Consider the following 54,944-nt stretch of genomic DNA (forward strand, 5'->3'; position numbering starts at 1 on the left):
CGCCTGCTTCCTGGCGATCCTGTCATGCTGCTGTCGGGCGAACGCGTCATGTCGCCGGAACGCCATGCGCAGATCTCGCACGATCTCGGCTACGACCAGCCGATGGTCGTGCAGTATGGCCGATATATCTGGAACGCCCTGCACGGCGACCTCGGCACCTCGATCACCACCAAGCGTGACGTGCTGACCGACTTCCTGACCTTCTTCCCGGCAACGCTAGAACTGTCGATCTGCGCCATGATCCTCGCGATCTGTCTTGGCATCCCGGCCGGGGTTTTCGCCGCCGTCAAGCGCGGCACATGGTTCGATCAGAGCGTCATGGGCGTGGCCCTCATCGGCTATTCCATGCCGATCTTCTGGTGGGGCTTGCTGCTCATCATCGTCTTCAACGGCTATCTGCATTGGACGCCGGTCTCGGGCCGCATCGGCCTCATCTATTTCTTCAAGCCGATCACCGGCTTCATGCTGATCGACAGCCTTCTGTCCGGCCAGAAGGGCGCCTTCTGGTCCGCTTTGAATTCGCTGATCCTGCCGACCATCGTGCTCGGCACCATCCCGCTTGCCGTCATCGCGCGTCAGACGCGCTCCGCCATGCTGGAAGTGCTCGGCGAGGATTACGTGCGCACGGCCCGCTCCAAGGGCCTGTCGCCGCTTCGTGTCGTTTCCGTGCATGCGCTGCGCAATGCGATGATCCCCGTCGTCACCACGATCGGCCTGCAGGTCGGCGTGCTGCTCGGCGGCGCCATCCTGACGGAAAGCATCTTTTCCTGGCCGGGCATCGGCAAGTGGATGATCGACGCCGTCTTCAAGCGTGATTATCCCGTGGTGCAGGGCGGTCTGTTGCTGATCGCCGGCATCGTCATGCTCGTCAATCTTGCTGTCGACCTGCTCTACGGCTTCGTCAATCCACGCATTCGTCACTAGGAACGGCCCATGAGCACGGTTAGCGTCAAAACGGTTAGCGTCAAATCCGACCGCCCCTCCGCTCTTGCGGAGTTCTGGTACTATTTCTCTCGCAACAAGGGCGCCGTCATCGGCCTTGCGATCTTCCTCTTCGTTCTGTTTCTGGCGATCTTTGCCGGCGTCGTGGCGCCTCACAATCCCGATGCCGCTTACGGCAGCGACATGCAGCGCCTGCCGCCAGCCTGGGCGGAGGGCAGCAACAGCAGCTTCCTGCTCGGCACCGATGCCAATGGTCGCGATCTCCTGTCGCGCCTCATCTACGGCACGCGGTTCTCGCTGTTCATCGGCTTGGTGGTTGCCTCGCTTTCGGCGGCCGCCGGCATCCTGATCGGCCTCGTTGCCGGCTATGTTCGCGGCCGCACCGATACGATCATCATGCGCGTCATGGACATCATCCTTGCCATCCCGTCATTGCTACTTGCCCTGGTGCTGGTGGCAATCCTCGGGCCTGGCCTGACCAATGCGATGATCGCGATCTCCATCGTCAACCAGCCGCATTTCGTTCGTCTCACGCGTGCATCCGTCATGACCGAGCGCGACAAGGAATATGTCATCGCCTCGCGCGTTGCCGGCGCCGGCGCGCTGCGGCTGATGTTCAAGACGATCCTGCCGAATTGTCTCGGTCCGCTGATCGTCCAGGGCACGCTTGCCTTCTCGGCCGCCATTCTCGATGCCGCCGCCCTCGGCTTCCTCGGCCAGGGCGCCCAGCCGCCGACGCCGGAATGGGGCACGATGCTCGCGGATTCGCGTGAATTCTTCCAGAGCAACCCTTGGCTCGTCACGTTCCCCGGTCTCTGCATCCTGATCACGGTGCTCGCCATCAATCTGATGGGCGACGGCCTGCGCGATGCCTTCGACCCGAAGCTGAAGAGGTCGTAATGGCACTCCTCGATATCTCTAATCTCACCGTTGAATTCCAGACCTCGTCCGGCCTGTTCCGGGCGGTCGACGGCGTCTCGCTCACCTGCGACAAGGGTGAAATCCTGTCGATCGTCGGTGAATCCGGATCCGGCAAGTCGGTCTCCATGCTCGCCATGATGGGGCTTCTGCCCTGGACGGCAAAGATATCAGCCGACCGCATGATGTTCGACGGCAAGGACCTGCGCAACATCTCCTCGCGACAGCGCCGCAAGATCATCGGCAAGGACATGGCGATGATCTTCCAGGAGCCGATGTCGAGCCTCAATCCGTGCTTCACGGTCGGCTTCCAGCTTGGCGAGACCCTGCGCATCCATATGGGCCTCGACCGCAAGGCGCGTCGCGAGCGCTCGATCGAGCTTTTGAATCTGGTCGGTATTCCCGCACCTGAGGATCGTCTGTCGAACTTCCCGCATCAGATGTCTGGCGGCATGAGCCAGCGCGTCATGATCGCCATGGCGCTCGCCTGCAATCCGAAGCTCCTGATCGCCGACGAGCCGACCACCGCGCTCGACGTGACGATCCAGGCGCAGATCCTCGATCTGCTCGTGCGCCTGCAGCGGGAGCAGGGCATGGCGCTCGTGCTCATCACCCACGACATGGGCGTCGTTGCCGAAACCGCCGAGCGCGTGCAGGTGCAATATGCCGGCCAGAAGGTCGAGGAACAGCCGGTCAGGGAGCTGTTCCGCGATCCGCATCACCCCTATACGGCAGCGCTTCTATCGGCTCTGCCGGAGCGTGCCGAAGTCGGCGAGCGCCTGCCGTCGATTGCCGGCGTCGTTCCCGGTCAGCACGATCGGCCAACGGGCTGTCTCTTTGCGCCCCGTTGTTCCTTCGCCACGCCGGAATGCGACAAGGGCGTCAAGCGCCAGGGCGCCGCACTCGGTCTGACCCTTTGCAACTATCCGCTGGAACATGGCAAGCCGCTCGGCCACCCCGGTATTGCCGCCACGCAAAAAGCAGGAGGTGCCGCATGACCGGCGCTGTTCTCGAAGGGCGCGATCTTGCCCGCTTCTACACTATCAAGCGCGGCAGCTTCAAACCGGAAGCGACCGTCAAGGCATTGAACGGCGTCAGCTTCAGCCTGCAGTCGGGCCGCACGCTTGCAGTCGTCGGCGAATCCGGCTGCGGCAAGTCGACGCTCGCCCGCCTGGTGACGATGATCGAAAACCCGACGGCTGGCGAACTGCTGATCGACGGCAAGCCCGCCAAGCTCGGCGACCGCAGCCTGCGCAGCGCCGTGCAGATCGTGTTCCAGAACCCCTACGGCTCGCTCAACCCGCGCCAGAAGGTCGGCTCCATCCTGGAAGAGCCGCTGAAGATCAATACCGATGACGATGCCGCCACCCGCCGCCGCAAGGCTGAGGAGATGATGGCGCGTGTCGGCCTGCGCCCCGAGCATTACGATCGCTACCCGCACATGTTCTCCGGCGGCCAGCGCCAGCGTATCGCCATTGCGCGTGCCCTGATGCTGCGGCCGAAGGTGCTGGTGCTCGACGAGCCCGTCTCCGCGCTCGACCTGTCGATCCAGGCACAGGTGCTGAACCTGCTTATGGACCTGCAGAAAGAGATGGGCCTTGCCTATCTCTTCATCTCGCACGGCCTTTCCGTCGTCCGCCATATCGCCGATGATGTGATGGTGATGTATCTCGGACGCCCGGTCGAAACCGGTACCGCGGAAGAGGTCTTCACGCGTCCGCGCCATCCCTATACGGCGGCCCTTCTGTCGGCGACGCCGATCGCCGATCCCGAGCGCGAGAAGAACCGCATCCGCCTGCAGGGCGAGCTGCCGTCGCCGCTCAATCCGCCGAAGGGATGCCACTTCAATCCGCGCTGCTGGCGCGCCCAGGACAAGTGCAGGCAGGTCGAACCGGAACTGGCGGGCGAGGGAACGCATAAATTTTCCTGTTTCTTTCCGCTGGATTGATCCAAGTTGCGAATCGGGTGTGGCTGGCAAGAGCGGCCATGCTCGGTTCAATTCAATTATTCCGGACGGACCCGATGCGCGATAATCAAGACATTCCCCTTGCCATCATCGTCATGGGTGTGAGCGGCAGCGGCAAATCCTCGATCGGCGAGGGGGTCGCGGCCAAGCTCGGCATCCATTTCATCGAAGGCGATGCGCTGCATCCCGCCGCCAATGTCGAGAAGATGAGCAAGGGCATTCCGCTGACGGACGAGGATCGTTGGCCGTGGCTCGAAAAGATCGGCCAGGAAATCACGGCAAGCCTTGCCAAGGGCGAAGGGGTCGCCGTTACCTGCTCGGCGCTGAAGCGCGTCTATCGCGAGCGTCTGCGGGCCGCTGCCGGCGGCCATCTCTATTTTATCTATCTCGACGGCTCGAAAGAACTGCTGACGAAGCGCATGGGTGAACGCAAGGGGCACTTCATGCCGGCCTCATTGCTCGAAAGCCAGTTGCAGACGCTGGAAATGCCAACCGGCGAGCCCGGCGTCGTGACCGTCGATATCGACGATACGATCGACGCGATCGTCGATGCTTCCGTCAAGAGCCTCAAAGCAATCCTCTAAAACAATAGCTCAGGGCGCAAATCGGTCCGGTGCATAGGCTGAGATATCGATGAAGGGCTTCTCGCCGGTGATAAGCTCGGCAAGCACGCGCCCCGTCACCGGCCCGAGCGTCAGGCCATGATGGGCATGCCCGAAGGCGAACCATAGACCCTTATGGCGCGGGGCCTTGCCGATGATCGGCATCATGTCGGGCGTGCAGGGGCGCGCGCCCATCCAGGGCTCCGGGTCGAGCCGTTCACCAAGTGGGAAGGTGGCGCGGGCGACGGCCTCGGCACGATCCAGCTGCACCGGCGTCTTCGGCGCGTCGCGCAGGGCGAATTCGGCGCCGGTCGTGAGCCGGATGCCGCGGCTCATCGGTGCCAGCAGGTAGCCGCGCTCGGCATCCAGCGTCCAGTTGTTGAGGATAGCGTTGCCTTCCGCCGCATAATGCATGTGATAGCCGCGCTTGACGCCGAGGGGAAAGGCATAGCCGAAGCGCTTCGTCACGATGTCGGCCCATGGGCCGAGCGCGACGACGACATCCTCCGCCTCGATCGACCCTTCCGCCGTCACCATTCTCCAGGCCGAGCCGGCCATGCCGAGCGAGGCGGCATCTCCCGTCGTCACGCGGCCGCCGATGCTCTCGAAGTAGCGGCGATAGGCAGATGTCAATCCGTGCGGGTCCAGCACCGACCAGGGATCGCGCCAGCGCAGGGCACCGGAAAAATTGCCCGTGAGATGCGGCTCCGCGGCTGCGATCTCCGCACTGCTCAAGGCGTCAGAACCGATCCCGAATTCGCGGTTGAGGCGCTCAGCCTCGGCAAATTCCGCATCGCGCTTCTCGTCCGAACGGAACAGCTCCATCCAGCCATTCTTGCGAATGAGTTCCTCGGCATGCGCGGCTTCGATGAGGTCGTTATGTTCGCTGACGGAATGCTCGATCAGCGGCGCGTAGGCGCGTGAAATCATCTCGTGGCGCTTCGTATTGGAGTTCCACCAATAGCGGGCGAGGAAAGCGATCTGCGCGGGAAGGGCGCGCAGATGATAATGCGCGTCGATGCGATTGTTGAAGGCATAGCGCAGCAGCAGGCCGAATTGTTGCGGAAAGCCGTAGGGCACGACTCCCTCGCGCTGGATGAGGCCGGCATTGCCGAAGGACGTTTCCCGGCCGGGTTCCTTCCTGTCGACGAGGACGACCTGTCGCCCCCGCCGCTGCAGATGGATTGCCGTCGAAACACCGACGATGCCCGCGCCGAGAACGATTGCGTCCTTTGTCATCTTATCCTGCTATCCGCATGCTCATTGCATTGTCGCGCGGCCCTTCTTCATTGCCTGGGCAACGCTGTAAGCATCGAAAATGCCTGCCAAATTTCAGCGGCGCAATTGAAAAATGCGGTTAGGCCGCACTCTGTTTCAGGCAGGCGTTTTCGGCACGGATGCGGATTGTAAGAATGATGCCGTTCAGTAGGGAAAAGATCGCGGCATAGAGCGGTAAGCCGAAGGCGAGCGGCAATACGGCGATCTCGCCGATAACGATCGCATAGTTCGGATGGCTGAGGAAGCGATAGGGTCCCCTGGTCACGAGAGCCGCATCCGGCAATATGATGATGCGTGTCGTCCATCGTTCCCTCAGCGTCGCCAGCACCCAGAGGCGCAATGCCTGCAACAGCATGAAGAGCAGGAACCAGCCGGGATCGACCGGCCGGCCGATGGCGAGCAGCCATAGTCCGATCAGCCAGGCCGCATGCAGCGCCACCATGAAGGGATAGTGCTCCGAGGCATATTCCCGGGCGCCGCGGGCAAGCAGGGCGGCGGTGTTGTGCCTGGAATAGATGAGCTCCGCCAGCCGCTGCAGCGTCACGAAGGCTAGAAGCGCGATCGATGGCCACGGCATCACGCGACCCTCCTCAAAGTGATGCAGCTTGCCGAGAAGCCCGGACCCATGGCGAGCAATGCCGAGCGAGAGGGAAGTCCGGCCGCAATTGCGCGCTCCAGCACGAAGAGCACGGTGGGAGAGGACATATTGCCGTAGTCGCCGATCACCTCGCGCTCGATATCGAGCGATCCCTCTTGCAGACCAAGCGCCGTTTCAAGTGCTGTCAGCACCTTGGCTCCGCCGGGGTGGCAGATGAAGCGGTCGACATCCGAGATCAAAAGCCTGGATCGCTCCAGAATGCCGGCAACCGCGCTCCTCAGATGGGTCTCGGCAAAGTCCGGCAGCGATTGCTGCAGCACGATGCCGAAGCCCGTATCGTCGATCCTCCAGCCCATGATGCCAAGGCTGTCGGGAAAGAGATGTTCGCCTGTTGATTCGATCTCCGCGATGCCGCTCTCGCCTGCCCGCAGCACGCAGGCAGCCGCGCCATCGCCGAACAGCGCCGTGGCAATGATGTTGGGTCGTGTCAGTTCGTCCAGACGGAAGGCGAGGGAGCAGAGTTCGATCGCAACGAAGAGCACTACGGCGCCCGGCCGGCTTCTGGCCATCTTGGTCGCAATGGCGAGACCGGATACGCCGGCCGCGCAGCCGAGCCCGAAGATCGGCACGCGTTCGATATCGCCGCGGAAGCCCATCTCGCCGGCGAGCCGCGCCTCGAGGCTCGGCGTCGCGAGCCCGGTGGATGATGCCGTGACGATGCAGTCCACCTGGCCGGCCTCAAGGCCGGCGCGTTGCAGCGCTGCGGTCGCTGTCCGGCCGAAAAGCTCGGACGCCACCTCCGCATAGGCGGCCATGCGGTCCTGCCAGCCATGCGGCTCTTCGAACCAGGTAAGCGGCCGCGCCAAGTGGCGTTTGCGAATGCCGGTGCTCTCAAACACGCGGGCGAGATATTTGAAGTCCTGAAAGCGATCCGAGAACAGGCGGCTCGCCGTCTCGGCGGCGTCCGTCTGGAGGATGATGTTGTCGGGTGTTGCAACGGCGAGGCTTAGAAGTTTGATGCTGTCGGTCACGGGTTCCTCCTGCGCCCTTGAGGGGCATGTGGTGGAAACACGCAATGACGGTGGTCTATTCGATGCCGGAACGGTCACGAAAGAGTGACGGGGTCCGGGCTAGGGATGTTCAGAAAAAAATTCTCAGGCCCTCCGAATAAAACGCCCGGACGGTGTGTTCTCTCCTCGCAACGTTCATTTTGCCAAGGAGACAATCCATGACGACCAAAGCATTTCGCCTGGCTTCCATCGCCCTCGGTGCAGGCCTGACCCTCGGCGCTTTCGCCGTTCCCGTCTTTGCAGCCGGCAACGATTCGAGCACGACGCCGACCTGCAAGAAGGGTGAGATCTACGATCAGAAGGCGAAGAAATGCGTCAAGCAGCAAAGCGCCAACGTCACCGATGAAAATCGCGCCGACTACGCCTATTCGCTGGCCAAGAAGGATCATCGCTACCAGGAAGCTCTGGCGGTTCTCGACACGATGAAGAACCCGAATACGGCCGAGGCGCTGAACTACCGCGGCTATGCCACCCGCAAGCTCGGCCGCACGGACGAAGGCATTTCCTACTACCAGAAGTCCGTCGCCATGGACCCCAAATATACACTGGTCCGTGAATATCTCGGTGAAGCCTACGTCATCAAGGGCCAGGTGGATCTCGCCAAGGACCAGCTGAGCACGATCAAGACGCTTTGCGGCAATACGAGCTGCGAGGAATATCGCGATCTTCACGCCGCGATCCTGAATCCATCCAGCCTGTAACGGCGGGTCCAGGTCAACGATGAGGGCTGCAAGCAGGGAGCTTTGCGAGGGATATGGGAGTGATGCCGGTCGCTCAAGGCGCAATTTCCGCTTATAGTCTGACAGCAACGAAGCCGCCGAAACGGTCGGCGGCTTCCCGACATGCGAATGCGGCGGAGGATGTCATAGCGAGCGAAGAGGATATCAGGGCGGGCCTGTCCCAACATCTGACGCGGCTGTGGCGCTATGGCGTGGTGCTGTCGCGCCAGCGGGACGTGGCAGACGATCTCGTGCAGGCGACCTGCGTCAGGGCTCTGGAGCGGGCGGCCCAGTTTACATCGGGCACAAGGCTGGATCGTTGGCTGTTTGCCATCCTCCATTCGATATGGCTGAACGAAGTCCGTTCGCGCCGGGTTCGCATGGGGCAGGGCTTCGTCGATGCCGACGAGACGCTGGTTTTCGACGGCGCGCGCGAAACCGAAACGCATATTTTGGCCGGGCAGGTATTGCAGCGCGTGCAGGCATTGCCGGAGGCACAGCGCACCGCGGTATTTCTTGCCTATGTCGAAGGGCTTTCCTATCGCGAAGTGGCGGAGATCCTGGAGGTGCCGATCGGAACGGTCATGAGCCGGCTGGCGGCGGCGCGGGCAAAACTTGCGGATGGCATGGGAATGGTGGCCGACGGAAAATCTTCCGGAGGCGGGTGACTGGGGAATGGAAATGAGTGAATTGGACAAAGGACAGATACCCTCGGACGAGCAACTCACCGCCTTCATCGATGGCGAGCTGAACGCCGCCGACCGCGAAAGGATCGAACGACTGATCGCCGACGACATGCGCGTGGCGGAGCGGTTCGATTTCCTGTCCCGTAGCACGCTGCCCTTCAAGGCGGCATTCGAGCCGATGCTTGCCGAGGCGCCGGCTGCGAAGCTGGAGGCCATGCTTGCCGCCATTCCCGTAACTGAAAAGCCCGGGGCTCGCGCTACCGGCATAGGTCGTCGCGGCTTCCTTGCGGCGGTTGCCGCGAGCTTCGTGGCCGCCATTGCCATCGACCGCGCCATGATCGGCATCGGCCATCGGCTTTCGAAGCCGGATGAGGATGCCGAATGGCGTGCCGTGGTAGCGGAATATCTTTCGCTCTATACTGCGGATACGCTGAGCGCCCCGGCTGGCGACGATACGCAACAGGTCGCGCAATTGAATGAGGTCGGCGCCAAACTGGACCTGTCTTTGGCGCCGGAAGCGGTGGCCATGCCCGGCATCGAATTCAAGCGTGCACAGATCCTGAGTTATGATAGCAAGCCGCTGGCTCAGATCGCCTATCTCGATCCGGAAAGCGGCCCCATGGCACTTTGCATTGTCCAATCCGCCAAGGGCGCGGCTGCGCCCGATATGGAAAATCGCCGGGGCATGAATGTCGTCTATTGGTCGAGCTCCACGCATGCCTTCATGCTGATCGGCCATGCGCCGATCGATCGCATGCAGCAACTTGCGGCTGATGTCCGGACGCATCTGATCGCCTGACGGCTGTTCCCGACGCCTCCAAACTGGCGTTTTTCAAAAAGAATTTGGCGAAAACCCATCCTGCTGGTATTCTTTGCCCAACGAAAATCGAACGAGCGCCAGCTGCATGCCCCAGGGCCTTGCGCGGTGCGGTGGAAAAGATACGTGAGTGACCCCGACAGCGGCCTAGCGCCGCAGGCAGACGGGGCGTCGACAGCAGAGCGCGGGAAGGGTAAATCCTCCCGGCGCGCGAAGCGTAAGCGCAGCCATGGCCGCCCGAACGCTCATTCTGCGGAGGCCAGCCAGGCAGGCAAGTCCAGCCAGGCGGCGCAACGCCCAGCAGAGGATGAGGCCGGTTCGCCGGCCAGAAAGCGCAAACGTCGGCGCCGTGCGCGTGGCGTGGCCCACGGTGGCGCGCAATCCGCTTCCCAAACACAGCAGCAGCTTTCATCCGCGCCGGAACACCGTGCGGCAGCGGATGCCGGCCATCCATCATCGCACAAGAGCAGCAAGAATCGGCGCAAGCATCGCAGCAAGCGCGGCCTGCAGGGCCGGCCATTGGCGCATGAGAAGACGGCACAGATCGTCGCTCCCGCGAACATGCCGGCAAACGCCCATGCCCCGGCCCATGACGATCATCGCCAGAACCGGCAATCGCAGCCTCGGCGCGAAGGGCAGGGGCAGCATCATTATGCCGACGCTGATTCCCGCCCGCTCGACCTCTATGCCGCCCTCGATCTCGGCACCAACAATTGCCGCCTGCTGATCGCTCAACCGACCCGTCCCGGGCAGTTCCGTGTTGTCGATGCGTTTTCCCGCATCGTGCGCCTCGGTGAAGGGCTCGGCGCCAGCGGTCGCCTTTCGAGCGATGCCATGGATCGTGCCGTGGAGGCGCTGCGCGTCTGCGCGGCCAAGCTGAAGACGCGCGAAATCCGCCGCATGCGGCTGATCGCGACCGAGGCCTGCCGCGCGGCTGACAATGGCGAACTATTCCTTTCTCGGGTCACCGAAGAGACGGGATTGCAGCTGGAGATCATCGATCGCGAAACCGAGGCGCGGCTTGCCGTTTCCGGTTGCTCGTCGCTCGTCGGCCCGGAGGCGCGCTCGGTCGTGCTGTTCGATATCGGCGGCGGCTCTTCCGAGATTGCCGTCATCCGCATCGGCGAGAATCGCTCCAGCCGGCTCGCCAATCACATCACCCATTGGACCTCGCTGCCCGTCGGCGTCGTGACGCTCTCCGAGCGGCATGGCGGACGCGACGTGACGCCGGAGCTGTTCGAGACGATGGTGTGCGAAGTCGAGGGCATGCTCGAGCGTTTCGATTGCCCGCCGGTGCATGGCGCCGCGCGAGACAGCGGCGATTTTCATCTGATCGGGACTTCGGGCACGGTGACGACACTTGCCGGCGTCCATCTCGATCTGCCGCGTTACGACCGGCGCCGGGTCGACGGCGTCTGGCTGTCGGACGACGAGGTGAGCGCGATGCAGGCGAAGCTCTTGTCCTGGGATTTTGCCGGCCGCGCCGCCAATCCCTGCATCGGACCGGATCGCGCCGATCTGGTGCTGGCGGGATGCGCCATTCTGGAGGCGATCCGCCGCCGGTGGCCGAGCCCGCGCATGCGCGTTGCCGACCGCGGCTTGCGTGAAGGATTGCTGACCGACATGATGGCAGATGATGGCGTGTGGCGGCGGGGGCGTTCGCGCCGCGGCCATCGACCGAGGGATATGAAGGGGCCGCAGGCATGACCAAGCCGACTATCGCCGGCAACCGCACGGGCCGCAAGCTCGGCCAGCGCGTCAAGAAGAAGAAGCTGAAGGCCTCCTCGCGGCAATGGCTGCATCGGCACATCAACGATCCCTACGTGCAGCGCGCCCAGCTCGAAGGTTATCGCGCCCGCGCCGCGTTCAAGTTGCTGGAGATCGACGAGAAGCATGAGATCCTGAAGGGTGCGCGCCGCATCATCGATCTGGGGGCCGCACCGGGCAGCTGGTCGCAGATTGCAGCGAAGGTGACTGGATCGACCGAAGAGGATATTCGCGTCGCGGCCATCGACTTTCTGGAAATGGCGCATCTGCCTGGCGTTGCCATCCTGCAGCTCGATTTCCTGGAGCCGGATGCGCCGCAGCGGCTGGTCGATGCGGTTGGCGGTGCGCCGAATCTCGTGCTTTCGGATATGGCCGCGCCGACGACGGGCCATCACCGCACGGACCACCTGCGGACGATGCATCTCTGCGAAGTCGCCGCGCATTTCGCCGTCGAAGTGCTGGCTGAGGGCGGGCATTTCCTTGCCAAGACCTTCCAGGGTGGCACGGAGCGCGAGTTGCTGGCCTTCCTGAAGCAGAATTTCCGTCAGGTCATCCATGTGAAGCCCGGCGCATCCAGGGCCGAGTCGGTGGAAATGTTCCTGCTGGCAAAGGGCTTCAAGGGCCGGAAGCCGAACGGCGAGACGGAAGAAGAGCAATCCGTCACCGGTCGCTAAATCCCACTATCCTCAATCGATAAATCGACGAAACCCTCGTTATGCCGCGGCTTTGCCGAAGCGTGGCGAGGGTTGGATCATTACTTCGCGGCCGGCTGCTGCACCTGCGGCTGCAGGGTGTCGACGCGCTTGAGGCCGGCCTTGTGGCCGGAAACCATGGCGCCGGCACTGCGATCCATCCGGATGAAGGGGATGGTGGCGAGCACGGTCAGGACCGAGATGCAGAAGAAGGCGATGTGGAAATCGCGAACCTGCAGCTCCGTACCGCTGAAGAAGGTCGAGGTTTCCAGGATCATGGCGGCGACGGCGACACCGAGCGCGAGGCTGATCTGCTGCATCACGGAACTCATCGACGTCGCCTGGCTCGCCTGCTTGTCGCTGATATCGGCGAAGGCGAGCGCATTGATGCCGGTGAAGAAGAACGAACGCGAGAAACCACCGACCAGCAATATGCCGACGATGATGAGATGCGACGTCCAGGGCTGGAAGAAGCCGGTGCAGATCGTGGTGATGGTCGTGATGGCCGCGGCCGAAAGCAGGGCGGTCTTGAAGCCGACGGCGGTAAAGACCCGGCGGGCGATGAACTTCGTCGAAATCGCGCCGATCGCGCCGGCAAAGGTGATGAGGCCGGACTGGAACGGATTGAGGCCGAAGCCGAGCTGTAGCATCAACGGCGTCAGGAAGGGCATGGCGCCGATGCAGATGCGAAACAGCGTGCCGCCGGTCACCGAGGCGCGGAAGGTGGCGTTCTTCAGCAGCGACAGGTCGAGGATCGGCGCCGGGTGGCGGCGCGCATGGCCGACATAGAGGATGCCGCAGACGAAGCCGATGATAACAGCGGAGATGCCGACATAGGGCGGCAATGCCGGCAGGCTGATGACGGACATGCCGAAGACCACGCCGGATGCGGCGAAGGACGTCAACAGGAAGCCGATGAAATCGAGCTTCGGCGGCATCGTCGCTTCCACATCAGGCAGGAAGATCGACGACAGGATGACGCCGAGGATGCCGACGGGCACGTTGATCAGGAAGATCCAGTGCCAGGAGGCATAGGTGGTGATGAAGCCGCCGAGCGGCGGGCCGGCGAGCGGGCCGACGAGCGCGGGGATAGAGAGCAGCGCCATGGCGGAGACCAGGTCGCTTTTCTGGGTGGTGCGCACCAGCACGAGACGGCCGACCGGCGTCATCATCGAGCCGCCGACGCCTTGCAGGAAACGGGCGAAGACGAATTCCAGCAGGCCGCCCGAGAAGGCGCACATGATGGAGCCGATGACGAAGACGCAGATGGCGATGCGGAAGATGTTCTTCGCGCCGAAGCGATCCGCCATCCAGCCGCTGATCGGAATGAAAACGGCCAGCGACACCATGTAGGAGGTCAGCGCCAGCTTGAGCGTGATCGGGCCGACATGGAGATCGTTGGCGATGGCCGGCAGCGCTGTCGCGATGACGGTGGAATCCATCTGTTCCATGAAGAGAGCGACGGCGAGGATCAATGGAACGATGCGATTCATAGGCATCTGCCTTGATGGGTCTGTCTTCGGGAAGGCTGTCGCCCACTGCATAATTCCTTAAATCGGAATCGATTTAAGGAATTATGCAGCAGACTGAAAGTGCTACAGCGACCTTTGCGCGTCACATGTGACGCGCGGCGCTGTAGGGCGATCAGCCGCTCTGTAGTCCTATGCGAAGCTGCTGCCAATCCCGGATTTTTCTCCATGAATGCTTGTGGATCACGTCTTGGTGATATCCACCGCCGCATGGCGTCGAACACAGGATTTGACATATGCTAAGAGCATGTAAATGCTAAACGCATAAAACGTCGTCCGGTGTATTAGCGGATTTGGATTGGGTTGTCATGACCAATTTTTCGATCAAGCGGCATGTCTTCCCGGGCCGTTGCCGCCGGCGGCGTCGATAGGTGCAACTTACGTCGCGCATCAGCACAAGGAGCAGGATCATGACTGCTCTCCAGCCCCGGAGGCAAATTGAGGATTGCCTTCAGAGCCTGATCACAAGGCGGAGCCCTCGACCAAAATGCGAATGGTTTCTGTCGTAAAAGCCGTGACGCAAGCCGGGCTTTCCGCTCGCGAGTTTTGCGACAGAAATGTCCGTGGCGCCAACCATCGGTGGCAGTCGGCAAATATGTGGTTCAGCTCTCAGTTCTGAACCGCCTTGCCCAGCTGTGGCTCTGTTCCCGCCAGCAGTCGCCGAATGTTCGTACGATGGCGTATGATCACGTAAAGGCCGCCCGCGATCACCAGCAGCCGATAGGGTAACGGTTGCTCCAAGCTGCAGATGAGGGCAATCGCGGTCAGAGCCGCCAGGATCGAGCCAAGGGAAACAATCCGAAAAATAGCCAACGCAACGCCAAAAACCGTCACGGCACCTAGCCCCACAGGCCAGGATATCGCCAGCAACAGGCCAAGTCCGGTCGCGACGGACTTGCCGCCCTTGAAATTTAGCCAAATCGGACGGCTATGCCCCAGCAGGACGGCGAGCCCCGCCAGGCAGATAGCCCAGGGCGCCCAGCTTTGCTGAGTTGGCAGATCAAGCGCAGTCGGTGGCAAGATAGACGGCAATGTTTCGAGCCAAGGATAGAACCAACCTGCAAAGACGATTGCCGCGGCACCTTTCAGCACGTCTACCAGGAGCACCATCGAGGCTGGCCATTTCCCAAGGGTCCGCAATACGTTCGTCGCGCCGGTGGATTTGGAGCCATGCTCTCTTATATCGATGTCCTGGAGGAGTTTCCCCGCCAGATAGCCCGTGGGCATGGAGCCGAAGAGATAGGCGATCACCAATCCAATTATGCCCGCTATCCAGAAAGTCATAAATGCCACCTCGTTTATTCTTGGCCGTCATGGATCGAGGGCTGCCTATGAAAATCTCTCAGCGCCGCAGTCGAATCCCACGTTGAAGCCAGGGATCGGCATATCTGCCCCGCGCTTTTTGCTATTCCCTTCCTGTCATAGACGTGTTACCAGCCCTCGCCAACTTCCAAGCAACACTTGCAAGATCGCCCGGTAGACGATTCGTTCCGGGCTTTCCTGTTTTTCACAGACGAAGGAATTGGCCATGGCACGCATTATTGAAACGTCAACCGGGTTGGATGCGTTGACATTCGACGACGTGCTCCTGCAGCCGGGACACTCCGAGGTCATGCCCGGCCAGACGAATATCGCCACCCGCATCGCCCAGGACATCGAGCTCAACCTGCCGATCCTCTCCGCCGCAATGGACACGGTGACGGAAAGCCGCCTTGCGATCGCCATGGCGCAGGCGGGCGGCATGGGCGTTATCCACCGCAATCTGACACCGGTGCAGCAGGCCGAAGAGGTCCGCCAGGTCAAGAAGTTCGAAAGCGGCATGGTCGTCAATCCGGTTACGATCGGCCCGGAGGCGACGCTTGCCGAAGCGCTCGGCCTGATGAAAGCGCACGGCATTTCCGGCATCCCGGTCGTCGAAAAGTCGCATCGCCTCGTCGGCATCCTCACCAACCGCGACGTCCGCTTCGCCTCCGATCCCGAGCAGAAGATCTACGAGCTGATGACCCGCGAAAATCTCGTCACGGTCAAGGACGGCGTGCAGCAGCAGGAGGCCAAGCGCCTGCTGCACCAGCATCGCATCGAGAAGCTGCTCGTTGTCGATGGCGATAGCCGTCTGGTCGGTCTGATCACGGTCAAGGACATCGAGAAGTCCCAGCTCAACCCGAATGCTTCGAAGGATGCTCAGGGCCGCCTGCGCGCCGCCGCCGCCATCAGCGTCGGCGATGATGGCTACGAGCGTGCCGAGCGCCTGATCGACGCCGGCGTCGACCTCCTGGTCGTCGATACCGCCCACGGTCACTCGCAGCGCGTTCTGGATGCCGTTGCCCGCGTCAAGAAGCTTTCCAATTCGGTCCGCATCATGGCCGGCAACGTCGCCACCTATGACGGCACGCGGGCGCTGATCGATGCGGGCGCCGACGCCGTCAAGGTCGGTATCGGCCCCGGCTCTATCTGCACGACCCGTATCGTCGCCGGCGTCGGCGTGCCGCAGCTGGCCGCGATCATGTCGGCGGTGCAGGCGGCGCAGGATCAGAATATCCCAATCATCGCCGATGGCGGCATCAAGTTCTCGGGCGATCTCGCCAAGGCGATCGCCGCCGGCGCATCCGCCGCCATGATCGGCTCGCTGCTCGCCGGCACGGATGAAAGCCCGGGCGAGGTCTATCTCTACCAGGGCCGCTCCTTCAAGGCCTATCGCGGCATGGGTTCCGTCGGCGCCATGGCGCGCGGCTCGGCCGACCGCTACTTCCAGGCTGAGGTCCGCGACACGCTGAAGCTCGTTCCGGAAGGCATCGAAGGCCAGGTTCCCTATAAGGGGCCCGTCGCGGGCGTGCTGCATCAGCTCGCGGGCGGCCTCAAGGCCGCCATGGGCTATGTCGGTGGCGGCGATCTCAAGGACTTCCAGGAGCGCGCGACCTTCGTGCGCATCTCCGGCGCGGGCCTGCGCGAAAGCCATGCCCACGATGTGACGATCACCCGCGAAAGCCCGAACTATCCGGGCGCGGGCGGCTGATCGATGGCGGATCGCGCTTCGGGCAACGCCAGATCCTTGCAGGGTCTGGCGGCGATCCTCGCGGCTCTTTCGCTGGCGCTCTTTGCCTGGATCTATGCCGGCTTCGTCAGGGCGTTCAGCGCTGCCGCAGCCGGCCAGCAGATGCTCGATGCGCGTATCGGCGGCTATGAGCGCGACGACGTCATCGCCATGCTGCGCTACCTCAAGGATCATCCCGATCCGGCGATCATCCTGCATTCCATGTATCTCGGGCCGGAGCTCATCTTTCCGCTGGTGCTGGGCGGCCTCATGTTCTGCCTGTTGCGGCTCATCGGCCCCAGCGGCTTCTTCTTCGGCCGCCCGATCCCGCCGGGCGCGAAATCAGTCATTTTCTGCCTGCCGATCTTTTATGCGGTCGTCGACTATGCCGAGAATATCGCCGGCCTCCTGCTTTACCCGCCGGCGATGCCATCGGATTCGACCGTGACGCTGCTTTCAAGCGTGCTGCCTGTTATCGTCAGGCTGAAATTCCTGACGCTGGTGGTGACGGTTATTCTACTGGCCCGTTTCGCGATTTTTCGCTACCTGTCGCGCGACGGCGCGCGGCCGTCCTGATTGATCCTATCGGCTTTCTGAAATTCCAAAGGAGTTGGCGGCGTGACCGGCTATGAAATGTTTTGGCCCATGGTGGCGCATGCGGTGCTTGTCTTCGTTCTCTATGCGCTCCTGGGATGGCGCCGCCGCGTATTGGTGAAGGCCGGCCGCATCCAGCCCTCGCAATTTCGCGAGAACCATGCCGCCAACGAGCCGGCGGAAAGCCTGGTAGTGCGAAACAGCCTCGCCAATCAGTTCGAGCTTCCCTTGCTCTTCCACGCCTGCTGTATCATCCTCTACACCACGCAGGCGGATAATCTGCCGGCCGTGATCCTCGCCTGGATCTTCGTCGCCACGCGCTATGCTCATGCTTTCGTGCAGGTGACCAGCAACGACCTGCGCTATCGCAGCCCGCTCTTTACTCTCGGCTTTGTGGCGCTTGTCGGCATGTGGGTCTGGCTCAGCATCTGGCTTGCCTTCTCCTGATGCCGCGTATGTTATCGCGATAACAACCTGCGGTAACGCATTTGTGTTTTCCCTTTTCCCTTACGCCACCGCCCGCTGACCTATCTTGTCAAAGGGTGGCTGGCCACCTTGTGTCGGCTGCCGGGGAAAAATGGGAGACCAGGACCATGAGCACGGAAAAGCCCGTCGTGACGCAGGCGATGATCGACGCCTATGACGAATATACGCATCTGACGCTCGATCGTCGGGGTTTCATGGAAAAGCTGACCAGGCTTGCAGGCTCGGCCGGGGCCGCCGCCGCTATCGCGCCGCTGCTCGCCGCCAACAAGGCGAGCGCCGAGATCGTTTCCGCCGATGACAGCAGGCTGGAAGCCATGGATGTGACCTATCCCGGCAGCAAGGGCGAAATGAAGGGCTATCTCGCTCGTCCGAAAGGCGCGGCTGGCAAGCTCGGCGGCGTCATCGTCATCCACGAGAACCGCGGTCTCAATCCGCATATCCGCGATGTGGCTCGCCGCATGGCGCTGGAAGGTTTCGTGGCGCTGGCGCCGGATTTCCTCTCTCCGCTCGGCGGCACGCCTGACGATGAAGACAAAGCGCGCGACATGTTCACCAATCTCGACCCGACGCTGACCGCCGCTAATGCCGAAGCGAGCCTGACCTACCTTGCCAAGGCCGATGGCGCCAACGGCAAGGTCGGCGCGGTCGGCTTCTGCTGGGGCGGCGGTCTCGTCAACCGTTTCGCGACGATCTCGCCGGAGCTGAAGGCAGGCGTCGCCTATTATGGCGCACAGCCGCAGGCGAGCGATGTGTCCAATATCAAGGCGGCTCTGCTCTTGCATTATGCCGGCCTCGACGATCGCATCAACGCCGGTATCGATGCCTATAGCAAGGAGCTGCAGGCGGGCGGCAAGACGTTCGAGATCTTCGTTTACGACGGCGTCAATCACGCTTTCAACAATGACACTTCGGCTGCCCGCTACGACAAGAAGGCGGCCGATCTCGCCTGGGGCAGGACGGTCGGGTTTCTGAAGAAATATGTATCGTAACGACGCAAGCCGTTGATAGGGGCTTGCCAGCCATCCGCTGATTATCGAGGTCGAAACCATGTTTCGACCTCGATTTTCATAACGGCAATGGCGCCTAAGTAATGATTAAAATTGAACTTTTCCCGTTTACGCGCATTGAACGCGTCTGGTGTCATAGCGTCTGCCGTGTCCAGCGTCGTTCAGTATGAAAATGAAACGGGAAAAGAATGAAACCGGATAGGCCTGACCGCGTCACGTTCCGCAAAAGGCCGCAGCAGGAGCGAAGTATTCAACGCGTCGACGCCATCCTGTCGGCCGCAGCCAGGCTGATCGCCGAAAATGGCGTCAGCGCGATGAAGATGACGGAACTCGCCGCCGTCGCGGGGATTCCGATCGGTTCCGTCTATCAATATTTTCCGGACAAGGCCGCAATTGTCAGAGCCCTGCTTGACCGGCACTCCAGCCGCATCCAGCAGAAGGTCGGGGAAGCCTTTGCGACCGTAACATCGCTGGATCATGCTATCGACTTGGTCTGCGGCATGATCGATTGGTATTACCACGAGTTTCGCAGCGATCCCGCCTATCTCGGCGTCTGGCTCGGCACGGATATCGACAGGGATATCCTGCAGCTCAACATACAGCACAGCAATCGCGTCGCCGAGATATTCCTGACGAGCATTCGGCCATTCCTGCCGGCCGAAAGCCGCATCGACCTGACGGCGCGCACCCCGCTTTTCAGCCATCTGATCGGCGCATCGGTCCGCTTTGCCATCATGAGCGACGACGGAATGGCCGTGCGCATGCTCCATGAATGGAAACAGGTGATCCGCGCAACCCTGCTGGCGGAGCCGGCACAATAGTCGCGATCGAAGATGTTTGGTTGGTGAGCCCCGAGGTCACCAGCCCGGCAGAATGTGCCCGGCGCGCAGCCGCGGATAGAAGCGCGTATAGGTCTTCACCTCGCCATCGAGGTCATCATCGACCGCAGCAGGCGTGATGTTGTCCAGGCAGGCCGAGATATGGGCGGTGATCGCGTTCATCAATGAAACGGAAAGCCCAGGCCGTTTCATGATGCCGATCTGCACCGGCGGCAGCGGCGGGAAGCCATCAGCCTGGGTCAGCACCTTCATGCCGGTCCTGAGCGCCGATTCCGGCATGACCGAAACCGCCATGCCGGCAAGCACTGCCGCGGCAACGACGGTGCAGGACCAGCTGGTGAACAGGATCTGATAGTCGCGGCCGCCGGCATCGAGTGCCGAGCAGGCAAGCTGGCGCCATTGGCAGTCACGCCGCCCGACGGCGAGCGGAATGGGCGCATCGTCGCGCAGCGGATGGTTGGCCGAGCCGACCCAGCAGAGCGGCTCCGTCCGCACCACATCCGACATGCGTTCGCGCGGATTATGGGTGACCAGCGCGATATCGAGTTCGCCGCGATGCATGCGCTCGGCCAGATCGACCGAGGGTTCGCAGACGATATAGAGCTCGACATTCGGATGCGTTTTGGCGAAGCGGCCGATGATTTCGGGCATATAGCGGTCGGCATAATCGTCCGGCGTGCCGATGCGCAGCGTGCCTTCGAGACGATTGTCGTCGAAAGCCGCCATCGCCTCGTTGTTCAGGCGGATGATGCGGCGGGCATAGTTCAGCAGCTTTTCGCCTTCGGCCGTCAGGCGGTTGCCGCGTCCGTCCTTGATGAAGAGCTGCTTGCCGACGCGCTCCTCCAGCCGGCGCATCTGCATGGAAACAGCCGACTGCGTCTTGAACACCCGGTCGGCCGCCTTGGTGAAGCTGCCGGAATCCACGATTGCGATGAAGGTCTGCAACTGATCGATGTCAAGCGGCGCGGACATGGGTTCACCTATAAAGGAGTTTGATGATTATCATTAGAAACATTCGTTGGACTGATCAATAGGGCTTTGGCATCTTCCTAATGCAATTCAGCATACCAATCGAACAGACATTCTTATCGAACTCCTCCCGGCATACGCCCCTTTTCCGGAATACCGGGAAGGGGCTTGGCTGGTGCGTGCCCCAAGGAAAGGACTACGGAAATGCGCACGACAGATCGGACCCTTGAGCTCGGCCTTGCAACGCCATCGCTATCGCTGACGGCGCGCATGATGCTTGCTTTTGCCAATGTGACATCCGTCTGGCGCGCAATCCGAAATCGCCGAGAGATCCACTATCTGAATGAGCTGAACGATGCCCAGCTGCGGGACGTTGGCCTGACCAGGCAGGACCTCGACGCTGCGCTGACCACCTCGACCTTTTTCGAGGACCCGTCCAGCCATCTGACCAATTCCGCGCGTCGCCGTACGTGCCTCTCCGCCTTCAGCTTCCGCGGCTGATGTCGGGCAATAGTTTCCCCGCAGGGTGATAGCCAATAAGCCCTGCTTCTTTCCCGGTGTTCGGCCCAAGGGCCAACACCGGGTTTTTTCTTTCTGGCGACCGTGTTTCCGCAATGGATTATACGCGGGCAAGTTGCCTCCGGTGGCAATTGTCTTATCTTGCCATTTGATCAGGTAGCGAGGATTCGACGATGGCAACGGTGATCTTCTTCCACTCCGTCTACGGCTTGCGCTCGCTTGAGCATGAGGCGGTCGAGCGCGTGCAGGCGGCTGGACACAAGGCTTTCGCACCGGACCTCTATGACGGGCTGATCGCCCGATCGATCGACGAGGGCTTCGAATTCAAGGACGAGATCGGCTGGCCGACGATTTGCGAGCGCGCGGAATGGGCGCTGGCAGGCCTGCCGGCCACGACCGTGCTTGCCGGATTTTCGATGGGTGCCGGCGTCGCATCTAGCCTGTGGCCAAAGCGGGAGAAGACGGCCGGCGTCCTCTTGCTGCATGGCCTTGCCACCATTGCCGACAATGCCCGCAAGGGCCTGCCGTTGCAGCTTCATCTGGCCGATCCCGATCCGTTCGAACCGGCGGAGGAGGTCGCTGGCTGGCGGCAGGCGGCCGATCGATCCGGCATATCGGCGGAAGTCTTCACCTATCCAGGCGGCGGCCACCTCTATACCGATGCCAGCCTGCGCGACTACGACGCCAAGGCCGCCGATCTTACCTGGAAGCGCGTCATCGACTTCCTGAATGCCATCGACACTAAGGGTTGAACTTTGCACCGACTTTGCGCGCCGGGCTTGAATTGAAGCCGCTTGTCGCCTAGTTTATGGGCATCAGTAATACCAACAGGATGTGTGCAGCAATGAATTCCACCTCGACCGCAATGCCGTTCAGCCTTGTCATCGGGGAAATTTTTGCTCATGCTCATATCCATCGTTCTATCCAATCTTTCGTGGTCCACGCCTGACGGCCGGCCGCTTCTTTCCCATCTCGATCTGAGCTTCGGCGCCGAGCGCACCGGCCTTGTCGGCCGTAACGGCGTCGGCAAGACGACCCTGATCAAGCTCGTCGCCGGAGACTTGCAGCCGCAGTCCGGCAGCATCTCCTTCAACGGTAGATTGGGGATCTTGCGCCAGAGCGTGCAGGTGGAGGCCGAAGAAACGGTTGCCGATCTCTTCGACGCGACCGAAGCCCTCGCCGTCCTGAAGCGGGCGGAAGCGGGCGAAGCGACGAATGAGGAACTCGCCTCGGCCGATTGGACGCTCGAGGCGCGCATCGCCGCGGCCCTTGATCGCGTCGGCCTCGACGTTACCCCGGAAACGCCTCTCGTGACGCTATCAGGTGGACAGCGCACGCGCTGCGGTCTGGCAGCCCTCATCGTCGACGATCCAGATTTCCTTATTCTCGATGAACCCACCAACAATCTCGATCGCGACGGTCGTGCCGCGGTGATCGATCTGCTCTCGGGCTGGAGGGCGGGCGCCATCGTCATCAGCCATGACCGCGAATTGCTCGACACCATGGATGCGATCGTCGAGCTGACATCGCTCGGCGCATCGCGCTACGGCGGTAACTGGAGCCAGTATCGCGAGCGCAAGGCGCTGGAGCTTTCCGCGGCCGAGCATGATTTCGCCGAAGCGGAGAAGCGTGTCGCCGAGGTGGAAAGAAGCGCCCAGGCAACCATCGAGCGGCAGGCCCGGCGGGACAAGGCTGGCCGGAAGATGGCGGCCAAGGGCGGCATACCGCGCATCATGCTCGGCGGAATGAAGGAGCGAAGCGAGATGACGGGCGGCGAAAATACCCGCCTTGCCGAGCGCCGTCGTGCCCAGGCTTTGCAGGATGCCGCCGCTGCCCGCGAGAAGATCGAGATCCTGCAGCCGCTGACCGTGAAACTGCCGACATCGGGATTGCCGGCAAACAGGATCGTCCTGCGGATGGAGGGCATCACCGCTGGATACGAGCCAGAACGGCCGATCCTGCGCGATTTCGATTTCATCATCACGGGGCCGGAACGCGTTGCCGTCACGGGACCGAATGGCTCGGGCAAGACGACGCTGTTGGCGCTGACATCAGGCGCATTAGAGCCCTGGAGCGGAACAGTGCGCGTCGTCCATTCCGCCCTGCTGGACCAAAGGGTCAGTCTTCTCGATCCATCGCTTTCGATCCGCGACAATTTCAGGCGGATCAACCCGGACGCGGACGAGAATGCCTGCCGTGCCGCGCTGGCGCGCTTCATGTTCCGGGCAGATGCCGCGCTGCAGATCGTCTCCAGCCTCAGCGGCGGCCAGCTTCTGCGCGCCGGGCTTGCCTGCGTGCTTGGCGGCTCGGTGCCGCCCTCGCTGCTGGTCCTTGACGAACCCACCAACCATCTGGATATCGATTCCATTTCAGCAGTCGAAGCTGGGCTGCGGGCCTATGACGGCGCGCTTCTGGTCGTCAGCCACGATGAGGTGTTTCTCGACAACATCGGAATAGAGAGACGGCTCGAGCTGTCTGCCCGAGCCGTCTCGGATGGCTGAGGATCGCGTCAGGCGTGGCTGGCGCTGGCGATGCGATCGAGTTCGGCGATCGCATCCTCCGGCAATTCGAGCTCGGCGGCTGCGATATTCTGCTTGAGGTGGGCCAGCGACGATGTGCCCGGAATGAGGAGGATGTTCGGTGCGCGCTGCAAGAGCCAGGCGAGCGCCACCTGCATCGGCGTAGCCTCCAGACGGGTGGCCACATCGGACAGGGCTGAGGACTGAAGCGGCGTAAAACCGCCGAGCGGGAAGAAGGGCACGTAGGCAATGCCATCGCGGCCCAGTTCATCGACCAGCGCGTCGTCCCCGCGATGTGCGAGATTGTACTGGTTCTGCACGCAGACGATCTCTGTAATCGTGCGGCCCTCGGCGATCTGACTGCGTGTGACATTGCTCAACCCGATATGGCGCACAAGACCCTGCCGCTTAAGCTCCGCAAGGGCGGTCAGCGGTGCCTCTATTGAGCCCTCGCTTGGGTGATGCGGGTTGAGCATGACGCGAAGATTGACGACGTCGAGCACGTCGAGCTGCAGGTTGCGCAGATTGTCGTGCACCGCCTGCTTCAGCTCGTCGGCGGAGAAAGCCGGCAGCCAGGATGCATCCGTGCCGCGCTGCGCGCCGATCTTGGTGACGATGGTGAGATCGTCGCGGTAGGGATGGAGCGCTTCCCGGATCAATTGATTGGTCACATGCGGACCGTAGAAATCGCTGGTGTCGATATGGTTGACGCCGGAGGTGATCGCTTCGCGCAGGACTGCGAGCGCGGTGTCGTGGTCCTTTGGCGGGCCGAACACGCCGGGGCCTGCGAGCTGCATGGCGCCGTAGCCAAGCCGTTTGACCTTGCGGTCCCCAAGGGTAAAGCTGCCGGATTGATCGATGCTGGACATGGCTATCTCCTTTCAAGATGAAAGCAGAAATAGGCTCAGTCTCAGTGTATGATAAGCGGGCGCAATGCGCACGGGCTGTGCGGAATTACGAACAATGAGTGGGGATCGAAAGTGACGACCCGCCGTCACTCTTGTTTCGGCGCTGGCTTATCCTGCGTCTTCAAATAGCTGTCGAAGATCGCTTCCATGTTCTTCTGATAGCTCTTCTGCACTTCCAGGCCGCTGTCGAACATGGCGTTGAACATCTCGGTATAGGCGGCCATGTCGACGCCGGCGGCGGGCTTGGCCTTCGGCTCTTCCTTCGGCGGCTCTGCCGGCATCGGGAAGTTCTTCATCATATCCTGAAAAGCCCTGGCAAAGGGATTGTCGAGGAACGGATTGGTCTGCGCCGGCTTCCCGCGCTTGACCGAATCGGCCCCGAACATCAGCTCCATCGCCTGGGTGAAGGGATTGTCGAAGATGCTCGCCTGCGGTGTCGGCTGCTGCTTCGGCGCAAAGCCGATGCTCCGCAGCCAGCCCTGCATCATCTCGCCCATATCGGTATTGAGGAAGGGATTGGCCATCTGCGGGAACTGACCGCTGGTTTCCTTGAACAGGCCGCCCATCAGCGTATCCGCCATGGCCGGCAGCATGCGCTTGTAGATTTCCTGGCCGATGCCGGTCATCTGGGCTGCCTGTGCCGCAACCGCGCGGGAAACCTCCTTGGAGCCGAACAGCCTTCCGAGCACCGCATTGCCGTCGGCGATGCCCTCGGGCGTGAAGGCCTTGGTCATGTCCTCGAAATATTTGGCATAATTGCCCGAGCTGATGTCCTGCATCACGCCCATGAAATTATAGGGATCGGTCGCGCTGCGCTTGAAGCCGGAGGAAAAGGCCGGCATCAGCGCGGCCATCGCCTTGGTCGCCTGCTCCTGCGCTAGGTTGAACTGCTTGGCCATGGCTTCCGTGGCGGCGCCGTTCTGTGCCTGCATCATCATGTCGAAGAGTGGCAGCATCGAAGTCCCTTTCCCCGCTATGAGGCCGCTTCGGAATCAGGCGGCGCTTTATGTCGATACTATAGCGGAAAAAAGAGGGCGCATACCGGTTTCTGCCGTCGCCGCATCGAGGCGATGACGGCGGCCGATCGGCTGTCAGTACTGATATTCCTCGAAGATCGGCTCGACCGACTGGTTCCAGCGGCCGTTGTAGAGCATCAGCAGATCGTCGGCGAGCGTACCCTTCTTGGCGAGCACTTCGTCGAGCGGCGAAAGGAAGACGGTTTCGTCCAGTCCGTCACCATTCAGGCGGGCGCGGTTCTTCAGGCCGAGGCGGGAAATGCCGACCACTTCGCGCGCGACATCAAGCAGGCCATGGCCCTTGATGGCGGCCTTCAGACCCTGCGCCGGCACCACATCCCGCAGCGCATTGACCTCGTCGAAGCTCCAGTCCTTGGTCAGCTCGTCGGCAGCCGTCAGCGCCTCGTCGTCATAGAGCAGGCCGACCCAGAAGGCCGGCAGCGCACAGATGCGCCGCCAGGGGCCGCCGTCTGCGCCGCGCATTTCGAGGAAACGCTTCAGGCGTACGTCGGGGAACAGCGTCGAGAGATGGTTCGTCCAGTCGCCCATCGTCGGTTCCCAGTCCGATATCTCGCCCTTCAGCGCGCCATCCATGAACTGGCGGAAGGTGACGTGCGTACAGTCGTGATAGCGGCCGTCGCGCACGACGAAATACATGGGAACGTCGAGCGCCCACTTCACATAGTCTTCAAAGCCGAAATCGTCGCGGAAGGTAAAGTCCAGCAGGCCGCCACGACGGTTATCGGTGTCCTTCCAGATCTCGCCACGCCAGGAGGAAAGACCGTTCGGCTTGCCTTCGGTAAAGGGGGAGGAGGCAAAGAGCGCGGTTGCCAGCGACTGCAGCTTCATCGACACGCGCATCTTGCGGCGCATGTCCGCTTCCGAGGAGAAGTCGAGATTCACCTGGATCGTGCAGGTGCGGTACATCATGTCGAGACCCTTGGTGCCGACCTTCGGCATGTAGCGGGTCATGATGTCGTAGCGCGATTTCGGCATGCGCGGCGTTTCGGCGAGCGTCCATTTCGGGCTGCCGCCGACGCCGAGGAAGCGAATGCCCATCGGTTCGGCAATCTCGCGCACCGTCGCCAGATGGTTGTTCGATTCCTTGCAGGTCTGGTGGATGGTTTCGAGCGGCGCGCCGGAGAGTTCGAACTGGCCGCCCGGCTCGATCGAGATCGCGCCCATGCCAGAGGGTTCGCCGAGGCCGATGATGTTGTCGCCGTCCATGATCGGATCCCAGCCGCTCTTCTTCTGCAGCCCCTTGAGGAGCGCGGAAATGCTGGCGTCGCCGAAATAGGGCACGGGGCTGTTGTCGGCGCGAAAGAACACGAATTTTTCGTGTTCCGTGCCGATGCGGAATTTCTCCTCCGGCTTGCTGCCGGCAGCCAGATAGGCTGTCATTTCCGAGACCGAGGAGAGCGGAGTCTGGTCGGTGGTATCGCGCGCCATGGTATTACCTTAGATCTCGGAGAAGAACCCGCGCAAGCCGCAGGTCAATAGGAGGGTGATTGACGCGGATTGAGGTACGGTGCAAGTGAATTTCTTTCAAGGGTCGTTCAAAAAAATAGGATTTTGTGTCTCGCCAGTGCATCACGCCAGTGCCAGCCGCCGGCATATTTGCACAAGCGTTCAAGACGTCTCGCCGTGAGCATGGATAGTTTTGCTTCGATTGACATCAAGCGGAGCATATCGATGAACGGTCCGAACGCCCTTTACTATCCTATACTGACTTTGCTTCTGGCCTCCCTGGTCATCATGGGAAGCCCAGGCCCCTCGACGATCAGCGCGACGGCGATGGGCGCGGCCTATGGCTTCCGGCGGTCGCTCGGTTACGTCTCCGGCCTGATCGCGGGCACCGTCATGGTCTTGCTGGCTGTGGCAGCGGGCATCGTTGCGGTCCTGCTGTCGGTGCCGCATGGCGCCTTCCTGCTGACGGCGGTCTCGGCCGTTTATATCCTGTATCTCGCCTTCAAGATCGCCACCGCGCCGCCATTGTCGCGCCGCGACGATCGGGCCGAGGCTCCGGCCTTTTCAGGCGGCTTCCTGCTGGCCGTCGCCAACCCCAAGGCCTATCTGGCGATTGCCGCCGTCTTTGCCGGGGTCAGCCTGTTTCAGGACCAGCGGCTGCTCGATGCAACCGTCAAGATCGTGCTACTGACGGGAATGATCGTCGCCATCCACATGGTGTGGCTTTTTGTCGGCGCTTCGCTGTCCGGTTTTCTTCAAAATCCAAGGGTCTCGCGGATCGTCAATATCTCGCTGGCGATCCTGCTGATCGTTGCAACTATCGTTGCGGTCTTGGAGTAGGGCTCAGTTCCAGTCGCCGATAACAGCCTGGATCACCGCCATGGCGGCGACGGCGGCCGTGTCGGCGCGCAGGATGCGCGGCCCGAGCGGAATGGCGGTGACGAAATCGAGGCTGCGCAGCAGGGCGCGCTCCTCTTCGGAAAAGCCGCCTTCGGGGCCGACAAGCAGAGCCAGGTGCTTCTCCTTGACCCGCGTTAGCAGCGGCAGCGGGTTCTGGCCGGCATCGCCTTCGTCGCAATAGATGATACGCCGTTCGCGCGGCCAGCGGGCGAGCAGCTCGGCAAGCTTTAGCGGCTCGGCCACCTCGGGAATGCCGAGGATGCCGCATTGCTCCGCCGCCTCGATGACATTGGCCTTGACCTTGTCCAGATTGGTGATCTTGCCCTGCACATGCTGGGTCATGACCGGCTGCAGCAGGCCCGCGCCCATTTCCACGGCCTTCTGCACGAGATAGTCGAGCCGTCCGACTTTCAGCGGCGCGAAGAGATAATGCAGGTCGGAGGGGGCCGGCTGCGGTCTTGTTTGCTCGACGGGCGTCAGCAGGATGCGTTTGCGTGAGGGAAAGGAGGTGCTGACCTTCCACTCGCCGTCGCGGCCGTTGAATATAAGCAGCTCGGCGCCATCCTCCATGCGCAGCACGTTTGCGAGATAATTGAACTGATCCTGATCGACCTCGATGGCGATGCCTGCCGTGATGTCTGCGGTCACGAACAGCCGCTGCATGCGGAAATTGGCGCGCATGGATTACCCCCGGAATGACTTAGAGCAATGAGATGGAGCGGTTCGCAGATCCGGTGAGAAGCCGAACCGCTCTAAATGAAGAGCGCGACCATAACCCAATATACGACGGCGGCAAGCAGGGCCGCGACCGGCACGGTGATCGCCCAGGCGGCGATGATGGTCATGAGATGGGAGCGGCGCACCAGGCGCCGGCGATGAACCTCGTCGGGATTGCGCTCATCCGTGATTTCCGGCTCGAGCCAGGGAATGCCTGCTGCTTCGGCCTTTTTGCGCATATAGTCAAATCGCCGCTTGGAGCGGACGGTAGACCACTCGCGAAAGAAGCCGACGCCGAAAACCGCGCCGACGGTAATGTGGGTCGAGCTCACCGGGAAACCGAACCAGGCCGCGACGATGACGGTGAGCGCCGCGGATACGGCAACGCAATAGGCCCGCATCGGATTGAGCTTGGTGATCTGTTCGCCGAGCAGGCGAATGAGTCGCGGGCCGTAAAGCAGCACGCCGACGGAAATGCCGCAGCCGCCGATCATGACGACCCAGAAGGGCGCCTTCTGCGTGGTCGTTTCGGCCACCACGCCGAGCGAGCCGCCAAGCCCGATATCGCGCACGATCGCCGACAGCGGTCCGATGGCATTGGCGACATCGTTGGCGCCATGCGCAAAGGACATCAGCGCCGCCGAGCAGATCAGCGGCAGGCGGAAAAGCTTGCGCAGCGAGCCGTTCTTGTTTTCGAGCCCGACGGATTGCGCCGCCACCAGCGGCCGCGCGGACAGCCAGGCGATCATGCCGACGATAATGCCGATCGCAAGATTCAGCAGGTTCGGAATGGCATTCCTGGGCTCGAGCTGGACGATGAGATAGGCCGAAAACGAGCCGGCCATCAAGCCGATCAGAATGGGGATCCAGTATCTGGCGGCGGCGATCTTGTCGTCGCGATAGACGATGAAGGTCTCGATGAAGAACAGGATGCCGGCCGCGATGGCGCCGCCAAGGAAAGGCGTCACGACCCAGCCGGCGGAGATTGCCGCGAGAAGGTTCCAGTTTACCAGTTCCGGACCGACGGCTGCGGCTCCCGCGCCGACGACGGCGCCGACGATCGTATGCGTGGTCGAAACGGGCGCTTTCAGCCAGGTTGCGAAGTTGATCCAGAGTGCCGCGGCAAGCAGCGCCGCCATCATCAGCCAGGCGAGCTTGCCGATGCTGATGATGCGATTGGTGTCGACGATATGCGCGGAGATCGTGTTGATGACCGGACCGCCGGCAATCGTCGCGCCGAGGATTTCGAAAATGGCCGCCATGACGAGCGCCTGCGTCATTGTGATCGCGCGCGCGCCGACCGCCGCGCCGACATTGTTGGCGACGTCCTTCGCGCCGATGTTCATGGCCATGTAGCCGGCAAGGCCGACGGCGGCAAAGATCAGCGTCGCGCGCGGCTGGTCGAGCACGTAAATGCCGGCGAAGACCATGGCGAGCCCGAGAAAGATCAAGCCGATACCCGGCGCCACAAGGCGCCTCGCGACGTGATGGGTCGCGTCCTCGACATAGGTGAATTTGTCGAGGTCCTTGTCGAGGGTCCTTTTTATTGGCGTGGACGGTCGGTCGGACATGCAATTCTCTGGATCAAAACTCTCGTATTGCGCTGACCGATGAGGCGCGCAATATCCGCCACGCACACTGGCATAGTTTTTTGTGACTAATGTGGCTTATTTCGCCTGGATTGCGGCAGGAGCCGTCGTCATCCGCTGCGCGAAAGCGACAATAAGATCGCGCAGCTCCGGTTCGCGAACGCGTTCGGCCGCCACTTCGAAGGAGACCCACTCCAGTGAACGCTCGCCCTTTTCCTTGAACTGCTTGGCACGCTCGCTGACTTCGAGCGCATAGACCTGCACGCGGCACGGTACCTGAATGCCATCCTTCAGCATCTTGTCGTAGCCGAACGAGCCGAGCGGCTCCGTCTCCACCGTGCCGCGCACGCCGGCCTCTTCATAGGCTTCGAGGGCGGCGACCTCATGGGAAAGCTTGCCCGGCATCGGCCAGCCCTTGGGAATGACCCAGCGGCCGGTATCGCGGCTGGTCAGCAGCAACACTTCGAGATCACCCGTTTTCTTCTTCAATCGATAGCAGAGCGCGGCATATTGCTGTCGCGGCGGGCGCCGAAACATAAGTTGCACATCATTAGCTATACGGTTGAGAAAGGCCAATTGTCGGATCACCTTTTGGTGTTGGAGTGAAGCTTAGGTTGCATAATAACATTGTGTGGAAAAAATTTGCGCCACATATGACGCTATATGGTATTTCCCCACAAATTTATTCAGTGCTGCTTAGATAAAAAACAAGAGATTTGTTTTCTGATATTCGGCAGCCATTGTGCTGAAAGCGACATTGAACAGCATTTTTATGCCGCAGATGGCGCAGTTGCTTGAATGTCGCCGCTATCATACTGGGAAAAAAGATAAATTCTTGTCATGTCAGAACGACCACCCCGACGCCTGCCACCTCTGAATGCATTGCGTGCTTTCGACGCAGTGGCGCGGCGCGGCAGCATTCTGAAGGCAGCCGACGAGCTTGGAGTCGTGCGCGGCGCCGTCAGGCAGCAGTTGAATCTGCTGGAAACCCATTTCGGCATGACCTTGTTCGATCGGGAGAATGGCAGGCTGGTGCTGACGGCCAAGGGCAAGGCATTCGCTGATTCGGTCGGTGTCGCCCTCGGCATCTTGGCACGGGCTTCGGCCGACCTTTCGATCGAAAGCAGGCGGTCCATCCGGCTCGGCGTGCCCTCGGCTTTCGTGGTCTGGTGGCTGATGCCGCGCGCCGCCGGCCTGCAGGCAGCGCTTCAGAACATCGATATGGACATCGTTCCGATGGCAACGGTGGAGCCTCTGGCCAAGCGCCCGGATCTCGAGGCCGTCATCATGGGCGGCGAATACCGGCCGACGCGTGATATCACCGCGATCCGCTTCATGGAGGATGAATTCGGGCCGGTCACAACGCCGGAACTCGCCGATCGCCTCGGCCTCTCAGCCGATGTCTCGGTGCTCGCCGGTGCCGTCGCGCTCGCAAGCCGTTCCGCCCCGAGCTTGTGGGAGGATTGGTTTGCCGAAAGCGGTCATGCTCCCCTCCGCTTTGCCGGCAATCGCGAATTCGAGGATCTGCTGCTTGCGATCGGAGCGGCCCGTTCCGGGCTTGGCGTTGCCATCGCGCCGCGCACGGCCGTCGGTGACGATATCGATCGCGGCACGTTGGTGGCACCTTACGGCTTCATTCGAAGACCGGCCGGCTACAGCCTCTGCATCCGCAGCGGCGATGTGAAGGATTCGGCGCTCGTCCGGCTGGCCGATTGGCTGAGCAGGGCAGGGGCCGAAGGGATTTAGCAAGGCATCTGCTCGATCGGGATCTATATGGCAGATTTTCTGCCATGCGACGCATTGCAATGTCCATCGACAGCCAACCTCTAGCCATGCCAGATCGCCATATGGAACCTACCGGCAGGAGCGCAACATGGATCAATCCTCTTATCTTTCCCGCATCGACTGGGTGGCGCGCAGCTGCCGACTGCTGGCTGCCACGGCGGCGGAATTTCGCGACACCAGGCCCTTTGCCGGCCTGACCATCGGCACGGGCATCCATCTGGAGCCGAAGACGGTCGCGCTGCTGATGACGCTGCGGGCCGGCGGCGCGGACCTCGTCTGTACCGGCAATCTCAACAGCACGCAGCCCGAAACGGTCGACTATCTTCGTGCGCAAGGGATCAAGGTCTTCGCGACGCAGACCCGCGATGCCGAGGAGCACGGCGCGAGCCTCGATGCGATCCTGGCGGAAAAGCCGGATCTGCTGCTCGACAATGGCGGCGATCTCTTCGCCCGTGCGGCCGAGCAGCCCTATGCCAATCTTCTCGGCGGCACCGAGGAAACGACATCCGGCCGCACCCGGCTCATACCGATGCGCGACAGGCTCAACATGCCGATCCTGGTCATCAACGACAGCCCGATCAAGCAATTCGCCGAAAACCGGCATGCCGTCGGGCAGAGCCTGTTCGAGAGCTATCTGCGCTTCACCAATCGCTCCACCAATGGCAAGCGCGTCACCGTCTTCGGTTATGGCGCCTGCGGCAAGGGCACGGCGGCGTGTTTCCGCAACGCCTTTTCCGCGGTCAGCGTCGTCGATATCGATCCGGTTACGACCCTTGAGGCACACCTCGACGGCTTCTCGACGCCGCCGCGGGACGCGGCGATCCGTTCCGCCGATATCCTGATCACCGTTACCGGCTTCCGCGATATCGTCACGACAGCGGATTTGCCGCTGATCAAGGACGGTGCGATCCTGATGAATGGCGGTCACTTCCCGCATGAGATCGATGTCGAAGGCTTCCGCAACAGTCCCGACGTCGCTGGTATCGATCGCTACGCGGCCGAGCAAATCGAAACGGTCCGCATGCGCGACGGCCGCGCCTTCCATATTCTCGGCGGCGGTCACATGGCCAATCTCGCCGGCCCGCGTCCGCTGGGCAATACCATCGAATCCATGGATCTCGGCTTTACGCTGCAGGCCCGTTGCCTGGAGCGCGTTGCCAAGGGCGGACTTGGCGGCGAAGCCTGCGTCATCCCCGTTCCCACTGATATCGACGCGTTGGTCGCCTCCGCCTATCTCGACTTGGCGCGGTAAGCGTCAGGCTTTATCAAGCGCTTGCGGCAGCAAGCGGTCGTAGAGCGCCGCCATGTCGTCGCCGAAGCAGCAGAAGATGATCTCCTCGAAGACGCCATCCTTGCTTTCAGCTAGACTGGTGTGGATTGCGATCCCGGCAGCCGGTTCGGCGGGAAAGCGATAGACGCCGGTGGAGATGGCGGGAAAGGCGATGGTCTTGAGTCCGTGTTTCCGGGCAAGGCCGAGGCTGCTGCGATAACAGCTGGCGAGCAGCTCTTCCTCGTCATGATCGCCGCCATTCCAGACGGGGCCGACAGCGTGGATCACATGCCTTGCCGGCAGGCGATATCCCCCGGTGATCTTCGACTGCCCGGTTTTGCAGCCGTTCAGCCTCCGGCATTCGGCGAGGAGTTCCGGCCCGGCGGAGCGATGGATCGCGCCATCGACACCGCCGCCGCCGAGCAGGCTGCTATTGGCCGCATTGACGATGGCATCGACAGGAAGCCTGGTAATATCGCCGAGAGCCACGGTGAAGCGTGTCTTCGAGATGGAGGCAACATCGGAACGAATGATCTCGGGCGCGGACATGATGATCTCCTCGATCCTCGAAAGGGCTTTCATCGCTCCCAATAGGGAACGGGACCATAAAGTTCCGCAAGAAAATCGATGAAGACGCGCACTTTCGCTGGTAGGAACTGTCGGCTGGGGTAAACGGCCGAAAGCGTGACATTGTGCGAGCCTTCATAGGCCGGCAGGACTTGAACGAGACGGCCGCTACGCAGCTCCGGGCCGACATCCCAGGTCGAGCGCAAGGCAATGCCGAGGCCGGCGATGACGGCTTCGCGGACGACCTCGCTGGAATTGGTGATCAGCCTGCCCTCCGGCCGGAAGGTCAGGCTGCCTTGCGGGCCGTCGAGCCGCCAGGGGTCGTGATTGTGCGCCGGCAGGCAGATATGGCGGCGCAGATCCTCGATATCCTCGGGCGTGCCGTGCGTATCGATATAGGCCGGTGAAGCGCAGAGCACCCTGCGCACCGGCGCAAGCCTGCGGGCGACGAGACTGGAATCGGTGAGCTCGGCGATGCGGATGGCAAGATCGAAGCCGCCGCCGACGATATCGACGAATTCGTCGCTCAGTACCAGGTTGATCGCGAGTTCCGGATGGGCCTGCATGAAGGATTTCAGATGCGGCGCGATATGCAGCCGGCCGAAGGATGTCGGGGCGGAGATCTTCAGCGTGCCGTGCATCTGCGAGGAGCGCCCGGCAATATAGGCTTCCGCCTCTTCGAGCCCGGCGAGAATGGCAAGCACGCGGTCGTAGAAGCCCTGGCCCGCCTCCGTCAGCGAAATCTGCCGCGTGGTGCGCTGCAGGAGCCGGGTGCCGAGCCTGTCTTCGAGGCGCTTGATGCGCTTGGAAATCACCGCCGGCGAAAAACCGAGCGCGCGGCCGGTCAGCGACATGCTGCCGGTCGCGACGACGCTGGCGAAGATTTCGAGATCTCCTAAATTGGTCATGCACGATTATTACCTGTTTTGGAATAAATGCTTATCATTTGCTCCAAACTTGGGAAAGCGCTAAGCCTGTTATGCGTTAAAAGGAGGCTGCTCCCAAACCGGATGCAGGAGGAGGACGGCATGGCCGAGGCCATTTCATTTCTGGAGCCGCGTGCGGATGTTCTTGCCCGCCGCAGCATGATCGTCGCCGATCTTACCGATCTTCTCGCACCCGAATGCCTCATTCACGAGGCGCGTGAGCTCGTTCCGTTCGAAACCGATGCCTTCGTCTCCTATCGCCGCGTGCCGCTCGCCGTCGCGCTGCCGCGCTCGACGGCCGAAGTCGCCGCTGTCATGAAATATTGCCATCGCTACGGCATTCCCGTCGTGCCGCGCGGCGCCGGCACCTCGCTTTCCGGCGGCGCCATCCCGCAGGAGGATGCCGTCGTTCTCGGCCTTTCCAAGATGAACCGCATCCTCGACGTTGATTATGCCAATCGCGCCGCGACCGTACAGGCGGGGGTGACGAACCTGCATGTCTCCGAAAGCGTCTCGGCCGATGGTTTCTTCTACGCGCCCGACCCGAGCTCGCAGCTTGCTTGCACCATCGGCGGCAATATCGGCATGAATTCCGGCGGCGCGCACTGCCTGAAATATGGCGTCACGACCAACAATCTGCTCGGCGTCAAGCTGGTGCTGACCGACGGCACCGTCATCGATCTCGGCGGCAAGGCGCTGGATGCGGCGGGTTACGATCTGCTCGGCCTTGTCTGCGGCTCGGAAGGCCAGCTCGGCATCGTCACCGAGGCGACGGTGCGGCTCATCGCCAAGCCGGAGGGCGCCCGGCCGGTGCTGTTCGGCTTCGATACGTCGGAAGAGGCGGGCGCTTGCGTGGCCGATGTCATAGCCGCCGGCATCATTCCCGTCGCCATCGAATTCATGGACAAGCCGGCGATCGAAATCTGCGAGGCCTTTGCCCATGCGGGCTATCCGCTCGATGTCGGCGCGCTGCTGATCGTCGAGGTCGAGGGTTCGGAAGCGGAAATGGACGACATGCTTGCCAGCATCGTCGCCATCGCCCGGACCCATCAGGTCAAGACAGTGCGCGAATGCCAATCGGCGACGGAGGCGGCCCTGATCTGGAAGGGCCGCAAATCGGCCTTCGGCGCCACCGGCCGCATTGCCGACTATATCTGCATGGACGGCACCGTGCCGCTCAGCCAGCTTTCCCATGTGCTGAAGAAGACGGCCGAGATTATCGACGGCTACGGCCTGCGCGTCGCCAATGTCTTCCACGCCGGCGATGGCAACATGCATCCGCTGATCCTGTTCAACGCCAACGATCCCGACGATGCCGCCAAGGCGGAAGCCGCCGGCAACGATATCCTGCGGCTTTGCGTCGATGCCGGCGGTTGTCTGACCGGCGAGCACGGCGTCGGCATCGAAAAACGTGACCTGATGCGGCATCAATATGCCGATGTCGATCTTGCCCAGATGATGTCGGTGCGCGCGGCCTTCGATCCCGGCTGGCTCCTCAACCCTTCCAAGGTCTTCCCGCTTGACGGACGTAACGCCGCATGACCGAGTTTCATCCCAGGACCGAGGAGGAAGCCGCCTCCATCATCAGCGATCATGCGGCGCGCGGCGCGGCTCTCGCGATCGTCGGCGGCAACACACGATCCGGCTTCGGCAACGAGGTGGTCTCCGAAGCGGTCCTGTCGTCGCGCGATCTTGCCGGCATCGTCGCCTATAATCCGGGCGAGATGGTGATGACCGCGCGCGCTGGCACGCCGGTCGCCGAGATCGAGGCGGCCCTTGCCGAGGGTGGCCAGATGATGGCGTTCGAGCCCATGGATCATCGGCCGCTGATGGCGACGCAAGGCGAGCCGACGATCGGCGGCATTTTCGCGGCCAATGTCTCCGGCCCGCGCCGTTTCGTCAGCGGTGCAGCGCGAGACAGCCTTCTCGGCATCCGCTTCGTCAACGGCAGGGGGGAGATCGTCAAGGCCGGCGGGCGGGTGATGAAGAACGTCACCGGCCTCGATCTGGCCAAGCTGATGGCCGGTTCGCACGGAACGCTCGGCCTGCTGACGGAGGTGACCTTCCGCGTGCCGCCGAAGCCGAAGACGGAGGAGACGATCGTCGTTTCCGGCCTCAATGATGCGCAGGCGGCCAATGCAATGGGCGCGGCCATGGCCCTGCCTGTTGACGTATCGGGTGCAGCCCATTTGCCCTTGACGGTCGCCTGGTCCTTCCTCGACGGCACCATGCCGCAGGGCGAGGCGACGGTGCTGCGCATCGAGGGCCTTCCCGGCTCCGTCTCGGCCAGGGCCGAGAAACTGGCCGCGGCGATGGGCCGGCTTGGGCCTGTGAAGCGCCTCGAAGAGGATGGCAGCCGCAGGCTCTGGCGCGAGATCCGCGATGTGAAACCCTATGCCGATGCCACGATGCGCCCGATCTGGCGGGTATCGGTCGCCCCCAGCATCGGCCACCAGCTTGTCGCGGCCCTTCGCCTGGAAGCAGGCGTCGATGCCTATTACGATTGGCAGGGCGGCCTTGTCTGGATGCGCATGGAGGCGGAGCCGGAAGGCGATACGCTGCGGCGCTACATTCATGCCTTGGGCGGCGGACACGCGACCTTGATGCGCGCCACCCCAGCTCTCCGGGCAATGACACTGGCCTTCCAGCCGCAGCCCGAGGCGGTTGCCATGCTTTCCGCGCGCGTGAAGGAAAAATTCGATCCTGCGGGAATTTTTAATCCGGGGAAGATGGCGTGATGCGGATGGGTTCCTTCGTGCAGCGCCCCCTCACCCTAACCCTCTCCCCGCAGGCGGTAGGGCAATCGCATATGAGGCTTGTCGGTGCCGCAAGTTCCTTCTCCCCTCGGGGAGAAGGTGGCCCGAAGGGTCGGATGAGGGGGCTGGCCGATTTGAATGCGGGGATTTTCGTGCTCTTGGCACCCCCTCATCCGCCTGTCGGCACCTTCTCCCCGAGGGGAGAAGGGGGACGCGGCAACGCCCTCATTTCATATGGGATAGCCCTACCGCAAGCGGGGAGAGGGGACGACCTTGTTTGCAGTGCTTTATCGGATCGCCAGAGGCTGAGAGATGACGGAGGGCGCGTCTATCCCCTTCTCCCCGTTCATACGGGGAGAAGGTGGCCGCCCTTCGGTAAAAACTCAGGAGGCCGGATGAGGGGCGGAACCTTGCTCGAACGGGGACGTGCATAGATGCAAACCAATTTCACTCCCGAACAGCTTGCCGATCCGCATGTGGCCGAGTCCGAGGCGATCCTGCGCAGATGCGTGCATTGCGGCTTCTGCACCGCCACCTGTCCCACCTATGTGACGCTCGGCAACGAGCTCGACAGTCCGCGCGGCCGCATCTACCTCATCAAGGACATGCTGGAAAACGGCCGGGCCGCCGATGCCGAAGTGGTGACGCATATCGATCGCTGTCTTTCCTGCCTTGCCTGCACGACGACCTGTCCATCCGGGGTCGACTACATGCATCTGGTCGATCACGCCCGTGCCCATATCGAAAAGACCTACCGGCGCCCGCTGATGGACCGGTTGACCCGCAATGTGCTGGCGGCCGTGCTGCCCCATCCCGGTCGTTTCCGCCTGGCTCTGCGGCTTGCGAGCCTCGGCCGGCCGTTCAAGGGCCTGTTGAGGCGCGTTCCGGCGTTGAAAGCTTTCGCTGCCATGCTCGATCTTGCGCCGCGTCGCATTCCGGCGCCGTCACTCTTTGCCAAGCCCGCCCGGCATGAGCCACAGACGGAGCGGCGTGGTCGCGTCGCGATCCTGACGGGCTGTGCCCAGCCGGTGCTCGATCCGGCGATCAACGAGGCGACCATACGCCTGCTGACGCGCCTCGGCGTCGAGGTCGTCGTGCCGGAAGGCGAGGTCTGCTGCGGTTCGCTGGTCCACCATATGGGGCGCGAGGAACAGGCGCTCGCCGCCGCCCGCGCCAATGTCGATGTGTGGATGCGTGAGATCGAGGCCGGAGGGCTCGACGCCATCGTCATCACCGCCTCGGGCTGCGGTACGACGATCAAGGATTATGGCCACATGCTGCGGCTCGATCCGGCCTACGCCGAAAAGGCGGCGAGGGTTTCGGCGCTTGCCAGGGACATCACCGAATATCTCGCAAGCCTCGAGCTGCCGTCGCATATGCCGCGCGGCATCACCGTCGCCTATCATTCCGCCTGCTCCATGCAGCATGGGCAGAAGATCACCATGGCGCCGAAGCTGCTTTTGAAGGCCGCCGGCTTCACGGTGCGCGACCCGGCGGAAGGGCATCTCTGCTGCGGCTCTGCCGGCACCTACAACATCATGCAGCCGGAGATTTCGGCCGAACTGAAGGCGCGCAAGGTCAGGCACATCGAGGCGACGAAGGCCGATATCATCGCGACGGGCAATATCGGCTGCATCACGCAGATCGCCACGGGGACAGGCATTCCCATCCTGCATACGGTGGAATTGCTGGATTGGGCCTATGGCGGCGATATGCCGGCCAAGCTGAAGGGGCTGCGGCCTAATTCCGTGAAAAGCTGAGCCGCTCTATCTTTTTGTTTTCACGCAATTCCGGACGGAAAACCGCTGCGCACTTTTCCTGGAATTGCTTTAATGCAGCCTGTCCGGCGTCGGCACGTGATGAGCCTGCCATTCGACTTCGAACCTATCGGCGGCAATCCGCCTCATGCTGATGCGATCCTGCCCTTCCTCGAAGAAAATGCCATCGACCAGGCCGGCGATGCCGTCGTAAAACGAGCCTTCGACAAGGCTGGTGACCCGCCGCATCTTACGTCCCAATGCGGTAAAATCGGCAATCGACATGCATTGTCGCCGGCCATCGGCAAACACGTCGATAAGCCGGGGGACATCGCCGGTGATGTCGACCTCGTAGTAGACGATGACCGGCTCCTTGCTTTCCGGATGGATCCAGTCGCATCTGTAATAGGAAAAGCTCATGTGCTGGAACATAGCACATAATCCCCCAGGCCTGAACCGGTTTGGGAGATCGATCTCGAACCTCAGCCAGGCCGGCTTCAGAAGTTGAACGAGACGCCGAGGTTGAGCGCATGGGTGAAGACCCTGGTCTTCAGCGTGTCGCCGCTGTCGATCGAGACGTTGTTCACGAAGTTGTAGTTGCCCTTGTATTCAACGAAGGTCGACCAGTGCTCGGCGAACTGATAGCTGACGCCGGCCTGTGCCTGCAGCGAGGCGCCGCCAAATTGATAGTCGAAGGTGCGGCCGGATGCGCGGGTGACTTCGACGTGCGGCACGTTGATACCCGCACCCAGGCCGAGATAGGGCGTCCAGTTGCGGGCAGGGTCCTGGAACCGGTAGAGTGCGTTCAGCGTCAGCATGTTCAAGCCGTCGGTGAACTCGAAATGCGACCAGCCCGGCGTATTGCCGAGATCGCCATAGACCTTGGCATGCGAGTAATCCAGCGACACGCCCCAGTTCGGCTTGTCGAGCTGATCAAGCCACCAGATGCCGCGGAAGCCGAAATAGGGAGGCATCTTGAAGGATTTGCCCGACCAATTGGGGTCGAAATCGGCGCCATCCGACGTGGTCACGTTGCCGCCGGTTGCGCCCTGCACGCCGCCATAGGCGGAAAACTGCATCTCTGCGGAAGCGGAATTGGCGGTAAATACGAATGCTGAAATAGCAAGCGCGGCAAGCGCCGGCTGCCTGATGCGAAATGCACGATGCATATGAAATCCCTGGATGCCAAAGTGCTACCATCTAAACGCGCTTCCGTGACATTTCTATTGCGGTCACCTGTGCGCATGCACGGCTTAGGTGGGAAAACTGACGGTAAACTGAAGGGAATGGGCCGTTTTGCGGCAGGTCGGCGCGATAAGTTTCAGGCTGTAACACCGGTGCAACACTGGCGTCAGCAAAACCTAGCGCGGAATGGCGCGTCATGTGAGATACGGGCGTTCTTGACCTGCATGATCGGTGCCATGCCATGGTTCGGAACGCCCGCAAGCTGATTCGAATCAGGGGGAGGAGATACCGCTCCGCTTAGCCTCCGAACAGAGTTCTCAGAACATCGACTCCGCGATCCTGATAGCTGACTTCGCCCTGCTTGTTGCCGGGGCCGACGACGATGACCTTAGTGCCGACAGGGACCCGCTCGTAGAGATCCGTCACGTCCTTGTTCATCATGCGGATGCAGCCGGAAGACATATTGAGACCAATGCTCCACGGCTGGTTGGTGCCATGGATGCGGAAAGCCGTGTCGTTGCCGTTGCGATAGAGATACATGGCGCGCGCGCCAAGCGGATTGTCCTCGCCGCCGTCCTGAAAAGCAGGCAGCTTATGGCCCTTCTTGGCTTCGCGAACGATCATTTCGGCCGGAGGCGTCCAGCCCGGCCATTCCGCCTTGCGGCCGACCTTGACGACGCCGGACCAGCCGAAACCGTCGCGCCCGACGCCGATGCCGTAGCGCCTTGCACGATTGTTGCCCTCGACGAGATAGAGATACTTGTTGTTGGTGTCGACGATGACGGTGCCCGGCGCCTCGTTCGTCGCAAGCCGCACCATGCGCCGCTGGAACTGTGGTTTCACCTGGCCTTGCGGTTCCATCGCAACCCGGATCACGTCGCCGCGCGTCGCCGGTGCCGCGTAGGGCGCGGAAGCGGTAAAGGCCGCTGCATTCGACGCCGCAAGAAGACACGCCGCGACGACGCCTGTCGCCACGACCGATAGTACTGCTCTCATATGGCATTCCCCTCGTTGAATTCAGGAGGAAACTACCGGAACCTGCGAGGGGATCAAGATCAAAATGCCGAATGAGGAGAACGGCCTGGAAGAACCGCCCTCTGTTCTATCGTGGATCAGACTATAGTCTGAATTATAGTGGAGAGCTTTCAGGCGTTGCGAATACTGCCCCTTCGATGGGGAGTATCGCCGCGCAGGTCCAAAGGCTGTTGGCGCTCACATCACGATGACGCGGGTTCCGACCTTCACGCGATTATAGAGGTCGGTGACATCTTCGTTGCGCAGGCGGATGCATCCGGAAGACACGGCGTTGCCGATGGTCCAGGGCGCATTGGTGCCGTGGATGCGATAAAGGGTGGAGCCGAGATACATGGCGCGGGCGCCGAGCGGATTGGCTTCGCCGCCTTCCATGTGAGCGGGAAGATAGTGCCCCTTGGCCGCTTCGCGCGCGATCATTTCGGATGGCGGCGTCCAGTCCGGCCATTCCTGCTTGCGGGTAACGGTATGGGCGCCGGCCCATTCGAAGCCGGGCTTGCCGACGCCGACGCCATAGCGGCGCGCCTTGCCATCGTCCATCACCAGGTAGAGGAAGCGGTTATTGGTGTCGATGACGATGCTGCCGGGTCTTTCCTTGGTCTGGTAGTCGACGATCTGCGGCAGGAATTGCGGATCGATCTGGCCGCGGATTGTCGGACGCTGCGCACGGACAACGGCAACCTGCTGGACGACAGGGCGCGCAAACAGGCCGCGCGGCTGCACGACCTGACGCACCTGCGGATTTGCCTGCTGTTCCATCCTGGGATCGGCCGTGCGGCGCGCCATCGGGCGGGGATAGACGACCGGCTGCACATTGCCGCCGCCAAGCTGCATCACCCAGGGGGCGGTCAGATCGGGACTGACGATGACGGGCGGGCGCGACTGATAACGGTCGTCGGCAAAGGCGGTTGACGCAAGCAAGCTCAGAGCGCCCGCGACACACAGGACGGCATGTTTCATCATCGGACAAACTCTCTACACATGGGCCGAGGATGGGCGCGAAGGCACCCGGTCGAAACCATGGTGCCACTTGCACGCGAGCGAATGGTAAACATCTATTCATCAAAATGCCGCGAAGCCGATAAAGCTTTATCAGGGTTACCGCCTGGTTTGGAAAGATGGTTTGCAAGTGGTAAATCTGGAATCGGAATGCGCGATCGTCGAAATGTGCTTACGATTTTAAGCGTTTGATTGATCTGGTTTTATCCGATATTTGCATACCGGCTTCCGGTAGCGCGCGCTGAAATAGGGACGAATCGCGAAAATGGCCGAGACGGGCATCATCACCGGTGAAGACGGCAGGGACCGCTGCTTCTGGCACGGCAACCTGCCGGAATATCAGCGCTATCACGACGAGGAATGGGGCCGCCCGGTCGTCGACGACATCAGGCTCTTCGAGAAGATTTGCCTCGAGGGCTTTCAATCCGGCCTCTCCTGGCTGACGATCCTGCGCAAGCGCGAAAATTTCCGCGCCGCTTTTGCCGGTTTCGATTTCGAGAAGGTCGCCAGGTTTGGTGATGCCGATATCGAGCGCTGTCTCGCGGATGCCGGCATCATCCGCCATCGCGGCAAGATCGTTTCCACCATCAACAATGCCAACCGCGCCATCGAGCTGCGTGGCGAATTCGGATCGCTCGCCCGCTATTTCTGGAGCCACGAGCCAGCCGCCGCCGAACGCCCCGAGGTCTTCGATTTTGCGCATCTTCGCGCCAATCCGACGACGCCTGCTTCCGTGCGGGTTTCGAAGGATCTGAAGAAGCGCGGCTGGGCCTTCGTCGGTCCGACCACAGTCTATGCTTTCATGCAGGCCATGGGCCTAGTCAACGATCACATCGAAGGCTGCTACTGCCGGAAAGAGGTGGAGGCGATGCGTTGCGCATTGGAGCGGCCATGAAAGGCGCGCTTCTCGGCCTTTCCATGGCAATGTTCATGCTGTTTAGCGGTGTCGCCGCTGAGGCCCAGAGCGACAGCCGGCAACAGCAGCAGCCGCAGCTCGACCGTGGCGAGAAAGTCGAGAAGATCGGCTTTCCCGCCGTCCTCGAGAAGCTGACGGGCTGGACGAAATTCGGCAAGGGCAAGGTTTACACGTTGCCGCTCAAGAAGGGCCAGCATGTGCGGGTCACCTTCAGCTCCAAGAGCAAATACGCCTATATGGCGATCTTCGACCTGTCGTCGAGCGACGACGAATCCTTCTTCGGCACGGACGAGGACGGCGATACGGCCGACGTGACCGTCAACGAGGATACGACCTGGCTGATCAAGCCCTATTATTCGCGCGTCACCCGTCGTCGCGGTCTCGGCGCACCTTACGAAATCCTCATCGATCCCAATCCGCCGGCCGCGCGGCAGACGCCCGCCGATCAGCAGAAGGATCAGGGTCCGATGCTCTTCCCGCCACGTTCGAAGTAGGGACAATAGAGCCGTTCCAGGAAAAGTGCTCAGCGGTTTTCCGTCCGGAATTGCGAAACAACCGAGAGCTTACAGCAGCGCGTCGAGCACGCCGCGCAGCTCGCCGAGATGACCGATCTTGCGGAAACGCGGCGCTTCGGTCGGTTCCTCGACATGTTCGAAGGACCATGTGAGCTCGTGCGGCACGAAGACGCCATAGCTTCCGGCGGCGAGCGCCGGCACGATATCCGATTTCAGCGAGTTGCCGATCATCATCGCCCGTTCCGGCCCGTCCCCCACCTTGGAAAAAATGCGGCGATAGGTGGAGGCGTTCTTGTCCGAGACGATCTCGACCGCATCGAAGAGGTCGCCGAGCCCGGATTGGGCGAGCTTGCGCTCCTGATCGAAGAGATCCCCCTTGGTGATCAGCACCAGCAGGTATTTTCCGGACAGGGCTTCCAGCGTCTCCCGCACATGCGGCAGGGTTTCGACGGGATGGGCAAGAAGATCGCGGCCGATGTCGAGGATCTGGGCGATGACGGTCGCCGGCACTTCGCCTTCCGTGATCTCGATCGCGGTCTCGATCATCGAGAGGGTGAAGCCTTTGATGCCGAAGCCGTAGTGCCTGAGGTTGCGCTTTTCAGCCTCCAGCAGCCGCGCGGAAATGAGGTCGCTTGCGGCGTGATCGGCGAGAAGTTCGGTAAATTGCAGCTCCGTCAGCCGGTAGAACTGTTCGTTCTGCCAGAGCGTGTCGTCGGCATCGAAGCCGATTGTGGTCAAGGGGCGTTGCGTCATCGGTATGTCCGTTTTGCGCATGACATGAAGGTTGGAGTCTATCCCGCGGCGGACCGGAAGCAAGAGCGGGCGCCGGTAACCGCATCGTGATCGACGGCAGGTCTCGCGTTGAAAACGGTTTCCGGTGCATTATGTGCTTGTTGTCTCGACCGCCGCGGAGCCAGAGCCGGGCCTCGATGGCCGTCTTATGACCTCCCCAGGGTAGCGCCGATAGCGACTGCCGTGCCGAGGCCAATTCATAGCCAAAAGATATGCATTCACCGGCCGGAAGCGTCTTCCGGCTGACCACAAGGGAATTTCTCCTATGCGTTACAATCAACTCGGCAATACCGGGCTGTTCGTTTCCGAACTTTGCCTGGGCACGATGACCTTCGGTGAAGCCAATCCCGAAAACGGCCTGTGGGGCTCGATCGCGGACGTCGATCAGGCGCTGGCGGACAAGATCGTCGAAGGGTCGCTTGCGGCCGGCGTCAACTTCATCGACACCGCCGACGTCTACTCCTCCGGCAATTCCGAAAAGCTGCTCGGCCAGGCCCTGAAGAACCTCGGCGTTCCCCGCAAGGACGTCGTCATCGCCACCAAGGTCTATGGCGTCATGGGCGACAAGCCGAACGATCGCGGTGCCTCGCGCGGCCATATCATGGATTCCGTGCAGGCGAGCCTCGATCGCCTGCAGACCGATCACATCGACCTCTACCAGATCCATGCCACGGACACGGTAACCCCGATCGATGAGACGCTGCGGGGACTGGACGATCTCGTTTCGCGCGGTCTGGTGCGCTATGTCGGCGTTTCCAACTGGCAGGCCTGGCGCATCGCCAAGGCACTCGGCATTTCCGAACGTCGCGGCTTCGCCCGCTTCGAGACGGTACAGGCCTATTATTCCATCGCCGGCCGCGATCTGGAGCGTGAAATCGTGCCGCTGATGACGGAAGAGAAGCTCGGGCTCATGGTCTGGTCGCCGCTGGCTGGCGGCCTGCTCTCGGGCAAATATGGTCCCGGTGCTCCCGGCAATGGCGAGGGGCGGCGCGCGAGCTTCGACTTCCCGCCCGTCGACAAGGACCGCGCCTGGGCCTGCGTCGCCGCGATGCGCGAAGTGGCGGAGAAGCATGGCTCCAGCGTCGCCACCGTGGCGCTTGCCTGGATTCTGGCGAAGCCCTTCGTCACCAGCATCATCATCGGCGCCAAGCGCCTCGATCAGCTCGATCAGAATCTTGCCGCCGTCAAGCTGAAGCTCGATGTTGACGATATTGCAAAGCTCGATCAAGTCAGCGCGCTTCCGGCCGAATATCCCGGCTGGATGCTGGCCCGCCAAGGCGCGCAGCGGGTGCCGCAACCGTTCGAGCCGAAAGCCTGATATCATGCGGACGCCGGGCCGCCGCCATTCGTGGCGGCCCGGCTGCTGTCACAGCTCGATGACGATCTTGCCGAAGGCGCCGCGATCGAGATGATCGAAGGCGGCCGGTACTTCACCGAAAGCATAGCGGTGGTCGATGACCGGCTTCAGGCCGATACTGTCGACCGCGCGGACGAAGTCTTCGAGCGAGCGGCGGTGGCCGACGCTGATGCCTTGGATGACGGGAGATTTCAACAGCAGCGGCCCCGCCGGACCCGAAATATCGAAGCCCTCGAGGACGCCGATGACGGAGATCCGGCCGTGAAGCGCCACCGCCTTCAGCGATTGGCCCAGGTTAGGCCCGCCGGCGATTTCGATGATATGGTCGATGCCGCGATCATTGGTGAGGCGATAGACCTCCTCCACCCAATTGCTTTTGTTCCTGTCGATGCCATGATGGGCTCCGAGCGCCTTGGCCTTTGCGAGCTTCTCCGGCCCTGATGAGGTCACGAAGACCTCGGCTCCTTGTGCGGCGGCGATCTGCAGGGCGAACAGCGCCACGCCACCCGTTCCCTGCACCAGCACGCTGTCACCGGGCTTGATCTTGCCGCGCTCCACCAGGGCAAACCATGCCGTCAGGCCGGCGCAGGGCAAGGTGCTTGCCTCGGCATAATCGAGGGTTGCCGGCGCCGATACGAGCCAATCCTGCGGGATGGCGATATATTCGGAAAGCACGCCGGGATGGAAGCCGCCCAGCGTCTTGTAGGGCGGGTTGCGGGCATCGCCGAGCGGCTTGTCGTCGATCCAGCCGGGATGAAAGGTCGAAATAACCCGATCGCCAACCGAGAATCTAGTCACCCCGTCTCCCACCGCTTCGACCACGCCTGCCATATCGGAGGCTGGTAAGAAGGGAAACTGGAGCGGCAGGCCCATGCCGGTCTCACGAACGAGCTTGTCACGATAGTTCAGCGAAACGGCCTTCACCCGCACCAGCACTTCGCCGCGCGCAGGTGTCGGAACCGCCGTTTCCGAGAGGACCAAGGGGGCGCCGACGGCGACCGTCTCGAGGGCCCAGCGCTTCGTGGTTTTTGTCATCATGATCTCCTGAGAGGAATTGAAAGCAATGGAGCCACTATATCGTTGCTTTCATGTCGCCAGTGGCGATATTATTTCCGCTAACTGGTTCCTATAGGGAAGCAATCATCATGAATGACATGCTCAACGGCATTTCGGAATTCGTGGAGGCGGTCGAGGCCGGCGGTTTTTCGGCGGCGGCGGCGCGCATGAATCTCTCGCGCTCGGCCATCGGCAAGACCATCGCGAGGCTGGAAAGGCGCCTGAATGTGCGCCTGTTTCACCGCACCACCCGCATGCAGAGCCTGACGGATGAAGGCCAGGCCTTCTACGAGCGCTGCCGCCGGGCGCTGGACGAGATACAATCGGGCGAGGCCATGCTGGAATCGGGCAAGCGCGAGGTCACGGGACGCCTGCGCATCTCCATGCCCGTGCTCTTCGGCCGCCGTTGTGCCGCACCGCTGTTGCTGGAACTGGCCCGCAGGCATCCCAGGCTCGAACTGGATCTTTCCTTCAGCGACAGGGTGGTCGATCTCTTCGACGAGGGGTTCGATCTGGCTGTTCGCAACAGCGCGCTGCGCGACGAAGCCGGCCTTGCCGCGCGCAAGATCGCCCTTCATCGCATGACGCTGTGTGCGGCGCCGGATTATCTTGCCGCAAGAGGCGCGCCGCAGACCATTGCCGACCTCGATGGCCACGACCTGATCGTCTATGGGAGATCGGGCGAGACGAAGAAATGGACCTTCCTGCAGGATGACGGAACGGCCGTCGATTACTTTCCGGAAACGCGGCTGCGCCTCGATGATCTGGAGGTCATGGCGGATGCGGCGGTGTCGGGAATGGGGATTGCCTGGCTGCCCTGCTGGCTGGTGCGCGATCACGTATACGCCGGCAGGCTGGCTCAAGCGCTGAAGAATGTTTCGAGCCGGGCTATCGACGTCTATGCGGTCTGGCCGCAGACACCGCAGCTCTCGCTGAAGATGCGCGCGGTCATCGATTTGCTGGCCGCACGCCTGCCCGCCATCATGGGCTGATCGACCAATGGCTATCTGACCTTAGTCGAGGGCACCACTGTACGGATTTGCGCGAGCCGGCCGGCCAGAAAAGGAGGCGGCACGGTGCCGCCTCCCATTTATCGGATGATTTACTTGCCGTGCTTCTTCAGCCAGGCTTTCATTTCCTTGATCTCGGCTTCCTGCGCGGTGATGACGCCTTGCGCCAGTTTGCGCAGCTCGGGATCCTTGCTGTATTTCAGCTCGATCTTCGCCATGTCGATCGCGCCCTGATGATGGGGGATCATGCCGCGGACGAAATCCGCGTCGGCGTCACCGCTATAGTGGATCATCATGTCCTTGTGCATCTTGCCCATGGCGTCGTTGAACGCCTTGCTGGAGGCGCCCTGATCGCCCATGGGCTTGCTCATGTTCATGCCCGACATGTCGTCTGCGAGCGCGGGCAGGCTAAGGGCAAAGGCGAATGCGCCGGCGAGGATCAGCGATTTTGAGGTAGACATAGGTGTCCTTTCCGTTTCTGGACGGTATCTGGATTTGACCGGATGGCCGCTCGTTGATGGAATGCAGATGATCGTCAGGCGAAACGGGGCGGAGGCGGCGTCGGCTGCGGCCGCGAGTCGGCGAGACGTTGAACGGGCGCCGGTGCGGGATAGGAGAATGCGTGCTTGCCGCCTGCAGCCGCAAGGGTCGGTGTCAACGCAAGGCAGGCCGCACAGGATGGCACATGCGCCATACCGCCGGCGCAGGGGTTTTCCGGCTTCTTCTCCTGATGCTGCGCCATGTCGCTATGGCCCGCCATGCCAGGCATATCGGCCATGCCGTCGTGCATGCTCATGGTCGATGCGGCGGACATCGCCGACACGGAATCGCAGATGGGACAATTCGCCAGTGCCGGCATGGCACCGTAGAACATCCAGGCAATTACCATCGTCAGGATCGCAAGCAAGCGCATGAACACGAACCTAGCTGCGCCGGCCGCGAAGGCAAGCGTAAATTGCATCGTCTGAACATTGAAAGCCGCTCAAGACAGCAGTTTGACTTCTCTTATGATTTCGACAGGCGGAAAGCTGACGCAATCTACCGCATCGAAGGTGAGCGTAAACCTGGCAGGCGTTGCCTTCGCCCATGTCAGCGCTTCTTCCGCCGCGTGTGCGGAGATCTTCATCGCAATGGTGCAATGCGGTTGCCAGCGATCCGGGCGGGAATGCTCATGGCAAAGGGCAGGGTCGATCTCATCGTGAATGGCACTGTGTATCTGCCTCAGAACACGATCGTCCACGGGACGCGCCCACAGCACCAGCATCTCGTTTGGAAAATGGTCGATGCCGGAAAATTCGATCGATAGCGGTGGCACGTTTGCGAAAGCCTTCTGAGCCGCCGCGACGAGCCAGGGCACGGCTACGTCGGGATAGACCGCAAACGTCAGATGCGGCGGATAGTTCAGCGCCTGCATCGACGGAGTAGTTTCGAACCTGCTCGCCTCTCGCCAGAGATCCGTAACCGGAGTGGCGCTGTCACCAGTGCATTTCAAAACGATTGCGTATGGCATGGTCTCTATCTCGCCTTCTCAGGCTTTTGTCGGTTTTGTCGGCCGACAACATACAACAATCCTTGCCGCATTCCGCCCAATCCGCTAGTTAACCGCCACTGTTCCCATACCGGATTACCCTACAAATGAGCGACAAACAAAAGAAACCGCAGAAGCTCAAGGCCCGCCTGCCGCGTGGCTTTGTCGATCGTTCGGCCAGCGATATTCGCGCCGTCAACGAAATGACCGCAAAGATCCGGGCTGTGTATGAGCACTATGGTTTCGATCCAATCGAAACGCCGCTGTTCGAATATACCGATGCGCTCGGCAAGTTCCTGCCCGACAGCGACCGGCCGAATGAAGGCGTGTTCTCGCTTCAGGACGACGACGAGCAGTGGATGTCGCTGCGTTACGACCTGACGGCGCCGCTTGCCCGTCATGTCGCCGAGAATTTCAACGAGATCCAGCTTCCCTACCGCACCTATCGCGCCGGCTATGTCTTCCGCAACGAGAAGCCAGGCCCGGGCCGCTTCCGCCAGTTCATGCAGTTCGATGCCGATACCGTCGGCGCGCCGGGCGTGCAGGCGGATGCCGAGATGTGCATGATGATGGCCGATACACTGGAAGCCCTCGGCATCAAGCGAGGCGACTATGTGATCCGTGTCAACAACCGCAAGGTTCTCGATGGCGTTCTGGAAGCGATTGGTCTCGGTGGCGATGACAAGGCTGCCCAGCGGCTGAACGTACTGCGCGCCATCGACAAGCTCGACAAGTTCGGCCCGGAAGGCGTCGCGCTGCTGCTCGGCCCCGGCCGAAAGGACGAGTCCGGCGATTTCACCAAGGGTGCTGGCCTCAACAACGATCAGATCGAAAAGGTGCTCTTCTTCGTTGGCATCAAGGATTATGCCGAAAGTGCCGTGCGGCTCGCCGAGCTGGTCGCCGGCACCTCGAATGGCGTCGAGGGCGTCGACGAATTGAATTTCATCGGCAGTCTCGTCACCAGCGCCGGTTATCAGTCCGATCGCATCAAGATCGACCCTTCCGTCGTGCGCGGCCTCGAATATTATACCGGCCCGGTCTACGAAGCCGAGCTCACCTTCGACGTCACCAACGAGAAGGGCGAAAAGGTCGTCTTCGGCTCGGTCGGCGGCGGCGGTCGCTATGACGGGCTCGTGTCGCGCTTCATGGGCCAGCCGGTGCCGGCCACCGGCTTCTCCATCGGCGTCTCGCGCCTGATGACGGCGCTGAAGAACCTCGGCAAGCTCGGCGCCGAAGAGGTGATCGAGCCCGTGCTCGTCACTGTCATGGATGGCGATGTCGATGCCATGGGGCGCTACCAGCGCTTCACGCAGCAGCTGCGCGCTGCCGGCATTCGCGCCGAGATGTTCCAGGGCAATTGGAAGAAATTCGGCAACCAGCTGAAATATGCCGACCGCCGCGGCTGCCCGATCGCCATCATCCAGGGCGGCGATGAACGCGCTGAGGGCGTCGTCCAGCTCAAGGACCTGATCGAGGGCAAGCGCCTCTCCGGTGAGATCGAGGACAATGCCAGCTGGCGCGAGGCCCGCGTCGCGCAGGAAACCGTGCCGGAAGCCGAATTGATCGCAAAGGTCAAAGCTATCTTGGCGGCGCAGGCGGAAGACCGGAAGAGGACACTCGGCAATGTCTGAGTGCGCGGCCTTGCCCCTCACCCTAGCCCTCTCCCCGCAGGCGGGGAGAGGGGACGACCTCTTTTGCTGCGGATTGTCGTCCCTTAGTTGGGTCATGGATGGCGGCAGACTCCTTCATCCCCTTCTCCCCAGCGGGGAGAAGGTGCCCGATAGGGCGGATGAGGGGGCCGAGGAACGGAGTGACGAGGATCGTGAGCGTGAAGCGAAGGATAGCTTTCCCGAGCTGAGAAGCCCCCTCATCCGACCCTTCGGGCCACCTTCTCCCCGGGGGGAGAAGGGGAGGGCAATCCCATGCCCCTGATCAACCTCCCAGACTTTGCCGGCGATCTGCTGGCCGAGTTCGGCACCCGCCGGACGGAGCGAGTGGATACGCCCATCATCCAGCCGGCCGAGCCCTTTCTGGACATGGCCGGCGAGGATCTTCGCCGGCGCATCTTCTTGACCGAAAGCGAAACCGGCGCCAGCCTTTGCCTGCGCCCGGAGTTCACGATCCCGGTCTGCCTGCGTCATATCGAAACCGCCACGGGCACGCCGAAGCGCTATTCCTATCTCGGCGAGATCTTTCGCCAGCGCCGCGAAGGCGGCCATGAGTTTTATCAGGCTGGCATCGAGGATCTGGGTGACCGCGATACGGCCCGCGCCGACGCCCGCGCCATCGGTGATGCCATCGGTATCCTGACCCGCCTGGTCCCCGGCAAGCCACTCTCTGTGACCTTGGGCGATCAGGCCGTGTTCGAGGCCGTCGTCCAGGCGCTCGGGCTGCCGTCCGGCTGGCAGAAGCGGCTGATCCACGCTTTCGGCAACATGATGCAGCTTGAAACCTTGCTGACGCATCTGGCAAGCCCGCAGCCTGTCACCGGGCTCGATGCGCATGTGCTCGATTTCCTCAATCGCGGCGACGAGCCGGGGCTGGTCAAGCATATCGACGCCACCATGCAGGCAACCGGCTATTCCACCAATGCCAGCCGCTCGCCGCAGGAGATCGCCCGTCGTCTTCGCGAGAAGCTGGTCCTGTCGGAAACGCGGCTCGATGACGCCGCCTTCCGCGTGCTGGAGGAGTTTCTCTCTCTGACCGTGCCGTTGGCGGATGCTTCCGCTGCATTGGCCGGCTTTGCCGATGCGGCAGGGCTGGAGCTGGGCGCGGCCCTGAAGAATTTCGACGCCCGCGTTAAAGCATTGGCCGATGCCGGTGTCGATGCCTCGAAGATCGACTATCGCGCCGCCTTCGGTCGGCCGCTCGATTATTATACCGGCCTCGTCTTCGAAGTGACGGTAGAGGGATCAAGCGCGGTGCTTGCCGGTGGCGGCCGCTTCGACCGGCTGATGACCCTGCTCGGTGCCAAGGATCACATTCCGGCTGTCGGCTTCGCGCTCTGGCTCGACCGCATCGAAACCGCGAGGGCGGCCTGATGACCATCACGATAGCGCTTCCCTCCAAGGGCCGGATGAAGGACGACTGCTCGGCGGTTTTCGACCGCGCCGGCATGCCGATCGTCGCCGTCGGCAATGACCGCTCCTATCGCGGCCGCGTCGAAGGCTTCGAAGGCGTCGAGATCGCCTTCCTGTCGGCCTCGGAAATCTCGCGCGAGATCGGCAATGGCAGCGTCGATTTCGGCATTACCGGCGAAGACCTCGTGCGCGAAGGCATGGCGGAGGCCGACCGCCGTGTCGAATTCTGCGCAAGGCTGGGCTTCGGCCATGCCGATGTCGTCGTCGCGGTGCCGGATATCTGGCTCGATGTCGACACCATGGCCGATCTCGGCGATGTCGCCGCCGATTTCCGCGCCCGCCATGGCCGCAGGCTGACGGTCGCGACGAAATACTGGCGGCTGACGCAACAGTTCTTTTCGAGCCAGCACGGCATCCAGCTCTATCGTATCGTCGAAAGCCTCGGCGCCACGGAAGGGGCGCCGGCTGCGGGCTCGGCCGATATCATCGTCGACATCACCTCCACCGGCTCGACGCTGCGGGCGAACCATTTGAACGTCCTGTCGGACGGGATCATCCTGCGTTCTGAGGCTTGTCTGGTGCGTGCCCGCAAGGAAAGTCATGAAGGCGATCCGATGGTTGAGCGCATCATTTCCGCGGTGCGCAGCGCGCTCTGAGCATCCAGCTCCCTATTCACGCAATAAGGCCCGCCGGAATTCCGGCGGGCCTTTTGTCTTGGAGGATATGCTTTGATCAGGCGGTTGCGTAGGCACCGCGACGGGCATCGACCGAGTAGACGCCAGCGCCGTTGGTGGCGAGCATGATGTAGGCGCCGGCGAGCGTGACGTTCTTCAGGAAGTTGACGAAGTTCAGGCCGTTGATCCAGCCGTTGGCGGCAGCCGGAAAGTCCGGAACGTTGACGGTCGGCAGGTGGAAGACGATGCCGGTGAAGACGCAGAAAGCGGCAAGCAGCCAGCCGACGATGCGGATCTGGAAGCCGATGAGGACACAGACGCCGGTGATGAATTCGAAGGCGCCGGCGAGATAGGTCAGCAACGTCGCGGCCGGCATGCCGGCACCGGCGATCATGCCGGCGGTGCCGGACGGATCGGTCAGCTTGCCGAAGCCGGCGAAGATGAACATGAAAGCGAGCAGAATGCGCGCCACGAGAATGATGATGTTGTTAGTATTGGACATGACGATCTCCAGTAAATTCCATTCGGATCGGGTGGCGACAATTTCTGGAGGCAGATATCCGTGATTTTCAGGCAATTGAAAAGATAAACAACTGCGCACAATTAGTTCACAATCATTGAACAATGGGGCCGCCCGCCCGCTCTTCCCATCGGCTCGATATCGGCTATGGTGGCGCAAATTTATTCGCCAAATCATGATCTTTAGAAGGAAATCCCATGGCCGATCTGTCCTCGTTTCCGATTACGAAGCGCTGGCCTGCCAGCAATCCGGACATCATCCAGCTCTATTCGCTGCCGACGCCGAACGGCGTGAAGGTTTCGATCGCGCTGGAGGAACTCGGCCTGCCCTATGAGCCGCATCTGATCTCCTTCAACATCAATGATCAGAAATCGCCGGAATTCGTTTCGCTGAACCCGAATGGCCGCATTCCCGCGATCATCGACCCCAATGGTCCCGATGGCAAACCGATCGGTCTGTTCGAATCGGGCGCGATCCTGGTCTATCTCGCGGAAAAGACCGGCAAGCTCATCCCTGGCGATGCCGCCGGGCGTTACGAGACGTTGGAATGGGTCTTCTTCCAGATGGGCGGCATCGGTCCGATGTTTGGCCAGTTCGGCCATTTCTTCAAATTCGCCGCCGAAAAGGTTGCCAACAACTCCTATCCCGTCGAGCGTTACCGCGATGAGGCCAAGCGCCTGTTGAGTGTGCTGGAAGGTCGTCTGCAGGGACGTCAGTGGATCATGGGCGATGAATATACCATTGCCGACATCACCACCTTCCCGTGGGTCCGCGGCGTCGATGTCTTTTATGGCGGCCGTGAAATCCTCGAACTCGAAAGCTTCCCCTCGGTCATGAGCTGGCTTGATCGTGCTCTTGCGCGCCCGGCAAGCCAGCGCGGCCTCAATATTCCGAAGCGGGATTGATTGGATTCGAGCTCACCTGATCATCCTCAACAGTAGTTTTTATTGCCGGGTGGCAAGCTGGCTGCCCGGCTCCGGCTTGAAGCGTGGAAACAGAAAGACGCCGACCATGCTGCCGGTGTGTTGCCCATCCGCAGCAACGGATTCGCCGACGCAGAAGATCGGCTGGCGA

57 protein-coding genes (2 of these 57 cut by a window edge) are annotated in these 54,944 nt (G+C 61.8%); 32 read left to right on the top strand and 25 right to left on the bottom strand.

Going from position 1 to position 54,944, the window contains the following annotated elements:
• The 5 genes from CCGE531_RS04135 to CCGE531_RS04155 all read left to right on the top strand — a co-directional run.
• On the top strand, positions 1-924 hold the 3' portion of the coding sequence (locus tag CCGE531_RS04135) for an ABC transporter permease subunit (RefSeq protein WP_120663045.1). Its footprint begins 81 nt before the window's first position; only the last 924 of its 1,005 coding nucleotides appear in the window; its start codon lies beyond the left edge, outside the window; it ends in the stop codon at positions 922-924.
• 9 nt (positions 925-933) lie between these two features.
• A complete protein-coding gene (locus CCGE531_RS04140; protein ID WP_120663046.1) occupies positions 934-1,842 on the top strand; it encodes an ABC transporter permease subunit in 909 nt (302 codons plus the stop codon).
• The gene (locus tag CCGE531_RS04145; protein ID WP_120663047.1) at positions 1,842-2,858 is read left to right on the top strand and encodes an ABC transporter ATP-binding protein; all 1,017 of its coding nucleotides are present in this window, start codon (positions 1,842-1,844) and stop codon (positions 2,856-2,858) included. Before CCGE531_RS04140 ends, CCGE531_RS04145 begins: the two co-directional genes overlap by 1 nt.
• Positions 2,855-3,808: a peptide ABC transporter ATP-binding protein gene (locus tag CCGE531_RS04150; protein ID WP_120663048.1), complete on the top strand. Its 954-nt coding sequence runs from the start codon at positions 2,855-2,857 to the stop codon at positions 3,806-3,808. The genes CCGE531_RS04145 and CCGE531_RS04150 overlap by 4 nt, the downstream gene beginning before the upstream one ends.
• Positions 3,809-3,882: 74 nt before the next feature.
• Positions 3,883-4,410, top strand: a complete 528-nt coding sequence (locus CCGE531_RS04155; RefSeq protein ID WP_120666471.1) for a gluconokinase — start codon at positions 3,883-3,885, stop codon at positions 4,408-4,410.
• A 9-nt stretch (positions 4,411-4,419) separates the two neighbouring features.
• On the opposite strand, the gene CCGE531_RS04160 is transcribed toward CCGE531_RS04155, so the two are convergent.
• The 3 genes from CCGE531_RS04160 to CCGE531_RS04170 all read right to left on the bottom strand — a co-directional run bounded on the left by CCGE531_RS04160 (position 4,420) and on the right by CCGE531_RS04170 (position 7,335).
• On the bottom strand, positions 4,420-5,667 hold the full coding sequence (locus tag CCGE531_RS04160; RefSeq protein WP_120663049.1) for an FAD-binding oxidoreductase: 1,248 nt from the start codon (positions 5,665-5,667) through the stop codon (positions 4,420-4,422).
• A 118-nt stretch (positions 5,668-5,785) separates the two neighbouring features.
• Complete coding sequence (locus CCGE531_RS04165; protein WP_120663050.1) at positions 5,786-6,283, bottom strand: isoprenylcysteine carboxylmethyltransferase family protein; 498 nt, start codon at positions 6,281-6,283, stop codon at positions 5,786-5,788.
• Positions 6,283-7,335 carry a type III polyketide synthase gene (locus CCGE531_RS04170; protein WP_120663051.1) on the bottom strand — a complete coding sequence of 351 codons (1,053 nt, stop codon included), beginning with the start codon at positions 7,333-7,335 and terminating at the stop codon, positions 6,283-6,285. The genes CCGE531_RS04165 and CCGE531_RS04170 overlap by 1 nt, the downstream gene beginning before the upstream one ends.
• A 197-nt stretch (positions 7,336-7,532) precedes the next feature.
• Between CCGE531_RS04170 and CCGE531_RS04175 the strand changes: the two genes are divergently transcribed.
• The 5 genes from CCGE531_RS04175 (at position 7,533) to CCGE531_RS04195 (ending at position 12,037) form a co-directional block, all read left to right on the top strand.
• On the top strand, positions 7,533-8,075 hold the full coding sequence (locus CCGE531_RS04175) for a tetratricopeptide repeat protein (RefSeq protein ID WP_120663052.1): 543 nt from the start codon (positions 7,533-7,535) through the stop codon (positions 8,073-8,075).
• A gap of 62 nt (positions 8,076-8,137) precedes the next feature.
• Entirely contained in the window at positions 8,138-8,761 is a 624-nt protein-coding gene (locus CCGE531_RS04180) for an RNA polymerase sigma factor (RefSeq protein WP_120663053.1), read from the top strand.
• A gap of 13 nt (positions 8,762-8,774) precedes the next feature.
• The gene (locus CCGE531_RS04185; protein WP_205586469.1) at positions 8,775-9,578 is read left to right on the top strand and encodes an anti-sigma factor; all 804 of its coding nucleotides are present in this window, start codon (positions 8,775-8,777) and stop codon (positions 9,576-9,578) included.
• A 144-nt stretch (positions 9,579-9,722) separates the two neighbouring features.
• Positions 9,723-11,303, top strand: a complete 1,581-nt coding sequence (locus tag CCGE531_RS04190) for a Ppx/GppA phosphatase family protein (protein WP_120663054.1) — start codon at positions 9,723-9,725, stop codon at positions 11,301-11,303.
• On the top strand, positions 11,300-12,037 hold the full coding sequence (locus CCGE531_RS04195) for an RlmE family RNA methyltransferase (RefSeq protein ID WP_120663055.1): 738 nt from the start codon (positions 11,300-11,302) through the stop codon (positions 12,035-12,037). The genes CCGE531_RS04190 and CCGE531_RS04195 overlap by 4 nt, the downstream gene beginning before the upstream one ends.
• A gap of 80 nt (positions 12,038-12,117) precedes the next feature.
• On the opposite strand, the gene CCGE531_RS04200 is transcribed toward CCGE531_RS04195, so the two are convergent.
• Positions 12,118-13,548, bottom strand: a complete 1,431-nt coding sequence (locus CCGE531_RS04200) for an MFS transporter (protein WP_120663056.1) — start codon at positions 13,546-13,548, stop codon at positions 12,118-12,120.
• Between the two features lie 645 nt (positions 13,549-14,193).
• Positions 14,194-14,868, bottom strand: a complete 675-nt coding sequence (gene plsY, locus CCGE531_RS04205; RefSeq protein WP_120663057.1) for a glycerol-3-phosphate 1-O-acyltransferase PlsY — start codon at positions 14,866-14,868, stop codon at positions 14,194-14,196.
• A 244-nt stretch (positions 14,869-15,112) separates the two neighbouring features.
• Between plsY and guaB the strand changes: the two genes are divergently transcribed.
• From guaB to CCGE531_RS04230, 5 genes are all read left to right on the top strand, one after another.
• On the top strand, positions 15,113-16,597 hold the full coding sequence (gene guaB, locus CCGE531_RS04210; RefSeq protein WP_120663058.1) for an IMP dehydrogenase: 1,485 nt from the start codon (positions 15,113-15,115) through the stop codon (positions 16,595-16,597).
• A gap of 3 nt (positions 16,598-16,600) precedes the next feature.
• Entirely contained in the window at positions 16,601-17,191 is a 591-nt protein-coding gene (locus CCGE531_RS04215; protein ID WP_120663059.1) for a hypothetical protein, read from the top strand.
• Between the two features lie 42 nt (positions 17,192-17,233).
• A complete protein-coding gene (locus CCGE531_RS04220) occupies positions 17,234-17,656 on the top strand; it encodes an MAPEG family protein (protein ID WP_120663060.1) in 423 nt (140 codons plus the stop codon).
• A gap of 146 nt (positions 17,657-17,802) precedes the next feature.
• On the top strand, positions 17,803-18,684 hold the full coding sequence (locus CCGE531_RS04225; protein ID WP_120663061.1) for a dienelactone hydrolase family protein: 882 nt from the start codon (positions 17,803-17,805) through the stop codon (positions 18,682-18,684).
• 206 nt (positions 18,685-18,890) lie between these two features.
• Positions 18,891-19,523, top strand: coding sequence for a TetR/AcrR family transcriptional regulator (locus tag CCGE531_RS04230; protein WP_120663062.1), 633 nt, complete (start codon positions 18,891-18,893; stop codon positions 19,521-19,523).
• Positions 19,524-19,559: 36 nt separating this feature from the next.
• Here the strand turns inward: CCGE531_RS04230 and CCGE531_RS04235 are convergent, their stop codons facing one another.
• Positions 19,560-20,513: a LysR substrate-binding domain-containing protein gene (locus CCGE531_RS04235; protein ID WP_112344372.1), complete on the bottom strand. Its 954-nt coding sequence runs from the start codon at positions 20,511-20,513 to the stop codon at positions 19,560-19,562.
• 201 nt (positions 20,514-20,714) lie between these two features.
• Here CCGE531_RS04235 and CCGE531_RS04240 point away from each other — a divergent pair, with 201 nt between their 5' ends.
• From CCGE531_RS04240 to CCGE531_RS04250, 3 genes are all read left to right on the top strand, one after another.
• Positions 20,715-21,011, top strand: coding sequence for a DUF1127 domain-containing protein (locus CCGE531_RS04240; RefSeq protein WP_120663063.1), 297 nt, complete (start codon positions 20,715-20,717; stop codon positions 21,009-21,011).
• A gap of 191 nt (positions 21,012-21,202) precedes the next feature.
• Positions 21,203-21,781: a dienelactone hydrolase family protein gene (locus tag CCGE531_RS04245; protein WP_120663064.1), complete on the top strand. Its 579-nt coding sequence runs from the start codon at positions 21,203-21,205 to the stop codon at positions 21,779-21,781.
• 150 nt (positions 21,782-21,931) lie between these two features.
• Positions 21,932-23,530 carry an ABC-F family ATP-binding cassette domain-containing protein gene (locus CCGE531_RS04250; protein WP_120663065.1) on the top strand — a complete coding sequence of 533 codons (1,599 nt, stop codon included), beginning with the start codon at positions 21,932-21,934 and terminating at the stop codon, positions 23,528-23,530.
• An 8-nt stretch (positions 23,531-23,538) separates the two neighbouring features.
• Here the strand turns inward: CCGE531_RS04250 and CCGE531_RS04255 are convergent, their stop codons facing one another.
• The 3 genes from CCGE531_RS04255 to CCGE531_RS04265 all read right to left on the bottom strand — a co-directional run bounded on the left by CCGE531_RS04255 (position 23,539) and on the right by CCGE531_RS04265 (position 26,921).
• Positions 23,539-24,417: an aldo/keto reductase family oxidoreductase gene (locus CCGE531_RS04255; RefSeq protein ID WP_120663066.1), complete on the bottom strand. Its 879-nt coding sequence runs from the start codon at positions 24,415-24,417 to the stop codon at positions 23,539-23,541.
• A 125-nt stretch (positions 24,418-24,542) separates the two neighbouring features.
• Entirely contained in the window at positions 24,543-25,412 is an 870-nt protein-coding gene (locus tag CCGE531_RS04260; RefSeq protein ID WP_120663067.1) for a DUF937 domain-containing protein, read from the bottom strand.
• Positions 25,413-25,547: 135 nt separating this feature from the next.
• Positions 25,548-26,921, bottom strand: coding sequence for a glutamate--cysteine ligase (locus CCGE531_RS04265; RefSeq protein WP_120663068.1), 1,374 nt, complete (start codon positions 26,919-26,921; stop codon positions 25,548-25,550).
• A 243-nt stretch (positions 26,922-27,164) separates the two neighbouring features.
• On the opposite strand from CCGE531_RS04265, the gene CCGE531_RS04270 reads away from it, so the two are divergent.
• A complete protein-coding gene (locus CCGE531_RS04270; RefSeq protein WP_120666475.1) occupies positions 27,165-27,779 on the top strand; it encodes a LysE family translocator in 615 nt (204 codons plus the stop codon).
• Positions 27,780-27,782: 3 nt separating this feature from the next.
• Here the strand turns inward: CCGE531_RS04270 and CCGE531_RS04275 are convergent, their stop codons facing one another.
• The 3 genes from CCGE531_RS04275 to CCGE531_RS04285 form a co-directional block, all read right to left on the bottom strand.
• Complete coding sequence (locus CCGE531_RS04275) at positions 27,783-28,520, bottom strand: 16S rRNA (uracil(1498)-N(3))-methyltransferase (RefSeq protein WP_120663069.1); 738 nt, start codon at positions 28,518-28,520, stop codon at positions 27,783-27,785.
• A gap of 71 nt (positions 28,521-28,591) precedes the next feature.
• Complete coding sequence (locus CCGE531_RS04280) at positions 28,592-30,127, bottom strand: inorganic phosphate transporter (RefSeq protein WP_120663070.1); 1,536 nt, start codon at positions 30,125-30,127, stop codon at positions 28,592-28,594.
• A gap of 96 nt (positions 30,128-30,223) precedes the next feature.
• Positions 30,224-30,721 (bottom strand): NUDIX hydrolase, encoded by a 498-nt coding sequence (locus tag CCGE531_RS04285; protein WP_205586470.1) that lies wholly within the window; start codon positions 30,719-30,721, stop codon positions 30,224-30,226.
• 264 nt (positions 30,722-30,985) lie between these two features.
• On the opposite strand from CCGE531_RS04285, the gene CCGE531_RS04290 reads away from it, so the two are divergent.
• Positions 30,986-31,891 carry a LysR substrate-binding domain-containing protein gene (locus CCGE531_RS04290; RefSeq protein ID WP_120663072.1) on the top strand — a complete coding sequence of 302 codons (906 nt, stop codon included), beginning with the start codon at positions 30,986-30,988 and terminating at the stop codon, positions 31,889-31,891.
• A gap of 127 nt (positions 31,892-32,018) precedes the next feature.
• Positions 32,019-33,182, top strand: coding sequence for an adenosylhomocysteinase (locus CCGE531_RS04295; RefSeq protein WP_120663073.1), 1,164 nt, complete (start codon positions 32,019-32,021; stop codon positions 33,180-33,182).
• A 3-nt stretch (positions 33,183-33,185) separates the two neighbouring features.
• Here the strand turns inward: CCGE531_RS04295 and CCGE531_RS04300 are convergent, their stop codons facing one another.
• Together CCGE531_RS04300 and CCGE531_RS04305 are read right to left on the bottom strand one after the other, a co-directional pair.
• The gene (locus CCGE531_RS04300) at positions 33,186-33,749 is read right to left on the bottom strand and encodes an O-acetyl-ADP-ribose deacetylase (RefSeq protein ID WP_120666477.1); all 564 of its coding nucleotides are present in this window, start codon (positions 33,747-33,749) and stop codon (positions 33,186-33,188) included.
• 29 nt (positions 33,750-33,778) lie between these two features.
• Entirely contained in the window at positions 33,779-34,675 is an 897-nt protein-coding gene (locus tag CCGE531_RS04305) for a LysR family transcriptional regulator (protein ID WP_120663074.1), read from the bottom strand.
• 120 nt (positions 34,676-34,795) lie between these two features.
• Between CCGE531_RS04305 and CCGE531_RS04310 the strand changes: the two genes are divergently transcribed.
• The 3 genes from CCGE531_RS04310 (at position 34,796) to glcF (ending at position 39,209) form a co-directional block, all read left to right on the top strand.
• A complete protein-coding gene (locus CCGE531_RS04310) occupies positions 34,796-36,235 on the top strand; it encodes an FAD-linked oxidase C-terminal domain-containing protein (protein WP_120666479.1) in 1,440 nt (479 codons plus the stop codon).
• On the top strand, positions 36,232-37,431 hold the full coding sequence (gene glcE, locus CCGE531_RS04315; protein WP_120663075.1) for a glycolate oxidase subunit GlcE: 1,200 nt from the start codon (positions 36,232-36,234) through the stop codon (positions 37,429-37,431). The genes CCGE531_RS04310 and glcE overlap by 4 nt, the downstream gene beginning before the upstream one ends.
• Positions 37,432-37,883: 452 nt before the next feature.
• Entirely contained in the window at positions 37,884-39,209 is a 1,326-nt protein-coding gene (gene glcF, locus CCGE531_RS04325) for a glycolate oxidase subunit GlcF (RefSeq protein WP_120663077.1), read from the top strand.
• Between the two features lie 69 nt (positions 39,210-39,278).
• Here glcF and CCGE531_RS04330 read toward each other — a convergent pair whose 3' ends face one another.
• From CCGE531_RS04330 to CCGE531_RS04345, 4 genes are all read right to left on the bottom strand, one after another.
• Complete coding sequence (locus CCGE531_RS04330; RefSeq protein ID WP_245458974.1) at positions 39,279-39,638, bottom strand: hypothetical protein; 360 nt, start codon at positions 39,636-39,638, stop codon at positions 39,279-39,281.
• Between the two features lie 65 nt (positions 39,639-39,703).
• The gene (locus CCGE531_RS04335; RefSeq protein WP_120663078.1) at positions 39,704-40,375 is read right to left on the bottom strand and encodes a porin family protein; all 672 of its coding nucleotides are present in this window, start codon (positions 40,373-40,375) and stop codon (positions 39,704-39,706) included.
• 313 nt (positions 40,376-40,688) lie between these two features.
• Positions 40,689-41,387 carry a L,D-transpeptidase gene (locus CCGE531_RS04340; protein WP_120663079.1) on the bottom strand — a complete coding sequence of 233 codons (699 nt, stop codon included), beginning with the start codon at positions 41,385-41,387 and terminating at the stop codon, positions 40,689-40,691.
• A 216-nt stretch (positions 41,388-41,603) separates the two neighbouring features.
• Complete coding sequence (locus tag CCGE531_RS04345) at positions 41,604-42,386, bottom strand: L,D-transpeptidase (RefSeq protein WP_120663080.1); 783 nt, start codon at positions 42,384-42,386, stop codon at positions 41,604-41,606.
• A gap of 301 nt (positions 42,387-42,687) precedes the next feature.
• On the opposite strand from CCGE531_RS04345, the gene CCGE531_RS04350 reads away from it, so the two are divergent.
• Complete coding sequence (locus CCGE531_RS04350; protein ID WP_120663081.1) at positions 42,688-43,317, top strand: DNA-3-methyladenine glycosylase I; 630 nt, start codon at positions 42,688-42,690, stop codon at positions 43,315-43,317.
• Between the two features lie 35 nt (positions 43,318-43,352).
• Entirely contained in the window at positions 43,353-43,832 is a 480-nt protein-coding gene (locus CCGE531_RS04355) for a hypothetical protein (protein ID WP_245459069.1), read from the top strand.
• Positions 43,833-43,901: 69 nt separating this feature from the next.
• Here CCGE531_RS04355 and CCGE531_RS04360 read toward each other — a convergent pair whose 3' ends face one another.
• On the bottom strand, positions 43,902-44,606 hold the full coding sequence (locus tag CCGE531_RS04360) for an HAD family hydrolase (RefSeq protein WP_120666482.1): 705 nt from the start codon (positions 44,604-44,606) through the stop codon (positions 43,902-43,904).
• A gap of 304 nt (positions 44,607-44,910) precedes the next feature.
• Here CCGE531_RS04360 and CCGE531_RS04365 point away from each other — a divergent pair, with 304 nt between their 5' ends.
• A complete protein-coding gene (locus tag CCGE531_RS04365) occupies positions 44,911-45,963 on the top strand; it encodes an aldo/keto reductase (protein WP_120663083.1) in 1,053 nt (350 codons plus the stop codon).
• Between the two features lie 48 nt (positions 45,964-46,011).
• Here the strand turns inward: CCGE531_RS04365 and CCGE531_RS04370 are convergent, their stop codons facing one another.
• A complete protein-coding gene (locus tag CCGE531_RS04370; protein ID WP_120663084.1) occupies positions 46,012-47,037 on the bottom strand; it encodes an NAD(P)-dependent alcohol dehydrogenase in 1,026 nt (341 codons plus the stop codon).
• A 110-nt stretch (positions 47,038-47,147) separates the two neighbouring features.
• On the opposite strand from CCGE531_RS04370, the gene CCGE531_RS04375 reads away from it, so the two are divergent.
• Positions 47,148-48,050, top strand: a complete 903-nt coding sequence (locus CCGE531_RS04375) for a LysR family transcriptional regulator (RefSeq protein WP_120663085.1) — start codon at positions 47,148-47,150, stop codon at positions 48,048-48,050.
• Between the two features lie 110 nt (positions 48,051-48,160).
• Here CCGE531_RS04375 and CCGE531_RS04380 read toward each other — a convergent pair whose 3' ends face one another.
• The 3 genes from CCGE531_RS04380 to CCGE531_RS04390 all read right to left on the bottom strand — a co-directional run bounded on the left by CCGE531_RS04380 (position 48,161) and on the right by CCGE531_RS04390 (position 49,578).
• Positions 48,161-48,529: a DUF305 domain-containing protein gene (locus CCGE531_RS04380; RefSeq protein WP_120663086.1), complete on the bottom strand. Its 369-nt coding sequence runs from the start codon at positions 48,527-48,529 to the stop codon at positions 48,161-48,163.
• A gap of 74 nt (positions 48,530-48,603) precedes the next feature.
• Positions 48,604-49,029, bottom strand: a complete 426-nt coding sequence (locus CCGE531_RS04385) for a hypothetical protein (RefSeq protein ID WP_245458976.1) — start codon at positions 49,027-49,029, stop codon at positions 48,604-48,606.
• Positions 49,030-49,050: 21 nt separating this feature from the next.
• Positions 49,051-49,578, bottom strand: coding sequence for a 2'-5' RNA ligase family protein (locus tag CCGE531_RS04390; RefSeq protein ID WP_120663087.1), 528 nt, complete (start codon positions 49,576-49,578; stop codon positions 49,051-49,053).
• Positions 49,579-49,703: 125 nt separating this feature from the next.
• Here CCGE531_RS04390 and hisS point away from each other — a divergent pair, with 125 nt between their 5' ends.
• The 3 genes from hisS to hisG all read left to right on the top strand — a co-directional run bounded on the left by hisS (position 49,704) and on the right by hisG (position 53,332).
• Positions 49,704-51,227, top strand: a complete 1,524-nt coding sequence (hisS, locus tag CCGE531_RS04395) for a histidine--tRNA ligase (protein ID WP_120663088.1) — start codon at positions 49,704-49,706, stop codon at positions 51,225-51,227.
• Positions 51,228-51,518: 291 nt separating this feature from the next.
• A complete protein-coding gene (locus CCGE531_RS04405) occupies positions 51,519-52,637 on the top strand; it encodes an ATP phosphoribosyltransferase regulatory subunit (RefSeq protein WP_120663090.1) in 1,119 nt (372 codons plus the stop codon).
• Entirely contained in the window at positions 52,637-53,332 is a 696-nt protein-coding gene (hisG, locus tag CCGE531_RS04410; RefSeq protein WP_120663091.1) for an ATP phosphoribosyltransferase, read from the top strand. The genes CCGE531_RS04405 and hisG overlap by 1 nt, the downstream gene beginning before the upstream one ends.
• Before the next feature lie 76 nt (positions 53,333-53,408).
• Here hisG and CCGE531_RS04415 read toward each other — a convergent pair whose 3' ends face one another.
• Positions 53,409-53,852, bottom strand: a complete 444-nt coding sequence (locus CCGE531_RS04415; RefSeq protein ID WP_120663092.1) for a DoxX family protein — start codon at positions 53,850-53,852, stop codon at positions 53,409-53,411.
• A gap of 215 nt (positions 53,853-54,067) precedes the next feature.
• On the opposite strand from CCGE531_RS04415, the gene CCGE531_RS04420 reads away from it, so the two are divergent.
• Complete coding sequence (locus CCGE531_RS04420; protein ID WP_120663093.1) at positions 54,068-54,775, top strand: glutathione binding-like protein; 708 nt, start codon at positions 54,068-54,070, stop codon at positions 54,773-54,775.
• Positions 54,776-54,814: 39 nt separating this feature from the next.
• On the opposite strand, the gene CCGE531_RS04425 is transcribed toward CCGE531_RS04420, so the two are convergent.
• Positions 54,815-54,944 carry the 3' portion of a hypothetical protein gene (locus CCGE531_RS04425; RefSeq protein ID WP_205586471.1) on the bottom strand. Its footprint extends 317 nt past the window's final position, so the window shows 130 of its 447 coding nt (coding positions 318-447); its start codon lies off the right edge, out of view; the stop codon is at positions 54,815-54,817.

The sequence above is a fragment of the Rhizobium sp. CCGE531 genome, assembly GCF_003627795.1.
Classification (GTDB): domain Bacteria; phylum Pseudomonadota; class Alphaproteobacteria; order Rhizobiales; family Rhizobiaceae; genus Rhizobium.

What these genes read in the sequence shown, in the direction of transcription:
- CCGE531_RS04360 (WP_120666482.1), bottom strand. Translation starts at nt 44,606, where the DNA reads ATGACGCAACGCCCCTTGACCACAATCGGCTTCGATGCCGACGACACG.
- CCGE531_RS04270 (WP_120666475.1), top strand. Translation starts at nt 27,165, where the DNA reads ATGAACGGTCCGAACGCCCTTTACTATCCTATACTGACTTTGCTTCTG.
- CCGE531_RS04215 (WP_120663059.1), top strand. Translation starts at nt 16,601, where the DNA reads ATGGCGGATCGCGCTTCGGGCAACGCCAGATCCTTGCAGGGTCTGGCG.
- CCGE531_RS04310 (WP_120666479.1), top strand. Translation starts at nt 34,796, where the DNA reads ATGGCCGAGGCCATTTCATTTCTGGAGCCGCGTGCGGATGTTCTTGCC.
- CCGE531_RS04240 (WP_120663063.1), top strand. Translation starts at nt 20,715, where the DNA reads ATGCGCACGACAGATCGGACCCTTGAGCTCGGCCTTGCAACGCCATCG.
- CCGE531_RS04145 (WP_120663047.1), top strand. Translation starts at nt 1,842, where the DNA reads ATGGCACTCCTCGATATCTCTAATCTCACCGTTGAATTCCAGACCTCG.
- CCGE531_RS04380 (WP_120663086.1), bottom strand. Translation starts at nt 48,529, where the DNA reads ATGTCTACCTCAAAATCGCTGATCCTCGCCGGCGCATTCGCCTTTGCC.
- CCGE531_RS04180 (WP_120663053.1), top strand. Translation starts at nt 8,138, where the DNA reads ATGCCGGTCGCTCAAGGCGCAATTTCCGCTTATAGTCTGACAGCAACG.
- CCGE531_RS04230 (WP_120663062.1), top strand. Translation starts at nt 18,891, where the DNA reads ATGAAACCGGATAGGCCTGACCGCGTCACGTTCCGCAAAAGGCCGCAG.
- CCGE531_RS04200 (WP_120663056.1), bottom strand. Translation starts at nt 13,548, where the DNA reads ATGAATCGCATCGTTCCATTGATCCTCGCCGTCGCTCTCTTCATGGAA.
- CCGE531_RS04385 (WP_245458976.1), bottom strand. Translation starts at nt 49,029, where the DNA reads ATGCAATTTACGCTTGCCTTCGCGGCCGGCGCAGCTAGGTTCGTGTTC.
- CCGE531_RS04160 (WP_120663049.1), bottom strand. Translation starts at nt 5,667, where the DNA reads ATGACAAAGGACGCAATCGTTCTCGGCGCGGGCATCGTCGGTGTTTCG.
- CCGE531_RS04195 (WP_120663055.1), top strand. Translation starts at nt 11,300, where the DNA reads ATGACCAAGCCGACTATCGCCGGCAACCGCACGGGCCGCAAGCTCGGC.
- CCGE531_RS04275 (WP_120663069.1), bottom strand. Translation starts at nt 28,520, where the DNA reads ATGCGCGCCAATTTCCGCATGCAGCGGCTGTTCGTGACCGCAGACATC.
- CCGE531_RS04280 (WP_120663070.1), bottom strand. Translation starts at nt 30,127, where the DNA reads ATGTCCGACCGACCGTCCACGCCAATAAAAAGGACCCTCGACAAGGAC.
- CCGE531_RS04305 (WP_120663074.1), bottom strand. Translation starts at nt 34,675, where the DNA reads ATGACCAATTTAGGAGATCTCGAAATCTTCGCCAGCGTCGTCGCGACC.
- CCGE531_RS04375 (WP_120663085.1), top strand. Translation starts at nt 47,148, where the DNA reads ATGAATGACATGCTCAACGGCATTTCGGAATTCGTGGAGGCGGTCGAG.
- CCGE531_RS04175 (WP_120663052.1), top strand. Translation starts at nt 7,533, where the DNA reads ATGACGACCAAAGCATTTCGCCTGGCTTCCATCGCCCTCGGTGCAGGC.
- CCGE531_RS04290 (WP_120663072.1), top strand. Translation starts at nt 30,986, where the DNA reads ATGTCAGAACGACCACCCCGACGCCTGCCACCTCTGAATGCATTGCGT.
- CCGE531_RS04415 (WP_120663092.1), bottom strand. Translation starts at nt 53,852, where the DNA reads ATGTCCAATACTAACAACATCATCATTCTCGTGGCGCGCATTCTGCTC.
- hisG (WP_120663091.1), top strand. Translation starts at nt 52,637, where the DNA reads ATGACCATCACGATAGCGCTTCCCTCCAAGGGCCGGATGAAGGACGAC.
- CCGE531_RS04345 (WP_120663080.1), bottom strand. Translation starts at nt 42,386, where the DNA reads ATGATGAAACATGCCGTCCTGTGTGTCGCGGGCGCTCTGAGCTTGCTT.
- CCGE531_RS04255 (WP_120663066.1), bottom strand. Translation starts at nt 24,417, where the DNA reads ATGTCCAGCATCGATCAATCCGGCAGCTTTACCCTTGGGGACCGCAAG.
- guaB (WP_120663058.1), top strand. Translation starts at nt 15,113, where the DNA reads ATGGCACGCATTATTGAAACGTCAACCGGGTTGGATGCGTTGACATTC.
- CCGE531_RS04390 (WP_120663087.1), bottom strand. Translation starts at nt 49,578, where the DNA reads ATGCCATACGCAATCGTTTTGAAATGCACTGGTGACAGCGCCACTCCG.
- CCGE531_RS04340 (WP_120663079.1), bottom strand. Translation starts at nt 41,387, where the DNA reads ATGAGAGCAGTACTATCGGTCGTGGCGACAGGCGTCGTCGCGGCGTGT.
- CCGE531_RS04260 (WP_120663067.1), bottom strand. Translation starts at nt 25,412, where the DNA reads ATGCTGCCACTCTTCGACATGATGATGCAGGCACAGAACGGCGCCGCC.
- CCGE531_RS04225 (WP_120663061.1), top strand. Translation starts at nt 17,803, where the DNA reads ATGAGCACGGAAAAGCCCGTCGTGACGCAGGCGATGATCGACGCCTAT.
- glcF (WP_120663077.1), top strand. Translation starts at nt 37,884, where the DNA reads ATGCAAACCAATTTCACTCCCGAACAGCTTGCCGATCCGCATGTGGCC.
- CCGE531_RS04295 (WP_120663073.1), top strand. Translation starts at nt 32,019, where the DNA reads ATGGATCAATCCTCTTATCTTTCCCGCATCGACTGGGTGGCGCGCAGC.
- CCGE531_RS04140 (WP_120663046.1), top strand. Translation starts at nt 934, where the DNA reads ATGAGCACGGTTAGCGTCAAAACGGTTAGCGTCAAATCCGACCGCCCC.
- CCGE531_RS04150 (WP_120663048.1), top strand. Translation starts at nt 2,855, where the DNA reads ATGACCGGCGCTGTTCTCGAAGGGCGCGATCTTGCCCGCTTCTACACT.
- CCGE531_RS04405 (WP_120663090.1), top strand. Translation starts at nt 51,519, where the DNA reads ATGCCCCTGATCAACCTCCCAGACTTTGCCGGCGATCTGCTGGCCGAG.
- glcE (WP_120663075.1), top strand. Translation starts at nt 36,232, where the DNA reads ATGACCGAGTTTCATCCCAGGACCGAGGAGGAAGCCGCCTCCATCATC.
- CCGE531_RS04355 (WP_245459069.1), top strand. Translation starts at nt 43,353, where the DNA reads ATGCTGTTTAGCGGTGTCGCCGCTGAGGCCCAGAGCGACAGCCGGCAA.
- CCGE531_RS04370 (WP_120663084.1), bottom strand. Translation starts at nt 47,037, where the DNA reads ATGACAAAAACCACGAAGCGCTGGGCCCTCGAGACGGTCGCCGTCGGC.
- CCGE531_RS04300 (WP_120666477.1), bottom strand. Translation starts at nt 33,749, where the DNA reads ATGTCCGCGCCCGAGATCATTCGTTCCGATGTTGCCTCCATCTCGAAG.
- CCGE531_RS04420 (WP_120663093.1), top strand. Translation starts at nt 54,068, where the DNA reads ATGGCCGATCTGTCCTCGTTTCCGATTACGAAGCGCTGGCCTGCCAGC.
- CCGE531_RS04250 (WP_120663065.1), top strand. Translation starts at nt 21,932, where the DNA reads ATGCTCATATCCATCGTTCTATCCAATCTTTCGTGGTCCACGCCTGAC.
- CCGE531_RS04365 (WP_120663083.1), top strand. Translation starts at nt 44,911, where the DNA reads ATGCGTTACAATCAACTCGGCAATACCGGGCTGTTCGTTTCCGAACTT.
- CCGE531_RS04335 (WP_120663078.1), bottom strand. Translation starts at nt 40,375, where the DNA reads ATGCATCGTGCATTTCGCATCAGGCAGCCGGCGCTTGCCGCGCTTGCT.
- CCGE531_RS04155 (WP_120666471.1), top strand. Translation starts at nt 3,883, where the DNA reads ATGCGCGATAATCAAGACATTCCCCTTGCCATCATCGTCATGGGTGTG.
- CCGE531_RS04350 (WP_120663081.1), top strand. Translation starts at nt 42,688, where the DNA reads ATGGCCGAGACGGGCATCATCACCGGTGAAGACGGCAGGGACCGCTGC.
- CCGE531_RS04330 (WP_245458974.1), bottom strand. Translation starts at nt 39,638, where the DNA reads ATGTTCCAGCACATGAGCTTTTCCTATTACAGATGCGACTGGATCCAT.
- CCGE531_RS04235 (WP_112344372.1), bottom strand. Translation starts at nt 20,513, where the DNA reads ATGTCCGCGCCGCTTGACATCGATCAGTTGCAGACCTTCATCGCAATC.
- CCGE531_RS04245 (WP_120663064.1), top strand. Translation starts at nt 21,203, where the DNA reads ATGGCAACGGTGATCTTCTTCCACTCCGTCTACGGCTTGCGCTCGCTT.
- hisS (WP_120663088.1), top strand. Translation starts at nt 49,704, where the DNA reads ATGAGCGACAAACAAAAGAAACCGCAGAAGCTCAAGGCCCGCCTGCCG.
- plsY (WP_120663057.1), bottom strand. Translation starts at nt 14,868, where the DNA reads ATGACTTTCTGGATAGCGGGCATAATTGGATTGGTGATCGCCTATCTC.
- CCGE531_RS04165 (WP_120663050.1), bottom strand. Translation starts at nt 6,283, where the DNA reads ATGCCGTGGCCATCGATCGCGCTTCTAGCCTTCGTGACGCTGCAGCGG.
- CCGE531_RS04265 (WP_120663068.1), bottom strand. Translation starts at nt 26,921, where the DNA reads ATGGCGCGCGATACCACCGACCAGACTCCGCTCTCCTCGGTCTCGGAA.
- CCGE531_RS04185 (WP_205586469.1), top strand. Translation starts at nt 8,775, where the DNA reads ATGAGTGAATTGGACAAAGGACAGATACCCTCGGACGAGCAACTCACC.